We start from the raw sequence: 56,869 nt of genomic DNA, 5'->3' as shown, positions 1-56,869 counted from the left end.
AGGTAATTATCCGTACACCTTACCCAGGCCAAGCCCCACAGATCGTCGAAAACCAGGTGACCTATCCACTGGCAACCACCATGCTCTCGGTACCTGGGGCCAAGACTGTGCGCGGTTACTCCTTCTTTGGCGACAGCTTCGTTTATGTGCTGTTCGAAGACGGAACTGACTTGTACTGGGCCCGCTCGCGGGTGTTGGAATACCTGAGCCAGATACAAAGCCGCCTACCAGCCAGTGCTAAGCCAGCCTTAGGACCTGATGCCACTGGCGTTGGCTGGATTTTCCAGTACGCGTTGGTTGATCGCAGCGGTGGGCACGATCTGGCGCAACTGCGAGCCCTACAGGACTGGTTTCTCAAATTCGAGCTCAAGACGCTGCCGAACGTTGCGGAAGTTGCCACCGTAGGTGGCATGGTCAAACAGTATCAGGTCCAGCTCGATCCGCTAAAGTTGGCGAACTTGGGTATCACGCAGTCTGAGGTGACCGAGGCGATCGGCAAAGCCAATCAGGAAACCGGTGGAGCCGTGCTGGAAATGGCGGAGACAGAGTTCATCGTACGAGCTTCCGGCTACCTAAAGACGCTCAATGACTTTCGCGCCATCCCGCTCAAACTGGGCGCGGGCAGTGTGCCGGTCACGTTGGGCGATGTTGCCACGATTCAGTTAGGGCCTGAGATGCGTCGAGGCATTACCGAACTCGACGGTGAAGGTGAGACCGTCGGCGGCGTGGTGATTCTGCGCAGCGGGAAGAATGCTCGTGAAACCATTGCGGCGGTCAAAACCAAACTCGACGAGCTGAAAAGCAGTCTGCCGGCGGGGGTTGAAATCGTCACCACCTACGACCGCAGCAAGTTGATTGATCGTGCCGTGGAAAACCTCAGCCACAAGCTGATCGAAGAGTTCATCGTCGTCGCGTTGGTCTGCGGAATCTTTCTCTGGCACCTGCGTTCATCTCTGGTGGCAATCATTTCCCTGCCGGTTGGGGTGCTGATCGCCTTCATCGTGATGCGCTATCAGGGTATCAACGCCAACATCATGTCCCTTGGCGGGATTGCCATCGCCATCGGCGCTATGGTCGACGCTGCCGTGGTGATGATTGAAAATGCCCACAAGAAGGTCGAGGCTTGGCACGTGGCCAATCCTGGGGAGGAACTGAAAGGTGAACGTCATTGGCACGTGATGACTGAAGCGGCTGCCGAGGTAGGACCTGCATTGTTCTTCTGTCTGCTGATCATCACCCTGTCGTTCATTCCGGTGTTCACGCTGGAGGCTCAGGAAGGACGTCTATTCGGTCCATTGGCGTTCACCAAAACCTACGCTATGGCCGCAGCGGCTGGACTGTCGGTAACTCTCGTACCGGTGTTGATGGGGTATTGGATTCGTGGACGAATTCCCAATGAGCAGCAGAATCCGCTAAATCGCTGGTTGATCCGGATCTACGAACCCGCTCTGGACGCCGTATTACATCGACCTAAAATAACGCTGCTGGTTGCGTTGCTAGTCTTTGTCAGCGCGTTGTGGCCGATCTCTCGTCTGGGTGGTGAGTTTCTTCCCCCGCTGGACGAAGGGGACCTGCTCTATATGCCATCAGCTCTGCCTGGATTATCGGCGCAGAAGGCCGCGCAACTGCTTCAACAGACTGACCGTCTGATAAAGACAGTTCCAGAGGTCGAACACGTTTTCGGCAAAGCCGGCCGCGCTGAAACCGCGACTGACCCAGCACCTTTGGAAATGTTCGAAACCACCATCCAATTCAAACCACACGAACAGTGGCGCCCAGGCATGACCCAGGAAAAGCTCGTTGAGGAGCTAGACCAAGCGGTGCGTGTCCCAGGATTGACCAACATCTGGATACCGCCGATTCGTAACCGCATCGACATGCTGGCCACTGGCATAAAAAGCCCTATTGGTGTGAAGGTTGCCGGTACCAACCTGACGGAGATCGATGCCGTCACCCAAGCCATCGAACGTGTTGCCAAGGATGTCTCAGGTGTGAGTTCAGCGTTGGCCGAACGACTGACCGGTGGCCGCTATATTGATGTGGATATCGATCGTAAAGCTGCGGCCCGCTATGGGTTAAATATTGCCGATGTGCAATCGATCGTGGCCGGCGCAATCGGCGGTGAAAACGTCGGGGAGACGATTGAAGGGTTGGCTCGTTTCCCAATTAACGTACGTTACCCTCGTGAGTGGCGGGATTCACTCGGCGCTCTGGAGCAGTTACCTATCTATACCCCTCTAGGCAGCCAGATCACTCTTGGCACCGTTGCGAAGATCAAGGTCAGCGATGGTCCGCCGATGCTTAAGAGTGAGAACGCCCGACCTTCAGGCTGGGTGTATATCGACGTGCGGGGACGGGATATTGCTTCGGTAGTCGCCGATCTACGACGGGTCGTCAGCGAGCAGGTTAAGTTGCAGCCTGGTATGAGCCTGAGCTACGCAGGACAGTTCGAATTTCTCGAAAGGGCCAACGCACGACTCAAGCTGGTGGTGCCTGCCACGCTGTTGATCATCTTCGTGCTGCTTTATTTAACCTTTGCTCGCTTCGATGAGGCCTTGCTGATCATGGCCACTCTGCCATTCGCACTGACTGGTGGGGTATGGTTTCTCTATCTATTGGGATTCAACCTGTCGGTCGCCACTGGTGTCGGCTTTATCGCTTTGGCCGGTGTTTCTGCCGAATTTGGCGTAATTATGCTGCTTTATCTGAAGAACGCCTGGGCTGAGCGTGAAGACCTCGGCGATAGGACCGAGCACGGGCTGATGGCCGCGATTCGTGAAGGCGCTGTCCAGCGCGTTCGGCCCAAAGCCATGACTGTGGCTGTCATCATTGCTGGCTTGTTACCCATTTTGCTGGGCAGCGGGACCGGCAGCGAGGTGATGAGCCGAATTGCGGCACCCATGGTTGGAGGCATGATTACCGCGCCCTTGCTGTCGCTGTTTGTCATTCCGGCAGCCTATCGACTGATGCGTCGCCGGCACCTCTCAGTTGAGCCCATCAATCCTCAAGAAAAAGTCGTATGAAACTGACCCTGATTGCAGTTGCAAACACCGTATTTGCGCTGTCTCTTTCGGCCCACGCGTAGGACATGCCGGGCATGAAAATGTATGAATGGAATGCAAGCTCATTTAATGACAATGGCTAAGTGATTTAACGTTCGACTTTTGCAGAGCGTCGCAGCTCTTTTTTTGAGCCAGCCAATCACGAGCTGATAATAACAATACCCCGTCAGCTGGTCCCTCAAGCTTTACGGAGCTGCCAGTCGTGTTGTCTTTAATTATCACAGTAGGAGTTGCCGTAATGCCCGCTTTGAGGGCCTCCTCGACCTGTTGGCCAACATGCCGGGCGATCACTTTGTCGGTAGCTGCACAGGACAATAAGTCCTGGTAAGTAACATCAACGACGTTCAGATGCCCATTGAAACCCTCACCGTTGCTACGGGTCCGGTCAAAAATCTGGTCAATGGCTTGCCAGAAGGCAGGTGCGCCACCAAGCGCCCCCGCACATTCAGCGAGCTTGGCTTCGTGTAATGCGGTCGGACCGTGCACATCCAGTGGCAGATGATGCCACTGCAGGTTTACATCCTTCTGCTGCTGTATCCAGGTTTTCAACGCAGGTGTGTACGTCTTGCAGTAGGGGCACTCCAGATCCGCGAACTCAGTCACAGTCCAGCGTGCTTTGGAAGGACCAAACAACCACGGGCCTGTGTTGTGCGGGGATGGTATCTCACTTCGAGTGAGGGCTAAGCAGGCCATCGATGTGCCTGCCAAAACGCACCCCAGCATCAACCAATATTTGCGAAGGCCTATCATGCCCGAGCCTCTGCTGGCTTCGATGAAAGCAGCGCTTGTTTACGAAGGGCCTCAAGAAGAGCGTTCTCAGCATTCTCGGGTTGTGGGTGCTGTAGCAGCCAATTGGCTAACACCGCGTGAAGTTGGGACTCGATGTCACGACGATCCACCGCACGAACCAAAACCTGTTGCAGTTGCTCTATCAAAACGGGGGCACACACCTCAAGGGTTTGAAGGGCGTCTTCACCCGGTTGTTCAAGCAGCTGGGTCAGACTTTCTATAAGGTTCTGGGTCAGGGAATTCAATGCTCTCATGCTTGGCGCTCCAAGGCCGTGACTTGCTCGGGGAAAGTAATGATGTGAGGTTCGATACCGCGATAGCGGTCAAGCGTTGCAGCAACTTCAATGGCCGCATCCAGCTCGCTGCAGCCTTTGGCTTGCATGATGTCGAAGCGTTGCTTTTTCTCTTCCGGCTCGGTCATGGCCAGGGCCAGATACAAACTCGGTGGTACCGCCCGGAATAACATTTCCATGCTTTTGGACAACACGACGCCCTCGGTGAATTTGCCGCTTTCTTTACGCGCTGACAGCATCATCGACTTCTGTGCAGGAGTCAGTTCACGAAACCGCGCGATCTTCTCCACCTCATCAGGCGGCATGTTTAAGCACATCCACCACTCGATCATGTTGAGCAGGGCTGAGGCCTCTGGCGGCACGTCGTCAACGTTCTGGGTGGCCATCCAGAACCAGGCGCCGAGCTTTCGCCACATTTTGGTAATCTTGACGGAGTAGGGGGATAGGAGTGGGACCTTCAACTGGATGTGGCCTTCGTCGGTGAAGCAGATCAGCGGACGGCCTTTAAACTGGTCACGCTCGGCAATGTTGTTGACCGTGTTGAGCAGGGAAATATAAGCGATGGCCATCTGTGCGCTATAGCCTTCTCGCGCATAGGTGGCAAGGTCGACAATGGTAATGTCCGCTTCTGGCCATGGGGTGCCAGGACGGTTGAACATGTCGCCTTCGGTGCCCATACAGAACATGGACAAGGCTTCCGCCATCTCCAAGAATCGTGAGCTTCGGGCGTCTGGAATACCGGGCTCGAGTCCCATTTCTCGCAGCGCTTCACGGATATCTTCCGGCAGAACGATACGTTGCTCCGTCACGCATTTTTTCGCTGCATTCAGTATGCATTGGCGGATGGCGCTACGGTCGGCACGAGTAAGACGGGCATCCTCTTTTTCTTCACCACCGGTGATCATCAGCCTGGCCGCAATTTCCATCTCGCCCAGGATGTCGCGTTGTTCATCCTCGGTCTGGCTAGTCAGATGTTCGTCCGACGCCTCAAGATCATCAGCTTGGATAATCTTCACGTTTTGGCTGGGTTCGATGAGCTTCACGGCATCAGCGAATGGCGCGAGGCTGACACCCGATCCAGGTGCAAGTCGAACCCGGTTTACCGTCAAACCCAACTTTTTGGCGAAATCACCGAGTAAGCCGAAGCTGTTGCCAGCCTCCACAATGAATAGACGTGGCCGATAGATGGCGATGATTTGGCTAAGGATGTTTGTCGCGCTGGCCGATTTACCTGAACCCGTAGGCCCGAAAATGAACAAATGCGCGTTCATCTGCCGGTCCAGCTTGTTCAGCGGGTCGAAGGTTATCGGCGCTCCCCCACGGTTAAACAGGGTAATACCCGGGTGCCCGGTTCCGGTCGACCTACCCCAGACGGGGGCCAGGTTCGCAATGTGTTGGGCGAACATCAGTTGTGCGTACCACTCCAGTGCTTTGCGCGCATTGGGGTCGAAGTTGCCGGGTAGCCATCTAAGGTAGGAGTTCAGCGGTGCCACTTCATCCCGAGGTTCCACCGGCTCCATGCCCGCACCCAGCAATGCGCTGCTGAGTTGCAAACTGCGTTCGTGCAGCTGGGCATCATCTTTACCCCGCAGGTAAAACGCTACGCTACCTCTGTACAGCTTGTGCTTGCGCCCGAGCAACTGACGGGCGGTGGCGACGTCTTCGCGTGTCAGGATCGAGGCCTGAGTGTCTCCAACTGCCTTGCGTGAAAGCTGTTCCAGATGCCCTTCGAGAATGTCCTGCGGGGTGATCACGAGAGTGATACAGAGAATGGTGTCCTCTGGCATTTTGTCGAACAGTGCGTTGAGCGCATCACCGCCCTTTCGGGTTTCACCGGTTAAGTGCCCGGTCTTGGGAGCATCCCTCAAGCGGTCAAGCATCACCACCTGATGGGGAAGGCCGTCGAAATACCACAGACCTTTCTCTATATCTGACAGTGGTTCGCGATAAAACAGGTTTTGCGAGAAGTCAGTGCCGCTGGCGAGCGGCAGCTCGCCCTCTGCAGCACCAGGTGCTTGCTTGCACACCAATTCGTAGAAGCGGCGAATATCTGCATCGGCAGGGCCAAGATGATCGGGACGTGGATTGAACCAATGAATCAGCCAATGGCGAATGGCGTGGCCATCCATGCGATGGGTTTTAATGCCGGCGTTCGCCAAGCCGCCCACCAAGCGATCGCAGATGATTTTCAGGTAAGGACCTGGTGCCTGGCCTCGCACATCCGCTTGCGCGCCTTGGGTACGGCGGTAGACAACAACACGGACGCGGCGCTGTTGGCCCCTCCAGGGCAGTTGGCTGACCTTGGTGTCTTCAAACAGCCCGCCTGGTTTGGAGATGGATTCCAGGTGTTGCTTCATCAGCTTCAAATAAAGCTCGGTGAATGCACTGCCTTGTGCGCGTGGTTGAACGTAGTCATGCAGTTGCTGAAGGTAATCGTCCCAGCTGGTTTCGTCCTGGGCATAGAGCTGAACCACCCAGGGTGAGGTTTCAAGCTCGTCGAAGGAGTCCTGGAGGGCGTTTTCCAGGGCGTCGCGGGCCTTGCGTAACCATTCGGGATCCCGACCTTCAGTACCAATCGGTGTCAGCTCAAAAAAGGCAGCACGAGACACGCCGTCTTCCAATAGCATGGCTTTTTCTGCAGGCAGGTAATCTACCCACGGCAGTAGGTCTACGAAGGAGGGGTTGACGTGGTATAGACGGTCAGCATCAGCGGTTGTGGCTGGCTTTTTCTTTGGGTTACGCCAATCGCTCGGCGAGGGAATACCCATGGCAGCAAGGCGTTCGTAGTAACGCTCTGTAGCAGCCTCAAACGTCTCGGTTGCTGGTCCCTGCACATCGTCAGATAACGGCGAACCTGGTGTTACGCCAGGTTCCACACGCTCTGTCGCCCGTCGCGTTTTGAATCGTTCAAAAAAACCCATCAATATGCCTCCGTGCGTTCGCCAGGCATGGCGTATTGCACCCGCTGATACAGCGGAAACACCGTGGTGTAGCCTGGGATCGGTGCCGGGTCTGAACCCGCTAAATGAGGAAAGACGTACATCACCAGGTCGGGATTGGGTAGGCGTTTAAATTGGCTGTAGATCTCGTTTTGTGCGGTACGTGTGAACATGGTGTTGTCTGTTTCCCTCGTCTCCAGAGGCCGACGAAGATCTTGGCGTGCATCGAGCAATTGGCGGCTGCTCGAGCTGCTTGAGCCGCTGGAGCCTTGATCCCAAACGTCCATCATTGTGCGGTCCCCATGGGGGAGCAATTCGTCTTTGTTGGTGGAACAGGCCGAGGCGAGTAGGGCGATGGCCAGGTATGCACCTAGTTTTAAGCCATGATTAGTCAAGCGCAGTCGAAACATGACGGGCTCCTGAGCGATAGTTGACCTTGCGGCCATTGAGTTCGTAATCGATGGTCAGTTGCTGGTCCAGGTGCACAGCTATCTTTGCCCCGGGTTGTACATACACCGCTGCGAAGGCTTGCCCGTAGAGTTTGTTGACCCAGCTGGAGACGTCATTGACGCCCTGGCCAATAATTTTGCCCATGGCTTCACTGCCCGAGCCGCCGACAGAACCGATGGTCCCGGACTGAGGGTTTATAAAAGAGCCGCTGTTTCCATCTGACTTGATGAGGGAGGCAGCACCTGCGCCGGCGGCGGTAATCAGTACCTGCGAGCCAATGTATTGCGAGGCGTTGCTTTTGCGGTCGCCACTGATACAAGGAATGCCATAGGCATCGCTTATCCAGCCCAGGCCACCCTGAATGGTGGTTTGGTTGCCATTGTTCTGATTGTTACTATTTTGACTGCTATTCGTTTCTTCCTGAGGTTGTGGCAGCGTGCGCACAGTGCCGTCATTGAAGACGAACGTCAGGCTTTTGATCTGACCGCGTACGCAAGACAGGGTCCAATCGCCGGAAGCCGTTCCGCTGGCCACCGCGCCGGCGACGTCGGGCAAGTCGATGCCGTTGGCCGTGAGATTGTCCGGCCCGATCAATACCTTGAACGGGTAGGGGTCGTTGACAGTGCCGTCAATGGGCACCCGGCCGATCAGCGCGGACATGGCCACCGAACCCATCAATGTCGAGTTCTGCGGCAAGGTGTAGACCTTGCGCACCTGTTTGCGGGCCTCCTGTGGCGAGATTTCATTCGCAACACTTTGAGCGCCCGTGCGCAGTGCATTTTGTCCTCGGTCCACGGACTCGCCAAAAGAGGTCGGGAAGTTGAAGCCGCTTGCCGTTTGATTTGTCCCTGCAGCGATGGGCTTGCCGTTGACATCGACCGGCGTTGCGTCCTGCGGCTCTATCCAAACAACGTCCGCGCCAGGTCCGCCTTTGAAGCCTTGACCGTCACCTGGCTGAACGCCGAAGCCGATCGGCAAATCAGATCCAGACTCATTGCCACTGCCCGATTTGCTGCTCAGGGTATTGTACTGCTGCTGCAGTGTGTCCAAGAGGGTTTGGCTCTGTTGTTGCGCCTCCTGCTTCATCGTTTGCTGAACGTTCTGCAGTTTGTTATCGACGTTGAGGTCGATGTTCTGCAGGCGTTTTTGCAGCTCGATGTTCTGTTGCTTTAGTTCGTCATTGTTCTTCAAAGCATTGGAGACTTGGTCCTTGAGTTGTCTGCTTTCCACGACAATGGTGCGCAATGTGTCGCTGGGTGTATCTCCGTCAACCCCAAGCTTTTTAGCCTCCTTCGTACTAAGTACAACCGTTTCCGGCGCATGAACCTGTTGGTCGGCACTTTCGCGATTGAATAATTTGACCACTACGTATATCGCCAGGATCGCGAACGGTATGACCAGGTATTTAACAAGTGGATTACTCTTCACGACGGCCTCCCTTCGGATCGATCTGGCTGATGGCGGCCGGCAATAACGATTCGGCTAGACCATGACCACGGGTCACCAAGTAGACCGTCGAGGTGTCGCTGGAATCACCTTTGGCGCCAAGGTAGGGATGCTGAAAAGTCGCGGTGACAAAGTCACCCATCAGGTCACGCGGATCCAATGTGAGGTTTTGGGCGCTTGTGTTACGTAGCTTCACCGCCGTGACCCAATACTCGTCTAACCGCCACGACCCCAACGCAGAGGCTTCGACCGGCAATATCGGCATTAGGGTGGTGAGGTCCAAACCGCGCTTCAGATTGATCTGAGCAATCCCCTCCACGGGCTCAACGGTGCGTAGGGGCGCGTAAAGCATCTGTGCGGCATAGCGCGTCATGACCACCGGAAGAGGGGTCTCACGACGCGGTTTCGGCGCGTCCTCATCCTCCTCGGCTTGAGCGCTGGCTTGGGCCGTGGAAGAAGTTGAATGGTTGCTTGTAGGTTTGGCGTTGACTTGGCCGTAACGCGGGGCGGGACTGTCCCCGGCTACAATTTTAGCCGGCTCGGATGCGACCTGATTTGGTTTCCCTACCGTTGCGATGATATCCACGAGCATGATCTCACCGGAGTTCATGTTCTGCAGCTGTAAGCGAGTCGGTTCAATCGGCTCTTTCGCCAACAGGTAGAGGGCACCACCGGTGCTCTGCACGCGCAGTTTGTCGACGAGGTTACGAGGCAGACCCACCCGTACGTTTTGGTCCACAAAGACAATACGCTCCTGACCCACGATCAAGGGCAGTGCTATAGGGATACGATCCCAGCGCAGGATTTCGACGGCGTTGGCCAACCCGCAGAAGTGAAGGGCTACGAGCCCGATGATCAGTAGGCGGCGTGTCATCATTTGCCTCCTGCTCTGGTCGTTTCTGCGGAGACTTCGATGCGTTGTGGATTACTGCTATAACAGTCCCAGGCCAAGCCGAATGGGTTTTTTTCGGGATCGACGTCGAATCGGATAATTCTTAACGGATAGCGAGCAAATGCCCGCTTTACGCGCTCCCCGCCGTAGTGCTCGTCAGCGGTGATGTCCAGGTTGACGGTCCAGTCATTGATGCTGTGCTGTTCAATATGTTGCTCAGACTTATCGTCGATGCCTCTGCCTGGAATTTCAAATACACCCCGCTCACGTTTGCGCAGTTCCCCGCTATTGCGGCGTAGCTCGAAATCTTTCTGCAAGTAGGCTTTGCAGCTGGGAGTCAGGTAGCTTTCCAAGCGGGTAATGTTGTCCTCGTAGTCGGTTTCACCGTCAACGGGCCAACGGTTCATCTGCTGAAAAATGTACAGACCGAAGGCGTATACCGACTCCGGTGGAATATCCCACCACTTACGGGTGCTACCTGAACGTAGATCTGGAGGTACATGAACAGTTAGGTCACGCGGTGCGCTCTGCCAGCCATAAGCCATGTACAGACCCAGGGCAATGAGAAAACCAATGACCATGCGCAGGCTGTTAATGTGGGCCAGTTGGGCGTCTACTTTTTTACGGTAAGTCATTGAACCTCCGTTCGATGACAGGTCCACGCACCTGTACGAGTAATCAGCAGGGCTTTATTCCAGGTAGGAAAGAACCGCGCGATGTTCAATTGCATCTGGCGGTATAGCCATGTATCAGGTCGGCCGCGTTTCCACCGACGCAAGAAACGACTGGCAAGAAACAGCCCTAGGACAGCACAGAGCATGGCGGCGCCGATGATAAGTGCCCAAATCTGGGTCAATATCGCGGCCGGAATACCGATAACCAGCCCTGCGCCGGTGCTCAACGCCAAGGTGGCCCACATTTCGTCAGCGGTAAGGCCGCCCATGATGACTGGCTGATTGTTCAATCGCACAGGGAGGAAAATCAGGGTCCCATCGTCTGAGAGTTCTGTCATGGCCACGGCTCTTTTAAAGAATATTTGAAGCCTTGGTGACCAGAAAAATGGCGACACCGAGGATGGCGACGCCAACGGCGGCTGTCGCCCCCAGATCTCCCCATTTTTTCTTGCCAAGTTGAATTTCGTGGTAGGTGCCGAAGGCATGCCAAGCAACGCCACTGAAAATGACTGCGCAGATGATGAGGCCAAGCAAAGTAAAACCGTCAAAGGCGTAGTTCTGCATGGTTTGCATCAGGTTAGAGCCTTCCCCCCGGGTAGGAGGCTGAGACTGCGGAAGAGCCGCCATGGCCAGTTGGGGGAGAGCAAGCAACCCGATCAGCATGCGGCCCGGTTTTAAGAATGAAGTCATGGTGTATCTCCCATAGGGTCAACTAAGAACAAATGTGGTGAGGATCATGCAAAGCAGTAGGATGCGGACGAGCGAGGTCGAGGCAATCGTTCGATCAAGGTTGCCAGTGGCCCATCCTCGGTAGCAGCTCCAGATAGCCCAGGCGCCCCACATAAAGATGATGGCTACAGCGACGCCGACGAAAAACAGGTAGCTCGTCGAGGCAGGAAATCCTCCTGCCGCTTGAAACGCAGCAGCCTGAGCGCCGCTCATGCTCATGGCTTGCGTCCTTCGGTCGTGTATTGGCCTGACAGCTCAACAGGATCACGAGGCTGGGCTCGGGTTGGGGTTAGATAGCCCTCCAACCCATGACGAATTCGAGCGATATCACCTGCTAGACGCTGGTAATCGAAGAAGTAACGCTTGCCAGGTTCGTCGGCCACTTGAGCGCTACGACGTGCGGTGTCCTCTAAGGCATTCAACTGGCGGATCATCACGTCCAGGTTGGCCTGTTCGGAGGCTGAAGCAGCGGTCGCATGAGAGACAGGCAGGCCGCATCCAAAAAGTGCGATGAGGCCTGGCAAGGCAAGTCGGCAAGTGAGTGCAGTGAGACGCGGGTACTGGATCACGGCTGGGCTCTAGTCATTCCTGATGCCGTCAGCTTGCCGTGATCAAGCTATGGTCGCCGCAAGAAAACCATATTCAGGACTGTAAGGATTTCTTCTGACGGTACTGACACCATCAATCACAGTGGATAGGGCGTTTGAAGAACAGCAGATACCCGATGGGCAAGGCGAATCCGTAAGCCCAGCCTTGGGCGTTTTGATTGCCAACCTTGACTTCTCCTTTGACCACGGGCTGCACGCTGACCAGCTCCCAGCCTTCGCTGCCTAATTGAGCAAGGCGGTTTTGACGTTCAGAATCTTCCAGAAAACCCTGGGTGTCGGGTTCAGTGGTGGGCTCTTCGGACTTGAACATGAAGAGCTTTTTGGTTCTGACAACGTACTGAAAGGGAGAGAACTCAGTGTGGTATTCAAATTTCTGACGGCCCATGGCGACGTCCTCAATGTGCAGAGCTACCAGGGTTTCAATAATAAGCGCGTGCCAGCAATCTGAAATAGTTTGTTGCTAAGCGCGTGATTTCTGAGGTTGGAGTGCAGAGGTCCGAGCATCGACATAGCGCTGCATGATAGAAAGCACCATTGAGTTCAACGCTAGGATCTTCATCCCTCGCGTCACCGCCACGTACAGCAAATTCAACTCGTCATCTTTACGACCTTGATCGATATCGGGTGAAAGCGGATCAGCGCTAAAGTCGTCATACAGGCTGACAAAGTCCCACTCCAGCCCCTTGGCCTTGTGCCCAGTCGTGAGTGTCACGGTGGCGTCGAGCTCGTTATCTACAGAGCGGGAACGTAGGGTTTGGATCCGCTGGGGCAGGTCCGGATAGGCTGTAATGATCTTGATCGATCGCAACATCTCCGTATCCTGGCTTACCTCGGCTATTTCCACGTACTGTGAAAAGTCCCGGTAATCTCTCAACAGCCTGCGGTTCTGCACCTCATGGTTACGGTTGCGGCTGAATAGGTATAAATCTTCCAGATCGCGTAGCGAGTAGCTGTCGATACCGCCGACCCAGAAAATCTTGGGGTTGCTTGCGACCAGCTGCAGGGCGTTCTCGATGACGCCGGTCACGGTACGATGGATAAACGTGCGATGCGGTAGCTCTTCAGGCAGAGCCCGTTTAACCAGGGTATTGCAACCTAACCCCTGCAGCTTTCGTGTCTCACCCTTGTAAAAAAGAATGATGTTGGCCACATGCGCGACGGCAGGGCCGAAGCGAAAGCTTTGGGTCAGGTAGTGACGTTCGGCGTCGGCCATCCAGTCGCTGTTGAGCGCATCTTCTGCGCCGCGGAAGCGATAGATCTGCTGGTGGGGATCGCCGACTGCCACCTTGCGGACCCGTTGTATTTTTACTATGTCGGCAATAACTGGGTTCACGTCTTGACCTTCGTCGAGCAGAATGGCGTTAAATCGTTCGCTCAGGTCGGGCTTGCTTAGCTGATACAGCTTCAAGTAAGCGTCATGGGTGATCGACATTGCTGTGTCCTGCAGATCGATCATCCGGTTCCAGATGGTTTTAGCCACGTTTAAAGCATTGTTCAGGAAACGTTCCTGGGCACTTGTGAGCATTCGTTGCCCCTGGAATCTGGGAAAATGCACACGGCCCAACTCGTCATCGGCGCTGGCCATGAAGTTGTTAAGCGTGCTGAGGACATCCCGCACGAGCTCCCAGTCCTGGGTGTTGATGGCCCTTGCGATGTCCGTCAGGCGTAAGTTATTGGTCTGCTTGGTGGCGTACTGACTGCCATAGACTGCATATGCGAGGCCATGCGCCGTCTTACACACCACGTTTCTGCGTGGAAAGCGGCCCCTGGCAGCGAGCTCGACGGATTTGTTGTAGCAGAGGTAGAGCATTTTCACCGAGGCGTGTTGTGTGGCGTAGCCCACCAGTGTGGTGGTTTTGCCGGTACCGGCAAAAGCCTGAACCAGTAGCTTGTCAGCCGTGGAATGGATGATGGGCTGCTGTTCTTGTGTCCACTGCATGGGCAGCTCCTAAAGGTATTTTTTGAAGCTTGAAACGGTGATGTAAACGGACACACCCAACAGCACGGCGCAGGGCAACAGAATCAAAAGGGGGCTGATGCTGATGGGGATGGCCAGGTAGACCGTCCAGGGCACGATGGTCAGCGGAATGATCGTCCCCCGGGCTTTGTGATACAGGTAACTTGACTCGCGGCCGGAGCCGAATTTTCGTAGATCACGCCGCACCAGGCCATCGACCAAGCCAGTGAACGCCGCCAGTGCGAACAGCGGAATCGTCAACGTCAGAATGACCATTCGCACACAGAAGGTCAGGACTGTGTATAACGCGGCTAAGCCATAGTCCTGGAATTTGATCATCGCCCGACCGAGTTCGTAGCGAAGGTTCAAGGTTCCCGTTTGTTGTGGTGATGTTGAGCGAGCGTACTGTGTCAGTGCATTTATATTGTCCTGCATGCCGGTTTTCACCATCAGCCAGTCATAGACCGTTTGTGCCAGCCAGGTTGCCGTACGCCCCGGTTCTTTGATGACAACGCTGTGCAGCAGATCCTGGGACAGCCAGCCCAGTTCATGTTGGAACATCTGCTGAGCATGTTTCCAGCCGGCATCCGGCCAGAACGTGTACATGCAAAGCCATTCAACGACGATGGCGCCGAGCAAGGAGCCGAACATCACCCCCAAGAAATGAAAAGGGGTAGAGAACAGCATGCCCAGGAAGTTTTTTTGACCTTCCTGCTGTTGCTGGGCTTTTTCCGCGATATCGGCCATGGCTCTGTTCCTTCAAGCCTATGCGGCTTTTCCGTTATTGGCCATCTGGCGGAAGTCGTCTACCAAGTCATCAGGAAGCGACTCACTTAGTGCGTCATATCCCGGTGCTTGCCACCAGTCGCTGCTGGTTCCGGATCCTTTACGCATGCCCTCAACCAAGGCCTGAAGATCCTTGGGCATCACTTCATCGGGATCGCTTGCCGGCAACGGCATACGAATCTTCCACAAATTCCCGCCCTCTATCAGGGCAAAGCATTGCCCCTTGGGTAGGGCAACCACATGCGCCGGTTCGATCATCGGTACGCTGACACTTTGGATCTGATCGTGAGTGTTAGAGGTGAAAGCGGTGTTGCCGTTAATAGCGTCGTTTGCACTGCTTGCTGGTGTACTGGTAAACACCTGGACCTTTGGCAACTGGTTGGTCAGCAGCTCGGCGGTTGCAGTCTCACGTACACGTAACATGAACAGGTTGTTGAAGTTACCGATGACTTGGCCAGCTTTAGCCCGGTTACCGATTTTTGCCTCAATATCGCTCATGGTTTGGGTATAGGCCGTGACCTGCATGCCGGCACCACCGCCTTTGTTGATCATCGGTATGAATTCATCGCCCATCAGTTCGTTGAATTCGTCCGCATGTACGTTAATTGCTACCTTGCCGCCGGTGGCCCCGGGCAAGCCATCATCGATGCCAAACTTATAGATGTGACCCGCAACTGACACCAGGTCGCTGAACATCGAGTTGCCCACCGCTGCAGCTACCTCTGTATCAGATAAAGCGTCCAGGCCGACATAGACCACTGCCCGTTTGCGGATGATCTGCATCCAGTCAAAGATTGGTCGTGGGTCCTCAAGATCCATGTAGTCGGGAGATAGCAGCTCTGCAATCCGGCCTGTGGTCAGTTTTTCCAGCAATGGCAGAAGGCTGGCCACGATCTTGTCGAAATAGGTTTTGTCATAGCGTACGGCTGATCGCAGACCCTCCATCACTGGGTCGGAGATGCGTTGCTGAGTGAGGTACATGTCCAGGGCCACCACGCGTAGCGGTCGATCCTTCATGGCGAAACTGAGGTTCTTACGATCGATCTTTCCTTCCAGCTCAACGATGGTTTGCCAGGCTTTGGGATCATTTTCAGCAAAGTGCTTCTGCGCATACTCAATAAACAGCGCGTCAATGTTTGTCACATGCTTGAGGATCTGTTCATAGTCCGGCCGACGTCCCAGTGCCACGAGGGCGCGCGCGATGATGTTGACGAAACGCCAGGCGAATTCCCGGAATGCCGCGGAATTGCCTTCCCCCGAAAGTTGGCCGGCAATGCGGGTGGCAACCTCCGAGATCCGACCAAACCGGCCGACGGCGTTGTAGCGAGCGGAGTGATCGGGCCAGCCTAGGTGGAACACGTAGAATTCCTCCAGTCGGTTTGCGCGCTTGCATTCGATGTACATGCGCTTCAGGAGGTCTGCGTCGCCTTTAGGATCGAAGACAATCACCACTTCGCGGTCCAGGTCCATTTCTACATTGCGCTGGCTTCGATGAACGGGTTGCACGCGGCGCCCCATATGAACGCGGCGCCGGGGGCTACGGCGGGTACGCCTGATGTCTTGGGTGATAAACAACTCTGCCAAGCGGGTTTTTCCAACACGAGTAGTCCCCAATACAAGGGAGTGTCCAACCCGCTCACCCAGTGGCAGGCTGACATCCGCTTCGTTCGGCTCTATACCGTGTAAGCGCGGTAGCCCCCCGACTGGAGGAAGTGGACGCGCCGGGTTAAATGGCACATCCCACGAGGTAGCCTTTGACAGCAATTTGAGTGGAAAGGGTGCGAACTCCAGACGCTCCTCAATTCTGCGAGCAAAGGTATAGATAGACGTGGGCTCGACATACTCGGCGTACTTTGGGAGGTAAGTCTCCATCAACCGCTGAGTATGTTTTTGGGTCCAGCGAAAGCCTTTACCGATGAATAGCCGCTCATTGCTGACCGGCATGTCTTTGCTGGTCATGGTGTAGTGGGGTAGGCGCCGAATATTGCGCCGGTAACGCAGCACTACCAACGCTTGTTTGAGGCGGACGAACCCTAGACCCAGAAAGCCTGTACCGGCAACCATGCCGAATAAAGGCGTCAGAGCAACCGCCCAGGGCGCGAAAATACAGAGCAACGCCGCAGCGGCACATACGCAAACTGTGTACAGCTCAACAGCAGGGCGTAGTAACGACTCAATGGTGTAGGAGGTGGTCATGGATCACTTCCTATGAGTGAAAGGGGACAATGGCCCCACTGTTTCGAAATGGAAAACGACTGGCTTGCCTGTCTCAGCGATCAGCCCATAGGACTTGGCCAGGCGGTATATGGGGTGGTAGCTGTTAAGGGAGTTGACGTGTCCAGCAATGCGCTCTCGCCAGACTTCTAGTGGCATCGCTGCCTTGCTCAAATTACACGGCACGCACGCGGGCATCATGTTGCTGATGGCGTGGTTCTCTGGCCGCCCCAAAATGATGGCACCGGAGTACTTGCCGTCCACCCTCTCTGGTTCTCGCCATACTGCTTCCATGTGGTCCGCATGCCACCGGTCACCCAACAGCACACCGCAGTATGCGCAATGGCCCGCGAATTTAGCGTGAAGCTCGCAGCGTTGCTTCTTGGTCAGCTTCATGGGGCCGGGATCCTCCTTTCATGCGTGATGATGAATTGGCCAACTCTTGCCTCGCTTGCTCAACTGCCTCGGGCAGTCGTTCTTTTAGCCGCTGACATAGCTCCACCTCGTCACCAGGTACGCGGGCGATGACGGTGCCGCCATAGAGCTTGGCGACATAGGTGACCTGTTCAAAAAGCAGTTGGCCTGCTCGTGGGTCATCTGGTTGCTTGATGACCAAGGTGATGTGCGTAAGAGAGGCCATACCCTGGTTACTGCTGGATCGTTGTGGCAGTGATCAACAGCGGGTAATGCTGGACTCCCAAGCGCTGTGCCAGATCATTTGATGGAGCCGGGACCAACTGTAGATTTCCTGCCCATCGTTGGATTTCGGCAAACCGCTCGGCGCTGGCCACGTTAACCACAAGGCCCACTGCCTGCAGTTGCTGTAACTGATCGCGGCGCTGTGATAACCACTTTCTGGAGCTTTCATCGTCGCCTACAAGAAACAATGGTTGCAGGCCAGGTGCATTGATTACCCGGCCCTGTACCTGCCCGGGTGTCAGTTGGTCAGAGCGCACTGGAAACGAGCCTTGCCCACGCACACCAATATTCTCTGACTGTGCTGACTGCTCAGTAGGTTCTGGAGCCAAGTACTGGTAGTAGGGCAGAGCGGAAACACCCCCTCGGTCTTCAACAACAATCAGCGAGGTGGCATGCACTGCCATGGGGGAGGCCAAAGACAGCAAAACAGGCAGATGCAGCAATCTATTCATGGATTATTCGCCATCAGGTTGATACCGGTGACCCGGCTGAGGTGTTTGGCAAAAGCTCGTCGGTATCGGGCAGCGGGTTCGCCTCCGGCAGGGCGGTGGTACCGACCAGCAGCGGTGATCCAGTCGCCTCCTTTGGCTTTTTGCTCAGCCAGGATCTGGGCCGTAACCGAGAGGTTTTTGTACGGATCCAGCCCTTCGCAGGGATAGCTATAACGGTGGCCGTTGGCACCGATGTTGGTTTGTCCAAGCCCGACGTCGACTCTATTTGGGCCTGCGGTCTGAAGGGCGATCATCAACGCTCTGCAAGCATCGCTGCGTGTCGCAAAGCGATATCCGGCGCCGGCGACATTCAACGTCCAGGGCCAGGGGACGATCTGGCCGCGAAGTCGGGTGCCACTCTCTTGCAGTGCAACGGAGTACAGCACCTCGGACGGAACGCCGGCAGGCAGGGCAATCAACTGATAGGCCGGTGGCGGAACCTCGGCACCGTTAGCAAATGCCGCGGTGAGCAGTAGCCCCCCCGTTAAAGCCGCGCGAATTACAGACGCTGCCATTGTCCATTCACCTCGCGTACCACGGCCGGCAGCTCACCGCCGAGTCCAAGGCCAAGCCATCGACCGGCATCGTGATTCAATGTGATCTGTCGGCTTCTCACGCTGGCCGGTTCGACTCCAGCCAAGATGGCCCAGCGGCGAATTATTTCGTCATCACCTTGACTACCAACGAAGTACAGATCAAAGGACTGTTTCTGGTTTTGTAAGTCTTTGACGCGGTCAATACATGCGTTGCAACTGTCTTGAACAAAAACGGCTAGTCGTCCAGTGCCTTTCACAGCAGTTAACGCTCCCGAGCCAGGAGCAGATGCAGGGTTGGACGATAGTTGGATGACTTTTTCATTGGGGTAAAGACGTGCGAAGGCTTGGTCATAGGCCCTTTGGTACGCCAGTTCCTTATCGATACGCTGTCGCTCGGCTCGCACCTGCAGCTCTGCATAGCGTCGCCGCTCCTCCTCCGACTTCGCTTCGATGCCAAGTGCTGTCAGAGGATCCAGGCCTGGCGAATAGATTCCGCGAGGACCCTCCATCACAGTTTGAAAACGGGACCATTCTTGGGGGGTCAATCCCCACTCGCGGGCGAGTTCTGTCTGACTTGCTCCTTGAGAAGAGTTGTGAACTTCACTGTTCTGAGTGTTCGAGATCGACGTTGATTGCCCCGAAGCCGCATGACAGCCGTATGCAAACGCGAAGGTGGCCAAGCCTGCAATGAAACCCAAAATGTTCCTGGGCTTCATTGTTTTCGAGGAAGTGGTAGGGGAGTGCATAAAGGAGGTCCTATTGCGCGACGGTTACGGTTTGAGGTGTTCCGGCCACGTCAAAGCGTGCGGATCTTCCGTCCAGCGCGTTGAGTCGCCAGGCGGTGCCCGCCACAGCGTCACCAGGTCGGATAAGGTAAATTTGATTCAACTGCGTGCTGCCAGGCGGTGCTACGGACAAAAAGCGTTCACCGCCGCGATACTCGATACCGACAACGGTAAAAGGGGGTGTTTGCGGTGTGACAGTGGCGGTAGCGGGCGGTTTTGGCCGCTTTGGTTGGCGGGCAACGGGCTTAGGCTTGGGCTTGAGGGGCACAGCAGTGGTTTGTTTGATGCGTGACTGACTGAGTTCTTGAAGACGGCTATCGAGTGTTTCGACGCTGGCTTTGAGGACTAGCAATTCACCAGCAGACGCAGCATTTTGAGAGATTTCTTGCGCTGACTCCGTCGCTTGCTTTGCATACGCTTGTGCGGCATCAATTCGATTCGATAAAGCCTGCTGCCCGGCTCGGAAGTCCTCGTTGGTCACCAGGTGGTTGCCGGCTACCGTGCCCAGTCGCTCATCGACTTTGCCAAGCCGCGTCAACAACGCATCGAGCGACTCTTTGTCTGCAGTCGCAGCCAAGCTGGTGCGGAGTTGGGAGAGTTGATGATGCTCATAACACAGAATGCCTGCCAATAATGCAAGGCACAGACTGAGTATCGCTGTGGTTCGAGTAGGGCGTGGTAGGTTCATGGGCGTCCTCGCGCAAAAGCGAATACACCCTCTCAAACCAGTCTCTTAGGTGCATCAGGAAATAGGTTTTCCAGGACGCATGGTTTTTGAAGTGTCGAGTTGGCCGCTGGTAAATTGGGATCGTTATAAAAAAATGGCCACCCGAAGGTGGCCGTCAAACTATGAAGCAATGAGCTGCCTTGCAAGTGTCATTTCAACTGAATCACCATCTTGGTTCAGCGAGTCGAGACCAGAATCTGGCACATCTCCCGACGTGCTTTGAATCACGGCGATTTTCTTGGCCATCAACTGCAGGCAAGTAATCTGAGAGCTGCCGGCATAGCCAAAAAAACACCCTCACTGGCTGCTTTTGCCCAATCCGCCATCACCGTCGAAATGCCTGTTGCAAGGTGTTGGGTAAAGCCATATACCGTAGCCCCACTGCGCGGAGTAAAGTCTTAAAAACCCGTGATAATGATCTGCGGAGTCAGAATAAAGTGGGTAACCGTCCGGCCAGGTCATCTACCCAGCTCTGCAAAGCGAAGACATGGTGTGCATTTAAATTAAGTGGACACCAATTCTAGCCTTTCAAGCGGGTATTTCATGCAGCCAACACGCCGTTCCTATTCCAAATCCTTCAAAGCCCAGATCATTCAAGAGTGCGCCCAACCAGGCGCTTCGATTGCCAGCGTCGCGCTCGGCCATAGCCTCAACGCAAACCTCGTCCACAAATGGATTCGGCTGCAAACGCAGAAAATTCCGGCACACCCACCTGCATTTATTCCGTTAGCCATGCCGCTGGCGGGGGCGAACTCCCATCCAGCATCATCGAATATCTGCGTTGAAATACAGCACCCGCGCGCCATCATCAAAGTGGACTGGCCCACTGAAAGTGCTGCCGCCTGCGCGACTTTTCTTCGAGATATTCTGCGATGATTCACATCGACTCCATCTGGCTCGCCACCGAACCGATGGCCATGCGCGCAGGCACCGAAACGGCGCTAGCCAAGGTGATCGCGGTGTTCGGTGCGGCGCAGCCGCACTGCGCTTATCTGTTCGCCAACCGCCGCGCCAATCGCATGAAAGTGCTGGTGCATGACGGCTTCGGAATATGGCTGGCGGCGCGCCGGTTAAACCAAGGCAAGTTCCACTGGCCTGGCATCCGCCATGGTCCTGAGATGGAACTGGATGCCGAGCAACTTCAAACGTTGTTGCTGGGGCTGCCATGGCAACGCGCAGGTTCTGGAGGCTCGATCACACTGCTTTAACGGCAGCCATTAGCCTATCGGTCTATCGTCGCGAAACGCCCGCTCTGGCAAAGTCCGGCGTATGACTTCTTCGCCCAATCTCGACCAACTGTCTCCCAATCAACTGCGCGTCCTCGCAGCGCAGTTGCTCTCGCAAGTCGACACTATGGGCAAGAAAATCAACCGTGATCAAACAGTCATTGAGAAACAGACCCACGAGATCGCCCAGCTCAAGCGTTTGAAGTTTGCCAAGCGCAGCGAGCAGATGAATCCTGAACAGGCCAGCCTGCTAGATGACCTGATCGATACTGATATCGCGGCGATTGAGGCCGAGCTTCAGGCGTTGCAAATAGCACCAGAGGCGACCGAGGAAAAGCTAAGGCCCAAGCGCACGGCATTGCCGGCAGAATTTCCGCGAACGTTGATCCATCACGAACCGGACAACACTCACCGCCCATGCGGCTGCGCCCTGAAGCGCATCGGTGAGGACGTTAGCGAGAAGCTGGACTACACGCCCGGCGTGTTCACCGTCGAACGCCATGTCCGTGGCAAGTGGGTCTGCGATAACTGCGAAACGCTGATCCAGGCACCGGTTCCGCCGCAGGTCATTGATAAGGGCATCCCGACTTCGGGCCTGCTCGCACACGTCATGATCGCCAAGTTTGCTGACCATCTGCCGCTTTACCGTCAGGAATCGATCTTAGGTCGAGCGGGCTTGGCGATTCCACGTTCAACCTTGGCTCAATGGGTTGGCGTGACCGGAGTTCAGTTGCAGCCGCTGGTCGATGCGCTGCGCGAAGTAGTGCTTGGGCAACAAATCATCCACGCAGATGAAACACCGGTGCAGATGCTCATGCCGGGAACAAAGAAAACCCACCGCTCCTATGTGTGGTCCTACGCTACCAGCCAGTTCTCGGATGTGGCAGCGGTGGTTTATGACTTCAGCCCCAGTCGCGCCGGAGAGCATGCTCGCGACTTCCTTCAGGACTGGAATGGCAAGTTGGTCTGCGACGATTTTGGCGGCTACAAGGCCAGCTTTGAACTCGGCGTGACCGAGATCGGCTGCATGGCCCATGCACGGCGCAAGTTCTTTGAACTGCACGCTACGAATAAAAGCACGCTCGCCGAGCAAGCCCTGCGCTATATCCAGTTGTTGTACGAAATCGAAAGAGAAGTCAGAGACCTGGAGCCGGATTTACGGCGCCGAATACGGCAAGAAAAAGCCGTACCGGTGAAGGATAGGCTGCATGCCTGGATGAACGCGCAGCGTGATCTTGTGCCCGAAGGTTCGGCCATCAGCAGAGCGCTCGATTACAGCCTTAAACGCTGGGCAGCGCTGTCGCGCTACCTCGATGACGGGGCGGTTCCCATTGATAATAATTGGGCGGAGGTGCGACACGAAGTCGCTTAATGAAGTTGTTCCCCCTTGGTGGGAACCACCCGTGTCACCGGGTGAATCTAGAAGGCTGAATCAAGAGCGCCTTCGACAATGTTACGAGGCGCCGCAAGGTGCGGGGTACCAATCGTGAGAGGCGTACCCTTCTGGCAGCCATGGCCGGACAAGTGCTAGATAGTTGGTATGGTGAACACACGTGAATCTGCGCAACGATCGTTAAATTAAGCGAGCGGAAATGGCTTACACGCTCGAACCAAAATGGTAATGGAGGTGGGAACTGCGTCTTTCTACTACGCATTCGTGACCCACATGCCTCCCGGTCGATAGCAGGCACCTAACCCGACGCACTTCAGTAAGCGGAACGTGGAAATCCCGTATCGCTCCCGTCAGGGAAAGCCGTTTGTAAAAATTGCCCATGGCGGTGCGGGCGAAGGAACGAGGAAAAAGCGAACGCCGTCCTGTAATGGGTTGGATAGAGGTTGAAACATCACTTCACGCGAAAGCGGGCAGACGTCCTCATGGTCTCTCTTCACACGAGAGTAGGTAGAACCCTTTCAACGGAAGGAGAGCAAATGAACGCAGCAGCATTGGCGTGTGCACCTTCCGGCACGTCGTGGGACAGCATCGATTGGATCGCCGTACAACGTCGTGTCAGAGGGCTGCAAGCGCGTATTGTGAAGGCTGTACAAGATGGCAGACATAACAAGGTGAAAGCCCTGCAATGGCTGCTGACTCACTCGTTCAGTGGCAAGGCATTTGCTGTGAAACGGGTGTCTGAAAACAAAGGCAAAAATACCCCCGGCGTGGACAAGGTTACTTGGAATACGCCTAGGGCCAAGCTCGGCGCGATAGAGTCGTTGACGCGGCGAGGTTACTCGCCGCTCCCGCTTCGGAGAGTGCTTATTCCGAAGAAAAACGGCAAAACGAGACCTCTTGGAATTCCCGCGATGAAATGCCGGGCCATGCAGGCGCTTCATCTGCTGGCTCTGGAACCGATAGCGGAAACTACCGGCGACCCGAACTCTTATGGGTTCAGGCCGGAACGCTCAACTGCGGATGCCGTCGCACAGTGCTTTGGTGTGCTGTCACGAAAAGCAAACGCGGAATGGGTGTTAGAGGGCGACATTCAAGGCTGTTTCGACAATATCAGCCATGACTGGTTGATCGCCAACATTCCCATGGACAAGGCGATTTTGCAGAAATGGCTCCGGGCTGGTTATGTCTACCAAAAGCAGCTATTCCCCAGCCACGCCGGAACCCCGCAGGGAGGCATCATATCCCCGGGGTTGGCGAACATGACGCTGGATGGGTTGGAAGCGATGCTGGCGAAGAGATTTCCCAACGCGAAGTGGACAGCCCGAAAAATGCGCGTGGTGCGTTATGCAGATGATTTCATCATCACTGGTTGTTCGAAAGAATGGCTGGAGAATGAAGTCAGGCCCGCCGTGGTTGAATTTCTGGCAGAGCGTGGACTTGTCCTCTCTCCGGAAAAAACCAAGATAACGCACATAGGGGACGGGTTCGACTTCCTCGGATGGAACCTGCGCAAGTACAACGGCAAGCTCCTGATCAAGCCGTCCAAGGCGAACATCGGGGCTCTACTTGCCAAGCTGCGAGAGTTGATCAAGACCAACAAAACGATACGACAGGCTAACTTGATAGGTTTGCTCAACCCGGTTCTACGGGGCTGGGCGAACTATCACAGTCATGTCGTCGCCAAGAAGGTCTTCAACCAGGTGGACAGCGCAGTGTGGGAAATGCTCTGGCGATGGGCGGTACGTCGCCACCCTCGCAAGACACGCCGATGGGTGAAGGATCGGTATTTCAAAGTACAAGGGGCGCGCCGTTGGGTGTTCTCGTGTACTGAAAAATCCGCCGATGGTCGGAAGCGTCAGTACACGCTAGTAGACGCCTCAGACACACCGATTGTGCGACATATCAAGATTAAGGCTGCTGCCAACCCTCACGACCCTGCATGGGATGAGTACTTCGAGTCCCGCTGGGGCAAGAAGATGCTCACTTCCGTTAAAGGTCGAGCCAAGCTGTATCGGGTATGGGTGCAACAGGGCGGCAGGTGCTGCGCCTGCTTCAAGCCGGTGACCAAAGACACACCGTGGCACAGTCGCCATATTGTGAAGCTAGGTCATGGCGGGACGGACGCTGCGGCTAATCTTGAGATTTACCACCTGCGTTGCCCACGAGATGTGCAATTTGCCAATGTCGACGATGTATAACCGGGTGCCCAATGGCGCCTTAGCAGAGGCTTGAGCCGTGTGCTGGGAAACTCGCATGCACGGTTCTTAGGGGGTTGGACGCGGGCAACCGCGTCTGACTACCCGACAACCAGATCCGGCCATGGGCTCTTGGGCGCAAGAACTGGCTCTTCGCCGGGTCGCTACGCAGCGGAAAACGGGCTGCGGCGATCATGAGCTTGATCCAGTCAGCGCGGCTGAATGGCCATGATCCGTACGCCTATCTAAAGGATGTTCTCACGCGCCTGCCGACGCGGCGCGCGAGTGAGATTAACAAGCTGCTGCCGCACAGGTGGGCACCTGTTTAATCGCGCAGGGTGTTTTGTGCTTATGTCTTCCCTGGCATCTACATTTTGCGCCACACCAAAGCAGGAATTGCTCGGATGTAAATTAGTTCGCTGACCAACTCAATCAGCGTTTGAGTAATCACTGCTGCCGCAGCGAGCCCTCTGATTTCCTCGGGCAAGGCCAATGCCAATGGTAGAACTACCAATGAGTTTCGTGTCGAACTGCTGAAAGCGACAGATCTTGCCGTGCTAGCCGGTAACTTAAACGCCCGAGCCACCAGCGCACCCACCACGGGTGCCAAGAGCATGAAACCAATGTAGACGGGAATAACAGGCAGCAGCTTGTCCATGTCTCTGACCACCGTTGAAATCTGAGAGCCGATCACTACGACCAATACAGCCGCCATAGCTGGCACAGGCATCCAAGCCCATACATTGTTCCAGCCCTCAACGATGCGTGACCCCTTTGCCCCGGCAGCTGTTGCTACTGCCAAGACCAAGGGTAAAGCGATCAGCACTACGAAGGCCTCAACAAATGGGCCGACCGATATAACCACCGCCGAGTCATCACTCACCATGAAGGCTAGATAGAGGGGTAGTAGCACAAGCTGAAGCACGAGTAGTAATGGTGTTGCCGCCAGAGTCAGTTTGGAGTCGCCCTTACCGATATGGGTAAACACAACAACATAATCGATACAAGGCGTCAGCAAGACCAATAGTGCGCCCACCAAAATCGCCGGGTGGTCGGCTAGGCCCATCGTCAACGCCCAAACCAACAGGGGGATGGCGACGAAATTGGCGGTCAGCAGCGCGGTCATGAAACGCTTGTTTGCAAGCCCTTTGCGAAGATCCAAGAATGGGATCTGCAGAAACATGGCGTACATCAGCACAGCGATGGCTGGTGTCACCAACGCACCTAACGCTTGAGAGGCATCAGGTGCGAGCAGGCCCCCGATAGCCGCGACAATGACCGCGACGAAGTAAACGGGAATCTGGTTCTTCTCTAGCTGTTCTCTGTCCACGGAATGCCCTTAAAACGCGTGAAATCATTTTTCGATTGAGCAGGTTAATATCTGTAGCTACTACAGGTTCAAGAAAATGCTTGGGGAGTTTGGATGTCAGGAATCGGAGCGCTGTCGAAATCAACGGGTTGCCACATTGAAACGATTCGCTACTACGAGAAAATAGGCCTTCTCCCTCCGGCCCTACGGTCGACAGGGCGGCATCGAATCTATACCGAAAAGCATCGGTCACGACTCATCTTCATCAGGCAGAATCGTGAACTGGGCTTTCCACTCGACGATATCCGCGAACTCATTGCGCTCGCGGCAGATGCTGATCGTCCGTGTGCTGATGCGTTGTCGGTGGTCAAGAAGCACTTGGCAGAAGTGGAATCTAAGGTAGCTAAGCTCCTGCAGATCCGGATAGAGCTGCTCTCAATGGCAGGCACGTGTGAGTCAAGATGCCTAGGCTCGAACACTCCAGACTGTACGATTATTGAGTCACTGTTCGAACCCGCTGCTGGGGCTCGCTCTGGTTGCTGCTCCTAGACGAGTCAAGAGCATAGGGGAGCAAGCTGCCATTGAAACCGAATAGCGCGATAGTCTCGACAGGGTCTTTCGAGCGTCCGTCTACACCAAACGGGCTGGTGCAAGATGTGTTCGGCAGACGCTTACTAAAGTGGTGCGCCACTGCTGGCATAAAAATATCAAGCTATAGTGTTTGGGGCCCTCAATCTCGTGACCGTACTGAGCGAACGCTTACACGGCAGACGTTTGCCAGGGCATATACCTATCAACTGAAGGAGCAAGTTCTATGGCCATCAAACCTGGGCCCAAGCCAATTGCCGAATCAACCGGCAAGACAGACCAGCGTCGCCGTGTAACCCCCGAGAACAAGCCTAAGCATCCCGACCTGGACGTGCATAAGCACAAGAAGGGTGATTGATGAGACCCCGCCAGACATGGCGGGGTTTTATTCTCGGTTAGCAGGTGTCACCGGATTTCCAGTGGGCATCTCCTAATTAATGCCGAAAAGCTTGTAGTAGGGTTGTTGAGGAGGACATGCTGGTGCGACTGTGTCGAGGAGCTTTCTGGATATTTCTACCCTTAACCCTGTCGGCTACCGATGGTAATGAGCGCTTAGAGAGGTCTACAGCCGACACATGCCAATGGCGTCGAAAACCATCATGGCGGATTTCTCCAAACGTTTACTCGTAGGCTTCACAACGCGATTGACGACTTGCTCGATATGCATGACTCCCAGGGTGAAAGCTGAGTGGGCATTTGAGGTGCTGACCAACCTGGCTGATGCATCGCAGCATGCAGCTATCAGGCGCTCGCACTGAGGGACGTAGACTCGAGCGGCGCCCTCGGCCCAGTCGAAATTTCAAACTCATTGCTTGACACTGTAGCTACTACAGGCTGTTCAATGACGCCATATCCTTATTGGTAGATGCGTCATGAGCCAGGAAAACCCGTCGAAAGCCAAATTGCACCTCGTGCCGAAGTCGGACGATTGCTGTTCTGCTGACCCCCGCGAGACCTTCGCCAAACAGGTTCATTCTCGTGCACATCATGTTGAGCATGGGCCTGATCACGCCGAGAGCTTGGGCAGAACGGGATCGCATGCGTGCGGTTCGAAGGATTCTCAGCCTTGTGGAGCCAAGTCCACCGACCATAATCAAGACCATAGCGCACACGATCATGGCACTTCAGCTCAAGCCCATTCCGATGCCGACCATTGCTGTTTGAGCAAAGTGGATTCCGCAGGGGCGGTGACTTCACATTCGGCCATGGCTGAGCCAGAAGGCACGACCCTGGTTCGGTATCGCATTGATAAGATGGATTGCCCTACCGAAGAGCGGCTAATTCGTAATCGCTTAGAGCCGATGCCTGGCATCGCACGACTTGATTTCAATCTGTTGGATCGTGAGCTGACAGTGCATCATCGCTTGGATGATCCGAAGGCGATAGTCATCGCTTTGACCGCGCTGGATATGGGGCCCAATCTCATCGAGGCCGGCGCAACCCCGAATGCCATTTCACCTGCTCTGACGACGCGCTTGAAAGGGCTGCTGGCGGTCAGCGGTCTAGCTGCCATCGCCGCTGAAGTGATCGCTTGGACGACCGGACAGGAGGGTTCTTTGCCTGTAATGTCCTTGGCTGCGCTGTCCATTCTTACTGCTGGTCTACCAACTCTGAAGAAGGGGTGGATCGCTGTAAAGAACTTCACATTGAACATCTACTTCTTGATGTCTTTGGCTGTCTTGGGTGCCATGGTGATTGGCAAGTGGCCGGAAGCCGCGATGGTGGTTTTCCTTTTCGCTATTGCCGAAGCCATCGAAGCACTCTCACTTGAGCGAGCGCGTAACGCGATTAAATCGCTGACTGCATTAGCTCCTGAGACTGCGGAAGTCATGACCGAAGCTGGCTGGAAAGAACACCCGGTTGAGAATGTCGTTCTCGGCAGCCGTATTCGTGTTCGCACAGGGTCGCGGGTACCGCTGGATGCGAGGGTGGAATCTGGTCGTGCTGCTCTCGACCAAGCCCCTATCACTGGTGAAAGCTTGCCAGTAGATAAGGCAGAGGGGGATCCGCTATATGCTGGCAGTATCGTGACAGACGGCGTCGTGGAGGCGACTGTCACGGCAGTCGCTGGCGAAAGTACGCTCGCTCGTATTGCTGCCGCGATTCAGGATGCGCAGTCTCAGCGGGCGCCGACGCAGAGGTTCGTTGACCAGTTCGCACGGTATTACACCCCAGCCGTAGTGGCGGTGGCATTTCTTGTTGCCGTTTTAGGCCCAGTGCTGCTTGGTGGTACGTGGGGTGAATGGTTGTATGAGGCCCTGGTGTTGTTGGTCATCGCGTGTCCTTGTGCCTTGGTCGTCTCAACGCCTGTCACTGTTGTGAGTGGTCTTGCCGCAGCCGCACGGCATGGAATCTTGATCAAGGGTGGTGCCTACCTGGAAAGCGGGCGCCTGCTGAAGGTGGTTGCTCTGGATAAAACAGGCACGTTGACTCAGGGCAAGCCAGTTCTGACTGACTCAGATATATTCAGTGACTTGTCTATCGAGAAGGCAACTTTGATTGCTGCGAGTCTTGATGAGCAAAGTACCCACCCAGTAGCGAAAGCATTGGTCAATGGGTGGAAATCGCAGCAGCCTGGCGCTGTGGCTCTGCCTGTCAGTGACTTCAGTGTGCTAAATGGCCGAGGCGTGAAAGGCACGATCGACGGTCATCTTTGGCATCTAGGCAACCATCGTTTGGTTGAGGAGTTGGGCGTGTGTTCTTCGGAGCTGGAGGCCAGACTTTCACGGCTTGAGGAAACTGGCAAAACGGTGATCGTGCTATGCGGCAATAGCGGCCCCGCCGCGATATTCGCGGTCGCAGACACAGTCCGACCGGAGAGTGTTGAAGCTGTGGCTGCTTTGAAGGCTTTGAACGTGGTTCCAGTAATGCTGACTGGGGATAATCCTGCGACGGCGAGGTCGATCGCTGAGCAATTGGGCATCGAGGATGCCCGTGGAAATCTGATGCCAGAGGACAAGCAGACTGCAGTCGCTGAACTCAAACGCAGATATGGCGCCGTTGGGATGGTTGGTGACGGCGTTAATGACGCCCCCGCCTTAGCGCAATCCGATATAGGTTTCGCAATGGGAGCCGCAGGGACAGCGACAGCTCTCGAAACAGCTGACGTTGCGATCATGGACGACGACCCTCGAAAAATCGCGTACTTTATCAGCCTGAGTCGCCGATCCGCCTCGGTTCTAAAGCAAAACATCATTTTGGCTCTGGGCATAAAAGTTGTCTTCTTGGCGTTGGCTCTCTCTGGTTTCGCGACATTGTGGATGGCCGTTTTCGCCGACATGGGGGCGAGCTTGCTCGTCGTATTCAATGGCTTGCGGCTGCTGCGTCGGTGAAATGGCTGCTGCGTTTTATATAGCTCATTCGCTGGAGGAGAGAACCATGCACTGCCCAGTTTGCAAAGAAGTACTGTTGGTAATGTCGGAACGTCAAAACGTTGAAATCGACTATTGCCCGCAATGTCGAGGTGTTTGGCTTGACCGGGGAGAACTCGACAAGATCATCGAGCGTAGCCAGCAGGAAGAACAAGAAGCTCGTTTTCTTCCACAGAGCGTATCTCAGTCGCTGCAAGGTACACCTCCGTCTGAACCTGTGTATGCCCAGCCGTCTTCTGGCCACCATGACAACAAACGCGGCACTAAGCACGGCCACTCCGCGCCGCAGCCTGGTCACGGTGGTGGTTGGCGGGACGGATATCAGAACGGCCATCAGAATCAGTCGAGGCATCAGGAAGAGCAGGTTTATCATAAGAAATCGTTTTTACGGGAAATTTTCGACTAATATTTGCTTGGATACAGCGATCCGCTAATCAGACTCCAGCCGGAAGATTTGATCAGCCGGCTGTAGCTTTTTCGAAACCCGGTATCCGGTATTCAACCAGTTTAGTAGAGCGGTTCCTCAGCCACTAGCGGGCCCGAAAATCCTGTAAAACCGTCTCTCCCCTTGACTTGCTCATCCCAATTACCGGGTAGGCGCTGCGTCGGTCACCTGACTCCATTCCGAGCGATCCCACGGGCATACCGAAGGCAGCTATTCCGTCCAGATTGGCTCGTCGACTTAGTTCAGCAATTTGTGTGACCGGAACATGGCCTTCGACGAATTTCCCACTTACAACTCCCGTGTGGCACGACGCCAGATTTACGGGTACGCCGAGCTTCTCGTTCATATCGCTAATGTTGTTTTCCATATAGTCGACCACTCCTTCAGATAAGCGATCCACCTGGTCCAGCAGCCACAGTTAGGGGCTTTGTAGACGGCAATTGATTACGCTGCCTGTAACAATGAGGCTGCATTTAGCGTTGCAACGAGTGCAATGACTTGAACGGTCTTTTTGAATGAATTCATGGCTGATGCTACTTAACGAAGAGAAAGAGAGGAGGAGTTAGCGTGCATAGCCTCACCGACGGTGGCCAGATGGCCGTGACTGGGGTTCAGTTCCAGCCGCTGGTTGATGCGCTGCGCGACGTGGTTCTCGGGCAGCAGATTATTCAAGCCGATGAGACACCTGTGCAAATGCTCATGCCGGGAACTAAGAAAACCCACAGTTCTTATATTTGGTCCTATGCCACCAGCCAGTTCTCGGACGCGGCAGCGGTGGTTCACGACTTCAGCCCTAGCCGCGCCGGAGAACACGCTCGCAACTTCCTGAATGACTGGAAGGACAAGCTGGTCTGCGATGATTGTGTCGGTTACAAAGCCAGCTTCGAACTAGACGTGACCGAGATCGGGTGAATGGCTCATGCGCAACGTAATTTCTTTGAGCTGCACGCTAAGAATAAAAGCACGCTTGCGGAGCAAGCTCTGCGTTATATCCAGTTGTTGTACGAAATTGAAAGCGAAGTCGCGATCTGGGGCCGGATTTACGACTCCGAATACGGCAAGAAAAAGCTGTACGGGTGATGAATATGCTGCACGCCAGGTTGATTGCCTAGCGTGACCTCGTGCCTGAAGTCTCAGCCATCAGCAGAGCACTCGATTACAGTCTCGAACGCTGGGCAGCGCTGTCGCGCTACCTCGATGACGGGGCTGTACCCATAGACAATAACTGGGCAGAGAACCAGATCCGATCATAGGGCCTTGGGCGCAAGAACTGGCTCTTTGCAGGGGCCTTACGCAGCGGAAAACGTGCGGCAGCGATCATGAGTCTGATCCAGTCTGCGCGCCTGAATGGTCATGATCCGTATGCATATCTGAAGGATGCTCTCACGCGGCTGCCGACGCAGCGGGCGAGTGAAATCGATCAGTTGCTGCCGCAATCTTTTTAATCACGCAAGGCGTGATGCCCGGACGCTTATGGCGATACTCAAGCTAATGCAAAAGTTCTGACGATTGAGCAAGTGTGACGGCTTAACCCGACGGCAAGGGGAGGTGTCGAATATCGTCAACCATCAACGCAAAACGCCGTAATCGTTTCAATATGTAGCTTTCACTGTAGAGTTTAAAAGCGTTATGCAATGAGCTTGCAAGGTATCTAGAGAGCCGGAGTGATTCACTTGCTCGCCTTCAGAGATCATAGAGTATGCGACCTTTAAGTCACGACCGTATTGTCCACTCCATGGCATGCTTAGGCTTCATGCCCCGGTAGATTTATCATATCCACACGCAACTACATGGATATGTGCGCCGTGGCACCGTCACGTAGTTCGTCTCACCAGATTATGAGAGTATCAACTGATAAAAATCCACGTTCCTTGAACTACACTTTATCATCGGCAACTACGTTACTCACAAATACCTAAAGTGAAAGCGGGTCTGAACGCTTCCACATACATTGGACACTGAAATCCAGCTTGTGGATAAGCATTATCGAGCGCTGTTTCGGGGGGGTATGGTGTTTTTTCGCACCACGGTTTTGGACCGGTAGGCGAGTTGAAAGCTTCGATTAGCAAGTTTTTTGCGCGCCGAAATGTATATCCGACGCGGTAGGCCAGAAGCGCCAAGTGAAAGACAAACTTGGATGAAACCTGAAGTGCCCGTGAGTCGGCGAAATCACAGGAGCGTATGTGATTGCTTCAAGAACAGCACGCTAGCGTTTTTCTAGAACATATCCTACGCCTCTGAGTGTATGTATCAGTTTGTTTTCAAAAGGATCATCCATCTTGGCTCTTAATCTTCTAATTGAAACTTCTACAACATTTGTATCGCAGTCGAAATTCATGTCCCATACCTGAGATATGATCTGTGTACGACTCAGGACAATTCCCGTATTTCTCATTAAATAGTGCAGAAGTGCGAATTCCTTCGTTGTTAAGTCGATACGCTGACCGTCTCTAAACGCCCTATGACGGCTTTGATCCAGCTCCAGATCGGCTACGCGAATGATCTCAACAGATGCTGGATTATCAGACCTGCGCATCAGTGCGCGAACTCGAGCAAGCAGTTCCGGGAATTCAAAAGGCTTAATTAGGTAATCATCTGCACCATTCTCTAGTCCTCTGATTTTATCAACCAAGCGACTTCGAGCAGTAAGCATCATAATTCTACAAAGACAATTGTTTCTTCGCAACAATTCAAGTACCTGCCACCCATCCATCTCCGGCAGGTTGATATCTAGGATGATTAACTCGTACATATGTTGTTTGGCCAGAAAAAGCCCGTCGTATCCGGTATGTACGCAATCCACGATATAACCGCTCTCCGTAAGGCCTTGGCGCACATATTCGGCAGTTTTTACTTCGTCCTCAATTACCAGAATTCGCATTGGATTTTGTCTCGATATGACTGAGCTGTTTTAACTACGCGAATGCGCTGTCATCATTGGCAGGAATGATAATTCAAAACCACTTGGGTGGGGGCTAAATAACGTACTTGTAATCAGTGAGCAATACACTTGATAACATCGCGATATATTATATCGTGGCTCGGACCAACCAGTTGCGGGTTATTTCTCTACTGCTGAATTGACCTTATGAAATGTTGGGTTGTTTTTTTTATTATGGCCATTTTATTCCGTGCAGATGAGGGCGATTTTTCTCATGCTGAAGAAGGCGGTCACTGGTGCAGTCATGAACTCCATCGGGACGCGGTGCGCGTACTCGAAGATTTACTCGAATTTTAGGTAAAAAAAAGCGCCCCAGGGGGGCGCAAAATATTCACCTTTTACCAAAGGAGCATTTAAGCAACTCAAGGTGAATTCTTTAAGCTCGCTATTTTTGTTTTAGGCGAGTCACATGAATAAATCGATCTTGTTTAGGGCTCACAGTATCGAAAGTGGATATTCAACGATCAGGCGTACTTCATCCAAGTCCGATTCGAATGCAGTGGCACGAGTATTTGCTTGACGTAATCGCAAGGAAAGATCTTTCGCCGCACCTGTTTGTACGACGTATTTGACTTCAATATCACGCTCCCAACGTTTTTGATTCGTGAGCGGATCGCCGTTACCATCAGTGCGCATATAGAATTGATTGGCGTTCGAATAGTCTGCACCAGAACCTCTGGCATAACGAGTCATGAACGATAGCCCCGGAATACCGTAGCTGGTCATGTTCAAGTCGTAGCGCAGCATCCAAGAGCGTTCCTTCGGTGAGTTGAAGTCGCTGTACTGTATTGAGTTGTCAACGAAGATTGAGTCTGATTGACGAAGGTAGTCGAAGTCGTCATCGCCATTGTTTCGCTGATGAGACAGTGCAAGAGTATGCGCACCGTACCGGACGCCGAGCTTGGCGCTCCATATATTGTTGTCGAATTCGCCCAGGCGCTTCTTGCCTTCATCTACAGCTTTGTAGTAGTTGAATCCGCCGATAAGCGTCAAATCATCGCTGAGTGGGTAAGTGAGGCTGCTACCGGCATAGTATTGATTCCAAACATCCTTCAATTGGCTGGCGTAAAGGCTCACCGTGATGTTGTCGTTGACTTGGTAATCACCGCCGCCGTACCCAATCCAAGGCGAGTTGACCGGGCCGGCATAAAATGTGGCAAAGTTATCGTTCAAGTTGCTGGAACCAGGCTGGCTCATCGCATGCAGTCGACCACCCTGCAAGGTTAGGCCTTGAATGCTACTATTTTCGACCGTCACGCCGCGGAAACTTTCAGGGAGTAAGCGAGAATCTCCCGATGCCACGACGGGTGTTGCGGGGAAAACATCTCCAACCTTTACGACAGTATCAAACAGCCGAAACTTCGCTGCTCCACCCACCTTAGTGTATTCATCACGTGCTTCGCCGTCACCGTTAACAGGCAGCACGTCAAAGCTGCTACGGCCACCGTTGCGCCCGCCACCAGTATCAAGCTTGATGCCAATCATTGCAAACGCATCTATACCAAAGCCCACAGTGCCCTGCGTAAAACCAGAGTTGAATTTAGTGATTATCGCATGTGCCCAAGCTTCGGAATAACCGTTGGTATTGCCTTTGCCGCTGTTGAAAGTCGGCGCAGATGCATCACGATTATCACGATTGAAATAGAAGTTGCGGTTTAGAACAGTAAGGCTGCTACCTTCAATAAAACCTTCTGGTTTACCTTCCGCTTGTGCCGTGAGGGCATAGCTTCCAGAAAAAGCTGAAACCGCAGCCAAATACAAAGTTACTTTGTGTCTCATGCGATGCTCCTTTGATTACGGCAGTTTTTATTATGATTTACCTACGCGGGTATAGTCTGTTGTTTTGGCCCGGTGGAGCACTTAGAATAGCGCCTGGGTCATATTTGCAGATCAAAGATAACGAGTCGGTGACGGGGTGATTACAATTCTGTTATCAGGTATTTCCACCGTTGCAGGGCTTCCAGAATCTTTTTCACTAAATCCCTGCGTTTCGCCTGAAAGCTTTCTATTTCGACTATCCCCCCAGGGTTTCTAACGAAATTGTAATTTTATAGCCACCCCTCTGATAGTGATCGCTGATTAGAGTGCCATCACCTGATCCAGAGGAGCTTGGCAGCTGTTTAGGCGTTCTCGCCAAGCTTTATCAAAGTTTGTGCATGAGGACTATCAAAGTGCCCTGGTATAATCACATTGCTTTATCTAAAACCCCCATCTTTCCTTTGAAAGTCTTTGTGTTCTGTATGGTCTTGTCTGGATTGTGGGTGCCTGCCGCATTTGCCCAGAGTCTCAGTCTGGCTGAAGCGCTTTCGACGGCAATAGACGCTAACCCCGATCTTGCAGCAGCACGTCAAGAGATCGGAATCTCTGAAGGAGTGCGCAAGCAGGCTGGACTCATCCCCAATCCTGAAATTTCTTATCAAGTAGAAGACACCCGTCGTAATACCAGCACGACGACTGTCGCGCTTAGTCAGCCGTTAGAGTTGGGTGGCAAGCGACGTGCTCGTGTCGAGGTTGCAACCTACGGTCAAAGCGTCGCGCAGTTAGAGCTGGACCGTCGAGTCAATAGCCTTCGTGCAGATGTTGTTCAATCTTACTACGCTGCTTTGAGAGCTCAGACCGGCTTGAATCTGGCAAAACAATCATTGGAGCTCACCGAACGCGGTCTGCGCATCGTCGATGGACGGGTGCGTGCCGGTAAGTCCTCGCCGGTGGAAGCCACGCGCGCTCAGGTGCAACTGGCTGAAGCCAAGTTACAGGTAAGGCGCGCTGAAACCTTGAAGTCAACGGCTTACCAGCAATTGGCCCAGTTAATAGGCAGTTCGGTCACTGCATTTGATCGTCTTGACTCGCCAGACCTATCTCCCGGCAAGCCGCCGCAAGCTACAGAATTACTGGCGAAGCTCGATCAAACCGCAGATATGCGTCAAGCGCTTGCTCAAATAGATAAGAGCGATGCCTCACTAGGCGCGGAAAAGGCGCAGCGCATCCCGAATCTCACCGTGAGTGTTGGTAGCCAATACGACCGCTCTATTCGCGAGAGGGTCAATGTCGTGGGGCTGTCGATGCCTTTACCGCTGTTTGATCGCAATCAGGGCAACATTCTTTCCGCTTCTCGCCGCGCAGATCAGGCCCGAGACCAGCGAAACGCTGTTGAGCTCAGGCTACGTTCCGAAACTCAAACCGCAGTGAATCAGTGGGCTACCGCCATGCAGGAGGTCGAGTCCTATGACAAGACGATCCTGCCTTCAGCTCAACAGGCCGTGGATACCGCAACTCGTGGATTTGAGATGGGCAAATTCGGTTTCATCGAAGTGCTGGATGCTCAGCGCACCTTGATAGTTGCTCGTGGCCAGTACCTCGACTCTTTGGCGGCTGCGACCAATGCGCGTGCTCAAGTGGAAAGGGTGTATGGCGACGTCGGCTTGACTGCCAATACGCGCTGAACAGGCCAGGCATTTTCCTTGTATGCGTCTTTGAATAAGCCGGTACCTAAGATCAGCAGGAGTAGCAATGGATAACAAACGCAAGATCGCGCTCGCGGTAATCGCTGTGGCAGTCCTCGGATTTGGCAGTTTCGCCTGGAACTCCAGTTCCGAGCAGCCTCCAGTCAGTAAGGCCGAACATGGCACTGAAGATGGCCATGAGAGAACTGCTGTAGCACCTGCTAAAGACGGGGGGGATGAAGGTCACGGTGAGGAAGGCCACAGCGAAAATGCCAATGAGGAAGAGGGCAAGATGACGCTTAGCGCCGAGCAGATTGAGGCTGCGGGCGTCGTTCTGGAAGCAGCTGCTCCCCGTGAGATTAGCACTATTGTGACTTTTCCTGGCGAAATACGGTTTGATGAGGACCACACCGCACATGTGGTACCTCGCGTTCCTGGAGTTGTTGAAAGCGTTCAGGCGAACCTGGGCGAGTCGGTCAAGAAGGGCCAAGTCCTTGCGGTGATTGCCAGTCAACAGATCTCGGATATGCGCAGTGAGCAACAAGCTGCACAGCGACGTGTTGAGTTGGCACGCTTGACTTTTGACCGCGAGAAGCAGTTGTGGCAGGACAAAATCTCCGCCGAGCAAGATTACCTTCAGGCGCGACAAGCTTTGCAAGAAGCTGAAATATCACTGGCCAACGCTAAGCAAAAGGTCGGAGCAATCGGCGCTTCGGTCAATTCTGCAGGCGGTAACCGCTATGAACTGCGTGCGCCTTTCGACGCAGTTGTAGTGGAAAAGCACCTGACCGTCGGTGAGGTGGTCAGCGAGGCAACCAATGCTTTCATCCTGTCCGATCTTAATCAGGTGTGGGCAACTTTCGCGGTTCCTCCTGGCGATCTCGGAAAGGTCGTGACTGGCCGCTCGGTAAAGGTTTCTTCTCCTGACATGAAGGCTGAGGTCGAGGGCAAGGTGGGTTACGTAGGCAGCCTTTTGGGCGAGCAGAATCGTGCAGCGCCCGTCCGTGTCACTCTGACCAATCCCAATGGGGCCTGGCGACCGGGGCTGTTCGTGAGCATCGCAGTCACGTCACAAACTGATCAAGTTGCTGTAGCTGTTCCAGAGTCAGCGGTGCAGACCGTCGAGGAAAAAACTGCAGTTTTCGTGAGGACCACTGAGGGCTTCGACACTCGCAGGGTAACTCTAGGTCGCCGTGCCGGTGGCTATGTGGAAATAACCGAAGGCCTCCAATCGGGTGCCCAAGTGGCAACCAGTGGCAGCTTCACGCTCAAGTCTGAGCTTGGCAAAGCGTCTGCCGAGCATGGCCACTGATGCGAATTTACAGGATGATTTCTTATGTTTGAACGTATCATCAGATTCGCCATTGAGCAGCGCATCGTAGTAATGATCGCAGTTCTAATCATGGCCGGTATAGGTATCTACAGCTACCAAAAACTGCCCATTGATGCGGTGCCTGATATCACAAACGTCCAGGTGCAGATTAACACTGGCGCCCCTGGTTACTCGCCGTTGGAAACCGAACAGCGGATCACGTTTCCAGTTGAAACGGCCATGGCCGGTCTTCCGGGCCTTCAGCAAACCCGATCCCTATCTCGCTCCGGCTTGTCACAGGTCACCGTGATCTTCAAAGACGGTACTGACATCTTTTTTGCCCGCCAACTCATTAACGAGCGTTTGCAGGTTGCAAAGGAACAGTTGCCAGATGGGGTCGAGGCCGTCATGGGGCCTGTATCCACCGGGCTTGGTGAAATCTTCCTGTGGACCGTTGAAGCGGAAGATGGCGCACTCAAAGAAGATGGTACTCCTTACACTCCCACCGACCTGCGAGTGATCCAGGATTGGATTATCAAGCCGCAGCTGCGCAACGTCCCTGGTGTTGCCGAGATCAACACCATCGGTGGCTTCGCCAAGCAGTTTCTGATTGCGCCGGACCCGAAGCGGTTGGCTACCTACAAGCTGACACTTAATGACCTGGTAGTTGCATTGGAAAGCAACAACGCCAACGTGGGCGCCGGTTACATCGAGCGTAATGGTGAGCAGTTGCTCATTCGTGCGCCGGGTCAGGTAAGCAATATCGAAGATATTGCCAACATCGTAATTACCAGTGTAGATGGCACGCCGATTCGCATCAGCAACGTTGCTGAAGTCAGCATCGGTAAAGAACTGCGAACGGGGGCTGCTACTGAGAATGGTCGCGAAGTAGTACTCGGTACCGTATTTATGCTGATTGGTGAAAATAGTCGTACAGTGTCCCAAGCTGTGGCCACCAAATTGACCGACATCAACCGCACCCTGCCGAAGGGCGTGGTTGCTGTGACCGTTTATGACCGTACCAACTTGGTTGAAAAAGCCATTGCGACGGTGAAGAAGAACTTGGTGGAAGGCGCGATTCTGGTAATTGCTATTCTCTTCCTGTTCCTCGGCAACATCCGCGCAGCACTGATCACCGCAATGGTGATCCCGCTGTCCATGCTATTTACCTTCACAGGTATGTTCAACAACAAGGTTAGTGCAAACCTAATGAGTTTGGGAGCACTCGACTTTGGCATTATTGTAGATGGTGCCGTGGTTATAGTAGAAAACGCGATCCGCCGACTGGCTCATGCGCAACACAAGCATGGTCGCATACTCACCAAAGCAGAACGCTTCCATGAAGTCTTTGCCGCTGCAGGTGAAGCTCGCCGGCCACTGATATTTGGCCAGTTGATCATCATGGTAGTGTATCTGCCGATCTTCGCCCTAACCGGCGTCGAAGGAAAAATGTTCCACCCCATGGCATTCACTGTCGTAATGGCGCTGCTGGGGGCAATGATTCTTTCCGTAACCTTTGTTCCTGCTGCTATCGCCATGTTCATCACTGGCAAGGTCAAGGAAGAGGAGGGCGTGGTAATGCGCACCGCCCGACAGCGCTATGAGCCGATACTGCAATGGGTTCTTGGGCACCGGAACATTGCGTTCTCGGCTGCAGTAGCTCTGGTCGTACTTAGCGGTATACTTGCAAGTCGTATGGGTAGCGAGTTCATTCCCAGCCTTAGTGAGGGCGACTTTGCGATGCAGGCTATGCGAGTGCCCGGAACGAGCCTTACTCAGTCCGTCGAGATGCAACAGCGCCTGGAGAAAGCGGTAATAGCGCAGGTCCCAGAAGTAGAGCGGATGTTCGCACGCTCGGGTACTGCAGAAATCGCATCTGATCCAATGCCGCCTAACGCCTCTGACGCCTACATAATGCTTAAGCCTCAGGATCAGTGGCCAAATCCCAATAAGCCTCGTGATGAGCTGATCGCTGAGGTGCAGAAAGCCGCAGCAGGTGTCCCGGGAAGCAACTATGAGTTGTCCCAGCCGATCCAGTTGCGTTTCAACGAGCTGATTTCGGGCGTGCGTAGTGACGTTGCGGTGAAAGTTTTTGGCGATGACATGGACGCGCTCAACAGCACCGCCAACAAAATCGCGGCATCGCTTAAAGCGGTACCGGGCTCATCGGAGGTCAAGGTTGAGCAGACTTCCGGCCTTCCTGTGTTAACCATCAACATCGACCGCGAAAAAGCAGCACGCTACGGTTTGAACATCGCGGATGTGCAAAACTCAATTGCTATTGCTGTGGGTGGCCGCCAGGCAGGTACATTGTATGAGGGCGATCGTCGGTTCGATATGGTGGTGCGACTGCCTGAGACCGTGCGCACTGACGTAGCGGGTATGTCCAGCTTGCTGATTCCTGTGCCTGCTAATGTTGCTCAGGATGCTAATCAGATAGGGTTCATTCCTCTGTCCCAAGTCGCTAATCTTGACTTGCAGTTGGGCCCGAACCAGATCAGCCGCGAAAATGGGAAACGGCTGGTAGTAGTTAGTGCAAACGTTCGAGGCCGTGACCTAGGCTCGTTCGTTGAAGAAGCGACTAAGTCGCTGGCTACTGTGCAGATCCCAGCAGGCTACTGGACTACCTGGGGTGGCCAGTTTGAGCAGTTGCAATCAGCAGCCAAGCGTCTGCAGATCGTTGTTCCAGTCGCATTGCTTCTGGTCATGACACTGCTGTTCCTGATGTTCAACAACTTGAAGGATGGCATGCTGGTCTTCACCGGAATTCCATTCGCACTCACCGGCGGTGTAGTTGCACTGTGGTTGCGGGATATCCCGCTGTCTATCTCGGCGGGAGTTGGCTTCATTGCGCTGTCCGGTGTGGCAGTTCTAAACGGCCTGGTTATGATTTCTTTTATCCGCGGGCTGCGGGAGGAAGGACGTACCCTCCGGCAAGCGGTAGATGAAGGCGCGTTGACACGGTTAAGGCCCGTTCTGATGACAGCCCTAGTCGCATCCCTCGGATTTATCCCGATGGCTCTCGCAACAGGTACCGGTGCTGAAGTTCAGCGGCCACTGGCGACAGTGGTGATTGGCGGGATTCTTTCGTCTACCGTGCTTACTCTGTTGGTGCTTCCTGCTCTGTATCAATGGGCACACCGCAAAGATGATGATGGTGATGAAGCGGGTAGCTGATAGCCCATAACAGAAGCCCACAGCAACGTTGTGGGCTTTTCATTCTGGATATTGTTGTCACCTTTCAAAATTGTAAGTTTACCGTCATGCCGGTGATGCCTGTGAGTTGATAAGGTTACTCCCAATAAGATTGATATTGAGAGGACCTTATGAAAAAGCTTATCATTGCGGCAGCCCTAGCTGTTTTGCCTATAGTTTCACAAGCTACTACGTTTTCCGAAAAGAAGCAGTTGCAATATATTCAGGAACATCAGAACGCCGTGGCTAGCTATGCGGCGAAAAATAATAAGCCAATACCAGAGATTCAGGACTACAAGTATGGAATGAAGATTGATGTTGCAAAATTTGTGCGTCAGTCCCAGGATCCCCGTACTTGCGAGGTGTATCAACGGTTGATGACCTACGAAGACTCGCGGGGTGAGCTTAATACGATTCGTTATTCTTTGTTTTCCCAATGTGTCAACAACAAAAATTGAATGCATCGATAGGATTTTTAGAGGCCATAGAAAAACGCCAGGCGATGCCTGGCGTTTTCTATGGTCCTTGACATGTTTTAACCAAAGATTGTCAGTCCTTGCCCCCCTCCCCAAAAGTAAGTCAAGTCCAGCTAAAAAATTTAGGCCGGCGAATTTGCACTCAGAAGCAGCGAATTTTGAAAAAAACTGATTTCTGTGACATCCAGGCAAAGCATGAGCACTGACTCAGTCGAAGTGCGGCTTGATAAGGGTGTTTATTGGAAAGTTTATAATTGGCTCGGGGCTTAGGCTTACTTAAAGACTTAACTCCGGATAATTGCTTTAGGTGAGTCCTCAGGCTTTGAACGAAAAACGAAAGTCGATGGTGTGGCAGCAAGTTCTGGGTCGTACTAGCTTGCTACCCAACCAAAAATAAACACTGAATATATGGGCTTAGCTCGACGACACGTACGTTTAGCAGGTTGCTTCTTGTTTAAACTGATGGGCGCTCGTGAGAAAATGGATCACTGGTTGGTAAGTTGATACTTAATTGGTGTAATTATTGGTGTCGTTACTGGTTTTCATGTTTTGAGAAAGTGCTTAATTGTCCAAGATCTAAAGTGCCATCATGTATATGCTCTTATCAGAATTGTAATCTCTGGATCATGCTAGAGTTATTTGTTCAGTTTATTATTAGGGTTTTTTGGTGTTTGTTGGGTGGCACAGCTATTGTCGAGGTGCTGCATTATTTAGTTCTGAAATTACATGCAGTTCACTTTTTTTTCACTTCGGGTTGTTTAGTCTTTGTAGATGGAAAATACAAGCATGTCGATCATAGCTTTGCTTATTCGTTATCTAGGCATTGGATTCGTAGCAACCGGGGGGCACTATTTTGTATTTCTCCTGCTTATTGTAAATGGAGTTACTGATCCAGTGTTAGCCAGCGTTGGCGGAGGCGTGATAGGCGCTATTATTAGCTATATTGGTAATAGAAGGCTCAGTTTCGTGGCGACGGGAATTTATAAGCTTCAACCTATCAGGTTTGTACTTGTCTCGTTGGCAACTAATATCGGTAATGGTGTAGGTATGTGGGTTCTGATTAAATTCAATCTCTCACCGCTTGTCTCTCAGATTTTAGTGACTTTAACCCTAACTGCGCTCGGATTCACTGCGCATCGTTTCTGGACATTCAATCATGCGGACATCACATCGGCTTTCCGAACGCGCTGACCCCTTGTTAACAATAGTGGTTCCTTGCTTTCAAGAAGAGCAAACCATTCCGGAATTTCACAAGCGCATCACCAGAGTTGTAAAGCGCCTGCCTGTTTCGTGCGAGATTCTCTATGTCGACGATGGTAGTAGCGATCAAACTGCAGACCTACTTCGACACTATCAAGATGGATCAAATGTACGATGCCTGTTCCTAAGTCGGAACTTCGGAAAAGAGGCTGCGTTAAGTGCAGGGATCGACCATGCACGCGGTAGCGCATTGATCTTCATTGATGTCGACCTTCAGGATCCACCTGAACTCATCTCGAGTATGGTATATCATTGGCAGATGGGTTACGACGTTGTGAACATGCAACGCGACTTGCGAACTGGCGACTCCTGGCTAAAACGCACGAGTGCACGTAGCTATTACTGGATCATGCAGCGCCTGGTGGAGAAAGTTGATCTTCCGGTGGATGTCAGTGACTTCCGTCTGATTGGTCCTGCTCCATTGGCCGCCTTAAGAGCGCTGGACGAACGCTCCAGAATTCTTAAGGGTTTGATCGGCTGGGTAGGCTTTCGCACCATTGAGTTACCCTACAATCGCACTTCCCGTCATGCCGGCAATACCAAGTGGAACGCCGCTAGCCTGCTGGACCTAGCCATCGAAAGTATTCTCAGCTTCTCCCGCAAGCCGCTTCGTATATTCAGTCTCATTAGCTTCAGTTTCTTTGTCTCCAGCATCTGCTACCTGCTCGCAGTACTGGTAGCAGGCTCCTTTGACATCCATCACCTGCTTGTCGGAATTGCTTCATTCATGTGCGTGGGTGTTGCACTGGTGGGCGAGTACGTAGGCGTAACGCTCGCGGAGGTCAAACGCCGCCCCCTTTATTTTCTAAATAGTAATAATGAAGCGCGACCCATGACTATTCATCCTCCGGCTTCCTCACTCGAGGGTAAGAAATGCTGAATTTGAAAAGCGAGCGAACATTGTGGTTCATCCTGAGTTCGATTCTGCTTTTGCGTCTCCTGGGGCTGGGCGTATATCCCCTGATGGATACCTCTGAAGCACGCTACGCTGAAATGGCACGCAAGATGGTTGAACTGAGTGACTGGGTGACTCCGATGTTCGATTACGGAGTTCCATTTTGGGGCAAGCCACCGCTGTCTTTCTGGACCCAAGCGGCGAGCATGACGGTATTCGGCACCAATGAGTTTGCTGCTCGATTCCCAGCCTGGTTTCTCCACTTGGCAAGCTGCTTCATCATCATCAGGCTCGCGACACAGGAGGTATCGCGCAAGGCGGGCATTTGGGCAGCCATCATCTTTTCCGGCACGGCGCTGGGCTTGGTGTCCAGTGGTGTTGTGCTGACTGACCCCGTTTTATCGTTCTCGATCCTGTTGGCCAGCTATGGTTTCTGGCGTTGGATGAAGTGCGCAGGCAAAGGGGATGCCTACCTTATGTTCTTAGCTCTCGGCTTGGGCCTGCTTGCTAAAGGGCCACTGACCTTGGTACTGATGGGCGCGCCAGCATTTTTTTGGATCGTCATCTACAAGCAATGGAATCGGGTATTGAGGCTTCCTTGGGTAACGGGGATTGCTCTCATGTTAGGTATATCAGTGCCTTGGTACATTGCAGCCGAAATGAAGACGCCGGGTTTCCTTGAGTATTTTTTTGTCGGCGAGCACTGGAGCCGATATGTTGTAAGTGATTGGGCCGGGGATCTCTACGGGAGTGCTCACGCCAAGCCCTACGGCACCATATGGATTCAGCTTGGCTTAGCGTTGCTTCCTTGGACTTTCTTTCTACCCCTCGTTATTAGCAGGCGTGGGACGATGCAGCGCTTCGATGTATACCTTTGGCTTTGGGCATTGGCGACACCTGTTTTCTTTACTTTCTCTGGTAACATTCTCTGGACCTATCTTCTTCCTGCTCTGCCTGCATGGACGCTACTCCTTGCCGAATGTATCAGCGAAGTGGGCAGAAAGACTGCTTGGGCTGCTGCAGCGAGCGCTCTGATGCTGCCAGTCGCGGGCGCCGGTATTATCTATAACGGTGTGCTTGAGGATCGTCCTCAGAACCAGCGAGATTTAGTGCAGGCCTGGCTGGATGTGCAGTCGTCTCAATCGGGCCCCCTGATTTATCCTGGCCGCCGCTCGTATTCGTCGGAGTTTTATAGCCGGGGAATGTCCAAAAGCATCAAAGATCCTGACAAGTGGCCTCGCGACAGATCGTTCTACCTTTCCAGGCGTTTGCGCGACAGCGATTCTGATCTACCTGTAGACGTTGGTTGCAAAATAATCACTGAAACGAACGCGAGCCAACTGCTTCTATGCCGCTGGAAGGACACTGCACAGGATGGTGAAAATATTCTAGGAGATAGTGCTACTGGCTCCCGTTGAAAGTAAGAGCCCGGCGAAGAGAGTATTTAAATTTCTAGCTGCTTTTCAGTTTAAAGTGAATAATCCATCTCAGGATTTATCTTTGATGCTGAAAAATTATTTAATAAGTACAATTAGGGAGAGGTTGCTAAAAAGCCAGATATTAATCTGGCTTTTTGTCGATGGCTTTGATCGTGTTAATTGTTTTTTACTGTCTCTTAGTTGTCGACTTGCTGCTAATGCCCTTAGGTTCTTTCTGTTTTTCTTGAGCAATTTTCTGCTTACTTTTCTCCGATACATCAGGACCCCATAGACGAGCTTGCTCGGCTCGGAAGTTATCTTTGAAATTTTTGGTTCGCTCGAAACCGTCTTCAGCAAAAGCGGAACTCATAAATCCAGTCAGTACGATACCAATAGAGAGGAGTTTTATGAATTTCATTGTGCCCTCGATGTTTACTAGGTCTGCTTAACTAGCAGCCTTTGTGGTTTGATAGTTTAGGATTTTGAAGCTAACAGCAGGGTGAGGGAATCATTACAATTTCGTAATTTATGCGTTTGGTGAAACGGTATAAATTTTGTGTTTGTGAAAGCTCCGAAGCAGGCTATTTTTCTTTCATAACCTTTAATGTGATATCTAAGCCATTGATGTTTTTGGATTTTTTGCCACTAGTGGAAGCTAGCCATAAACGATCTAAAGACTGTGTAGCAGCGATTGGATATTTTTGTTTACGCATCGAAGCTAACGGCTAGATTAGCTGGCATCTCAAATGCGGCGCCGTTGGCGGTTAGTCAAACTGGCTGTCGAATTTTTTTGACTCCGTCTGTGGTTCACTCAGAGGGGCGTGAAAGAGTTTAAGGCGGGGGGGGGGGGGGCGTGCCGATAAGGTCGCGTTATATGTGGCTGCTCGCCATATTTTCGGGTAGGGCTGCCTTCCCCTCTAGACGTCGAGCTAAAGACCAAAACAATACGGCAGCCCTCAGGCATTAAAGCTTTCAAGTAAAAAAGAGAGCTCTTCTAAAATCGGCCCCCTCCATATACGGGACCTAGGCTGCGCCCATTTGCGTTTGCTTCATTTGGGTGTCGGGAAAGTTGAGGTGAAACCAGGTAAAATTCTGATCAGTCACTTCTACGCTCGCAGAACCCTGATGCAATCCCATAATTGACTGTACTATAGCTAGGCCCAGACCCGTACCACCTTCATTTCGTGCTCGGCTTTTGTCTACACGGTAGAACCGCTCGAACAAATGCACCTGGTGTTCCTTGGCGATTCCGCGCCCCGGGTTACCAACACTCAAGGTAGTTCCGTTAGCACCGCGTTGAACTTTCACGTAAACCGTCCGGCCTCTTGGGCAGTAGCGAATCGCGTTCGAGACAAGGTTCGAGATGGCTCGTTGAATCATTATCTGATTGCCACGCACCACGCCATTTCCTGTGAGCTGGAGTTGTATTTCGCCTTCTTCGGCCGTAATGCTGAAGAGGTCGCAGACCCGCTGAATTTCGTCGAGCAAACAGACATTTTCGAATTCTACCATTGACGCGGGGTGGCTGACCTGGGCTAGAAATAGCATGTCGGAAACCATTCGACTCATGCGGTCCAACTCTTCCGTGCACGACTCCAAGACTTCTCGGTACTCAGGAAGAGACCTTTCCCGGGTCAGCGCAACCTGAGCCTTACCCATGAGATTGGACAAAGGTGCACGCAGTTCGTGAGCAAGATCGTCCGAGAACTGCGATAGCTGCTGAACCCCATCATCTAGACGCATCAGCATGATATTGATTCCATCGCCGAGCTTCTTCAGTTCTGCCGGCATCCCCTTCGTTGGTAGGCGATGATCAAGGCTCTCGGTGGAAATTTTCGAGGCAATCCTCAAGAACTTGGTCAGAGGCAGTAGTCCTCTGCGCACAGTCCACCATCCAATGGCCAAGATCAGCAAGAGAATAAGAGGCGAGACCATCAGCGCCCAGGTTAGCAATGCATCGAGCAGGGCTTGGTTGGCTGACTGGTCCATGGTCATGAACACACTAACTTCGGTTCCATCGCCTAGATTCATTACTCGCGAAGCGCTAAGTAGCGGGCGACCCGTGGAGTCACGCCACTCGTGCTGTTTAACCTGCTCGGTTGGCTTGAACTTGTGCACTTCCAGGTTGACTGCCTTCGAACCTATTGAGAGCAGTGGAGTTTGCGTTTGTCCTGACTCAAAGATGCTGACGTACAGATTATTGTGCCCCATGACCAAGTCAACTAGCTGGTGCGCGTCTGGATTGACATCAGCGATACTAGTGATAGCGGATAGGTTGTGAGTCATACCCGCCATTTTCACTTCGAGGTCCATTCGGGAGTTTCTCTCGAGAGCTTGGCTCACCATCACATACCCAAAGGTGGCGAAAAGGAGGAGCAGCGCTGCGCTCATCAAACCGACTTTGAATCCCAGCTTCACAGCCAGACTGAACGGCCTCATGCGCGCTCCTCCAGAACGTACCCTATGCCTCGAAGTTTATGTATGAGCTTGGTCTCAAATGGATCATCGATCTTCGAGCGTAATCGCCGGATAGAGACGTCAATAACGTTATTATCGCAGTCAAAGTTCATGTCCCATATCAGCCAGATGCTCTGAGAGCGTGTAAGTGCTTTGCCAGCTCGACTAATGAGAAGGTGCAGGAGAGCAAATTTCTTGGTGTTGAGGTCTATGCGTGTAGATCCACGGAACACCCGATGGCGCACAGAGTCGAGCTCTACATCCGAAATTCTCAGCGCGTTTTTCTCAAAAAGCTCGTCGCCACGTCTTTGCAGCGAGCGCATGCGAGCAAGCAGCTCGGGAAACTCGAAGGGCTTGACGAGGTAGTCATCTGCGCCACCGTCCAAACCCTTGAGCTTGTCGTTGGTTCGTCCCCAGGCAGTCAGCATAATGACGCGGACCCGGCTGGTTTCTCTAATGACTTCCAAAAGGTCCAAGCCATTGATGTCAGGGAGGTTCACATCGAGAAGCAGAAACGAATAAATATTAGTATTGAATAAGTGAGCGGCATCAACACCATTGTTTGCTATATTTACGATGTACCCGCTTTCAGAAAGGCCCTGCTGAAGGTATTCTACGTTTTTGGTTTCGTCTTCCACAACTAGAACGCGCATAACTTATCTCAGGATGTGAGTAAAATAATAGTCCAATCGGCCGCCAGTGTGGTTATACGCTGATTGGTAGTACTGCTGTGTGCTTGGTGTTTAATTTCATTATTTATTTTCATGCGCATTACATTAACTCAATAATAACTGATCCTAGCGCGAATTGGCTAAATGCGCGTAAGCTTTGCAAATTTGTAATTTTTGCGCAATATTATTGATAGTTATGATAAATTGATTGTTTGGAATAATCGAGAATCTGTCAATGGTAAGGTTTTTAAGGCCAAAGCTGGCGGATGCCTTCAGTGCGCGTAGCAGGCGAATCTGCCTGAAGGCTCCTTTAATATTGGCCGCCGGTCAACTCGATTAGTCGTTAAATTTAGAGGTGGCAGTAATGCATATTTAAAAGCGCGTATAGTCTTGGGGAACGCATCTTAAGTCGATTTTTCTTAGGGCTTCTGCCTGCAAATACAACAATTAGCGTCATCAAAAAAACGACTAGTGTGAAGGCTTCGGAGCATTATCATGAAAGGCTGCTTGCTCCATTTGAATCGTGCAGTGATGAATTTCGAACGATTTACTCACCGCGTCAATGACTGATGCGAGAATAACATCTCGATTTAATGAATCTCGCACGACTACGTGCGACGTCAGGATATTGCGGCCACTACTTAGAGCCCAAACATGCAGATCATGGACCTCCATGACCCCATCTACTCCAAGTATCAGGGACTCTATTTCCGCAATATTGAGATTGTCGGGTACCCCTTCCATAAGTACCCCCCAAGCTTTCGCGCAACAACTGCCAAGTACGTGGAAACACCCATATACCGATTGCTACGGCGACAATCGTATCGACCCAGCTCCAACCTGTAAATCGGATGACAAGTGCCGCTATGATCACGCCCAATGAACCAAGCATGTCGCTCCAGACTTCAAGATAGGCTCCCTTGAGATTCAGACTTTCACTGCTGGCAGAGGAGAGCAGACGCATCGATATCAGGTTCACAAAAAGACCCCCAATTGCGATCCACATCATCGCACCGGTAGCAATCTCCGACGGTACTAGCAAGCGCTGATACGCCTCGTACAAAATGTAGGCAGCGACCATAAAGAGTAATAAGGCATTGAACGTTGAGGCTAGGATCTCTATGCGAGCATATCCAAAAGTCCGTTTCTGGTCCGCTGGCCGCTTGGCTATTTGGAGAGCAATCAGTGAAATTGCCAGAGCAGCAGTATCTGTGAGCATATGTGATGCATCAGACAGCAGGGCTAGGCTGCCGGTAACGCATGCTCCGATAACCTCCGCAATCATAAAAATACCAGTCAGGGCAAGCGCCATGAGTAGTTTTTTCTGGTGTCCTTCACGTAGAGCGGCACCGCCATGAGCGTGATTGGATCCCACATGCTTCTCCTTGCCTAATGTAGTGGTTGGCTTCAATCTAGATTCTCATCGCTACAAACAAAAACACAAATATGGATCCTACCTTTCAGAACGGCTAATAAAACTCATTTAAACTAATTGTAGTTTAGGATGAAAGTATGTTGTTGGTATGCGATTTTTTGCAGACCTGCGTCTCCTCTAGCCGGCGATACGGTGCTAGTCAACAGCCTACTTTGACACGGCTCAAAAAAAGAAGGTTCCGCTGGGATTGTGTCAGAATTGTAATTCTGCTGTAGCTATCTCGTTATCCGTCGTCAAAAATAATACGGCTAGCTAAAAATTTACGCTACGTAGCGGTGTCGCTAAGCACAGACACGAAATTACCTCAAACTCCTCGCAACGCTGCTGAGTAACATAATTACCTAGTTTTTTAACGCCGGCCGCGGTCAATATTTTCATCGCAAATTCTGATTCCTTAATCACTGAACTATCTCGTAAGGAAGAAACCGCGGGTTTTGAAATGATGCTCGGCGATACGGAGCTCGAGAGTGCCGTTCGATGTGAGGGGTTAGGTCGATGACACCGTTGAGATGCGGAACGGACTGAGGCTTAACCATTAACACCGATTGTCGAAAGTGGTCGTCGCTACCGACCCAAAAGGGGCGAATGGCGGTAATTTGGATGCCGCTAGACGCTGGCATCGTGTGCCGATTACCGACAGCGTAACCTTTCATTCTTGAAGAGTCGTATTTACCTGAGTCAAGCGACATGCGTGCTCACCCCAGATCGCAGCGGCTTTGCGACACGCTTGATTCATTCGCACACCTAGCCAGGTAGCAACTTGAATATTGGTTGTGGGTGAGGAGGTTATTGAAGTGAAAATCGGAGTTAGCGGCGCCGGCAATATTGGGGCTACCCTTGCCCGCAAGCTCGTCGCGTGCGGCCATGAAGTTAAGCTGGCAAATTCGAAAGGCCCCGAAAGCCTTCAAAACCTGGTCAGTGAAATCGGCGCACACGCTGTGACCAAGGAAGAGGCAGTGTCCGAGGTAGGCGTTGTGATCCTCTCGATACCCTTCCCAAAATATCCAGATCTCAAACAGACGTTAAAGAATGTCCCCGAGAAAGTCGTTGTCATTGACACGTCCAATTACTATCCGGGACGCGACGGGGCAATCATAGAAGTTGACGACGGCAAGCCCGTGAACGTTTGGGTAAGCGAGCAGTTTAGCCGCCCGGTCATTAAGGCTTGGAACGCCGTCCTTGCAGCGACTCTTGCCGACAATCGGCAACCAACTGGATCTTCGACACGCATTGGCTTACATGTAGCAGGGGATGACACTCATGCAGAGGCCGTCGCGCAGGATCTCGTTGAGGATACGGGCTTTATCGCGCTTGCCGCTGGTAGCCTTGAAGATTCGTGGCGTCAGCAACCAGGAACACCAGCCTACTGCACCGAGCTAACATTGCCGGAGCTGAAGATGGCGCTGGAGGCGGCAGACAAGGTACGGGCACCTCAAAACCGAGACGCACTTATCGCAAAATTTATGGTTCCCGGCAGTCAGTTTACAGATGAGCAAATTGTTGCCACAAATCGCGCTAGGACGGCCTGACTACCGGATTAGGCGGGATTCTTTGCTAGAATTTCGCCTAATTGATCTAGTCGCTAAACTCATCTCTTTACGTAAACAGGGCACTGCAGACGCGTGCCTAACTCAGCGTCTGGATGAGGCCGCGAATTTCCTAACCTGTCCTGTATCGCGGCCTAGGCCACGTCACGTTGTTCAAGCATCCGCTCAATCTCAGCGCCAGCTAAAGCGTCGCAAGCGTGCGGCGTGGTCTACTACCGATCTCAACTATTAAGGCGTTGGCGTCAGGAAGGCGTGTTTACCGGACGCTTACCTTCAAGGAATTCCGGGCAACACAGAAACAAGAACGCCGATTTGATTGATGATGTTCGTGCGAGCAAACACATCTAACAAACCGGCGTTCTTATGTGCGATATTATACTTTTCTTCCTTTTTGGGAGGGCTTTTCTGTCGTTAACACAAAGCCTGATGGTGATGCCCTCCAGATCGATCTGACTCCCCGCGCCAAACTAGACCGTCTCGTTTTGAAATAGTGGGCTGTGCCCAGTGAGAAAGATTTGCCCCAGGTATTTGGGGCGAAGGGCAACGGCGCCATCGGCTTGTTCTGCCGTCATTTCGAGCTCCTCTACGAAGAAGTCCCAAAGCTCCTCATTCGTCGATACCTCGTTATTGGCGAGCTGATCTTCGATGTTTTCAAGGATTTGTTGGGTCAGGTTATTGAAGATTAGATTCATGTGCTGCTCCTGTTGAGTCGAGGAGCGCCCAGGAGGGAGCCTCTCATGAATGTGCCGATTGGCTTGGCGTATCGCCGGCATCGTTAGGTATTGGAGATATTCCATACCTGCAGTTTGAAGTTGTGTAAATAGCCGAGCTCCGAGAGCCGACTGCACTGTTGGCGTAGTTGCTGACGATCAACAGTTGTGTCCAGCCTGACTGTATAGCTTAGAGGCCAGATTGTGCCGAACAACTCGGCATCTGCCTCGAGGTCGTTGGTTGCGCCGGTCGGGGTCATCCCGAACGGGGCATCCTCTTTTGATACCTGTTTATTGGTGGCCGGTAGGGCGGGCGGATTATTACGCTGCACAGGCTTGGAGAGGTTGGAAGAAGACTCTTCATCCATAGGGTCAGGCTCGTTTGGCGAGAGCCTGGCGGCGTCTTCTGGTGTCAGATTGTCGACGTCGTCGAGGCTCATGCTTTCCAGCCTTGCACGGATCTCAACGATCAGGCGGCCTGCTGTGGAGTAATACGAAGGACGGATCTCCGTTATCAGAAAGTCGCCTCGGTATTTGCCTTCATCGTACTGATCGAGGAGTGCGTCTTTGATCACGAACTCACCGATAGAGGTCGAAAGCCGTCCGACGTTGAATTCGCCATTACGGCCGCTGATGGTACGGATGGCCAGTTGGCCGGGGATGTTGATCATGGGCAGCTCCACACTGCTACGAATGAAAAAAGCCCGACAGGTGTCGGGCTTTGGGCAGTGCTGTGATTGTCGAAGGATTACGGGCAAGAAGTATGAGTTTCTTCCTTGAGTGAGATGTACAGATAGAAAACGCCTGGCGGTGATTCTATACGGTCAAGTTTTAGGTCCAGCCAGACTCGATCAGTGCTATTGCCGGCAGGCAATAAACGATAGAGGCCGAAATGGATCTGTGTGCTGTCAGGTTGCAAGTGCAGTTCTCGGTAGGCCTCCAGGACAACTTCGCCCAGTCGCTCACTGACAACACTTGCATCCTGAGGGTTTTCAATATGCACCGCTTCCTGCCAGGCCCGGGGTGTTAAAACGACCGGGAGCTTGAGCAGGTCAGACGACACGAGGTTAGTGGTGCTTTGCATGTTTATCTCCAGGTGTGAGAAACCACCCGGCCCGTCCGGGAAGTGGTTTCCCGGTTAGGTATGTTTTGGTTATGTCAGGACCAGCACACGTGGCGTTGTGTCCAGAGGTTGAGGTCAAAAGCTTGTTTCGCGGCATATTCGCTGCGGTAGTATTCTTCGGACTCCCTTGATACCGGTTCAAACTCATCAGCGGTACCAATGTAATAGCCCGCAGCGCTCTTCAGTATTTGGAGGGGGTACTCGATACCGCACTCGGCGAATGCAAGTTTCCCGTATGCAAAATCCGACACAATGTATGGTTCCGGTGTTATTAGCTGCTGCTGGTCTTCTTCAGTAAAGCGTGACCAACCGCCACCATTAATGGCCGCGTTCACTCCTTCGCCCCAAGCTCGACTGAGCGCAGGAACGGTTTTGAACAGCTCGGGTACGATCGGCTGGCCGGCGCGGTACGCGTCGGCACCCAGAATATGAGCCTCGATCTCAGCCTCATATTGGGTAATCTCGTCGCCATAGATTTCCGCTTTTGCATAAGCAACGCGTATATCGAGAGATTGCGTAAATAACGTGTTCATAAAGGTGAGTCTCCAACGGACGAGAATCACCGTGCCCGGAAGGGAGGTGTTCCCTGCGGACTTTGATAATAATGAAGGCACCCGAAGGGTGCCTTTCAACAAAGTGAATCAAGATGCCGTACGCTGCTGTTTAGCGGGCGTTGGCTTGGATTGTTCCTCTGCTACTGGCTCGGATGCTTCTTCGCTTGCGAGCTGTGCTTCAGGTTCCGCTTCGCCGTCTTCAACAACTGGTTCTACTTCACGAGGCTTTGCTTCATAGACGGTTTGGCCATCCACCTTGATCCAGCCGATAAACAACAGGCGTCCCTTGAGGCTTGCTCCAGGTTGACCTTTTTTATCGCCTTTCTCGTAGGTAAATGCGTCGGTCCAGATATCACCGATGCGGAAGCTCACAAGGACCTTCTTTCCGGCTTCAACGGCTGCTTGGCTGCGACGAATCAGCTTTTCAGCTTCAGCGCCGACCACGTTGCAGTCGATATAGGAATACTCGGCATCATCCATCGAGCCGCGCAGAGCCGCAACGGTAACTGCCATGAATGGCTTACCTTTGCCGCGAGGTTTCACTTCACGGATACGGTTGAGATAACCGATACCAGTGGTGTGAAGGTCGAAGAATTTTGCTTCGTTGGATTGATTAGTGCTCATGGTGATTCTCCAGTTTCGAAATAACAGAAAGCGGAGAAACACTTCGCCCTAGGGGGAAAGTATTCCCCGCGAGGGTGGGTGGAGCTTAAGGTTGTTTAATGCATCAGCTTCATTGCAGCAATCATTACACCGACAGCTGCAGACAACATGACGCCCATGCGAATGGTGAGCTTGACTTCAAGCTGTGAAATCTCAGATTTGAACTCTGCAGCAAGAGCAGTTAAATCTGCCTTGGTAGCCAAACGTGAAAGCATGTCGGTCTCCAAAGCTTCAATAACAGCATTTGCCTTCTGTTCCGGGACGTTAATCGAAATCAACGCCTGGTAGAGAGCCAGTTCAGTTTTCATCAGACCTCCAAAAGTGAGAGGCCTGCCCTGACGGGGTAGGCCCGTCATGGGTGGGAAAGGTGCTTCCATCGACTAAGTCGACTGATCGCGCTACCGGAAGCTATGGCGATCTTGGGAGTGGATCAATGCAGAAAACCGCATCGTAGTCTTGCGGATCCAGACTACTTGGGCATGTTGCTGACGACGTCAGCGATACATGTGCAGATCATGGAAATACGATTGTCGCTTGTCAAGCCCCTACCGTGAAAACTCTGAGGAAACCTTCCCTTTGGGAAGGCTCCCTACAGAGGCGAAGGACGCAGACTTAGCAAGTTGCTGGCACCAACGAGCGTGCAGCTGGCTTCTTACGCGGTTTCCGAGCTGGCTTTTCGACCACTCGAGTGTTAGCCGCGTACCAAAGGTTCAGGTCGACACCTTTACGAGTTATTGCCGGTACATGATCCATCTCACGTACGAGACGCTCAGGTACGCAGGGCGGTGGAAGCAACGGAGCTGCTTTGGTATGGATAGCTGTGGGCGCAGCGCTGGTTTTCTTTACCGCACGCAGAAACTGTCGCGTGATGGTGCCAAGCGCGAAACCGAAGCCATAAGCAAGTTTGGACATGGTGATTCTCCTGCAGGTTGAATGCGGAGAACCCACTGACCCCGTTGGGGAAGTGATTCCCCGCGAGGTGAGTTGCATAAGGTGCTTCCATCGACGATTGTCGACCGACCGCGCTACCAGAAGCTCAGCGGTCTTGGGCGGATCTGACACGAACATCGTGTCGCAGTCTTCAAGATCCTGACTGCCTGGGCATGATGCTGACGACGTCAGCAAAGCACGTCCATATCATCGAAGGGGGGATGGTGATGTGTCAAGCGGAGAGGGATATTTCGCGGAGGGCAAAGAAGGTTCAGGTCGACAGGAGAAGCTACCGAGAGTAGCTGGGTCAACAGTCACTCTCGGATGTAGTAAGTAGCGTCTTTCAGAAAAAAATACCACCTGTGCGGGATGAAGGCGTTGTTGATCCCTGGGCTGTGATCTGAACGTCTTACTTCCAACACCTGGCCGATTATCGTGGCTGAGGCCAGCTAGCATAAGGCACGCATCCGCGCACAAAGGGAGCCCTGCGTTTCGCCGGCGGGCCACCGGCAAGGAAAAGCAGCTACCAATAGGTAGCCTGATCATCCTTTGCAAGATGATCAGGCTACCTATTGTGTGAGCTTTAAAAAGTGTGGGCCACAACACCAGTGTGGCCCTTAGACTACGGTGCTTCGAACCTCAACAGAGCCCTATGTGCCTTTGAACTCGCAATTCACGAGTTAGACGGCTGCGTGTCTGGCTTGAACAGGGAGACACAGGGAGAGCTCTGAACCAGGTCCGCACGCCCTTCCCGGAGCTATGCGTGCTTTGGGGTTGGTGATGAGGCAAGCCGCATCACCGGGCGCTACTGATGACCGCCAGTAGCCAACGGGGTGGAAACGTTGTTGTGATCATTATGTTGATAGGCCGGAGCTTATGCAACCCGGCGCCTTTCAAAGTCGGTCGACTCAGACTAATTGACTGCGACGACCGCACCTTCGGGAACAGGGGACGGAATTGCTATACCGGTCGCCCCAGTTATCTGTGAAATCAGCATTCCTGAACGCTTTAAACCAACGGTAGTTGTCTTTGTCAGGTCTACCAGCACAGAAGGCAAGCCTGACGGTGCAACCCCATCAAAATAAGTATAGGCCGTTCCTGATGAGATGTAAGAACCTACGCCCACAGGTTTCACAAACCACCCAGGTAGGTTGAGCGCAGAATCGCTCGGTACTCCGCTGAAGCCCGGGTTGGCCTGGGCATATTCGGTAGCGGCAGATCGGTACACCAGAAAG

At 53.1% G+C, this 56,869-nt stretch carries 51 protein-coding genes and 5 pseudogenes (2 of these 56 cut by a window edge); 19 read left to right on the top strand and 37 right to left on the bottom strand.

The window, feature by feature from the left end; genetic code table 11:
- Positions 1-3,023, top strand: partial view of an efflux RND transporter permease subunit gene (locus tag ACLH0J_RS30280; RefSeq protein WP_008437418.1) — the 3' portion only. The gene continues 136 nt to the left of window position 1, outside the view; 3,023 of the gene's 3,159 nt are visible here — the last part of the coding sequence; its start codon lies beyond the left edge, outside the window; the stop codon is at positions 3,021-3,023.
- 105 nt (positions 3,024-3,128) lie between these two features.
- Here ACLH0J_RS30280 and ACLH0J_RS30275 read toward each other — a convergent pair whose 3' ends face one another.
- The 22 genes and pseudogenes from ACLH0J_RS30275 to ACLH0J_RS30170 all read right to left on the bottom strand — a co-directional run.
- Positions 3,129-3,812, bottom strand: coding sequence for a DsbA family protein (locus ACLH0J_RS30275; protein WP_008437415.1), 684 nt, complete (start codon positions 3,810-3,812; stop codon positions 3,129-3,131).
- Complete coding sequence (locus ACLH0J_RS30270; protein ID WP_008437414.1) at positions 3,809-4,105, bottom strand: hypothetical protein; 297 nt, start codon at positions 4,103-4,105, stop codon at positions 3,809-3,811. Before ACLH0J_RS30270 ends, ACLH0J_RS30275 begins: the two co-directional genes overlap by 4 nt.
- Positions 4,102-7,065: a conjugative transfer ATPase gene (locus ACLH0J_RS30265; protein WP_024073351.1), complete on the bottom strand. Its 2,964-nt coding sequence runs from the start codon at positions 7,063-7,065 to the stop codon at positions 4,102-4,104. The genes ACLH0J_RS30270 and ACLH0J_RS30265 overlap by 4 nt, the downstream gene beginning before the upstream one ends.
- Positions 7,065-7,493: a TIGR03751 family conjugal transfer lipoprotein gene (locus ACLH0J_RS30260; RefSeq protein ID WP_008437412.1), complete on the bottom strand. Its 429-nt coding sequence runs from the start codon at positions 7,491-7,493 to the stop codon at positions 7,065-7,067. Before ACLH0J_RS30260 ends, ACLH0J_RS30265 begins: the two co-directional genes overlap by 1 nt.
- Positions 7,471-8,961: a TIGR03752 family integrating conjugative element protein gene (locus tag ACLH0J_RS30255; RefSeq protein ID WP_024073352.1), complete on the bottom strand. Its 1,491-nt coding sequence runs from the start codon at positions 8,959-8,961 to the stop codon at positions 7,471-7,473. The genes ACLH0J_RS30260 and ACLH0J_RS30255 overlap by 23 nt, the downstream gene beginning before the upstream one ends.
- On the bottom strand, positions 8,951-9,853 hold the full coding sequence (locus ACLH0J_RS30250; RefSeq protein ID WP_008437410.1) for a TIGR03749 family integrating conjugative element protein: 903 nt from the start codon (positions 9,851-9,853) through the stop codon (positions 8,951-8,953). The genes ACLH0J_RS30255 and ACLH0J_RS30250 overlap by 11 nt, the downstream gene beginning before the upstream one ends.
- Positions 9,853-10,506: a PFL_4703 family integrating conjugative element protein gene (locus tag ACLH0J_RS30245; RefSeq protein ID WP_020302977.1), complete on the bottom strand. Its 654-nt coding sequence runs from the start codon at positions 10,504-10,506 to the stop codon at positions 9,853-9,855. Before ACLH0J_RS30245 ends, ACLH0J_RS30250 begins: the two co-directional genes overlap by 1 nt.
- Complete coding sequence (locus ACLH0J_RS30240) at positions 10,503-10,883, bottom strand: TIGR03750 family conjugal transfer protein (protein ID WP_008437403.1); 381 nt, start codon at positions 10,881-10,883, stop codon at positions 10,503-10,505. The genes ACLH0J_RS30245 and ACLH0J_RS30240 overlap by 4 nt, the downstream gene beginning before the upstream one ends.
- Before the next feature lie 13 nt (positions 10,884-10,896).
- Positions 10,897-11,235 carry a TIGR03745 family integrating conjugative element membrane protein gene (locus ACLH0J_RS30235; protein WP_008437401.1) on the bottom strand — a complete coding sequence of 113 codons (339 nt, stop codon included), beginning with the start codon at positions 11,233-11,235 and terminating at the stop codon, positions 10,897-10,899.
- An 18-nt stretch (positions 11,236-11,253) separates the two neighbouring features.
- Positions 11,254-11,493 (bottom strand): TIGR03758 family integrating conjugative element protein, encoded by a 240-nt coding sequence (locus tag ACLH0J_RS30230; RefSeq protein WP_008437400.1) that lies wholly within the window; start codon positions 11,491-11,493, stop codon positions 11,254-11,256.
- Positions 11,490-11,798 carry an RAQPRD family integrative conjugative element protein gene (locus tag ACLH0J_RS30225; RefSeq protein WP_178110642.1) on the bottom strand — a complete coding sequence of 103 codons (309 nt, stop codon included), beginning with the start codon at positions 11,796-11,798 and terminating at the stop codon, positions 11,490-11,492. Before ACLH0J_RS30225 ends, ACLH0J_RS30230 begins: the two co-directional genes overlap by 4 nt.
- A gap of 157 nt (positions 11,799-11,955) precedes the next feature.
- On the bottom strand, positions 11,956-12,267 hold the full coding sequence (locus ACLH0J_RS30220) for a hypothetical protein (protein ID WP_008437393.1): 312 nt from the start codon (positions 12,265-12,267) through the stop codon (positions 11,956-11,958).
- Positions 12,268-12,342: 75 nt separating this feature from the next.
- Positions 12,343-13,821 (bottom strand): UvrD-helicase domain-containing protein, encoded by a 1,479-nt coding sequence (locus ACLH0J_RS30215; RefSeq protein WP_008437391.1) that lies wholly within the window; start codon positions 13,819-13,821, stop codon positions 12,343-12,345.
- A gap of 9 nt (positions 13,822-13,830) precedes the next feature.
- A complete protein-coding gene (locus tag ACLH0J_RS30210) occupies positions 13,831-14,586 on the bottom strand; it encodes a TIGR03747 family integrating conjugative element membrane protein (RefSeq protein WP_008437388.1) in 756 nt (251 codons plus the stop codon).
- An 18-nt stretch (positions 14,587-14,604) separates the two neighbouring features.
- Positions 14,605-16,821, bottom strand: coding sequence for a type IV conjugative transfer system coupling protein TraD (traD, locus tag ACLH0J_RS30205; RefSeq protein WP_024073353.1), 2,217 nt, complete (start codon positions 16,819-16,821; stop codon positions 14,605-14,607).
- Between the two features lie 3 nt (positions 16,822-16,824).
- A complete protein-coding gene (locus ACLH0J_RS30200) occupies positions 16,825-17,235 on the bottom strand; it encodes a hypothetical protein (RefSeq protein ID WP_008437384.1) in 411 nt (136 codons plus the stop codon).
- Positions 17,195-17,479, bottom strand: a complete 285-nt coding sequence (locus tag ACLH0J_RS30195; protein WP_024073354.1) for a hypothetical protein — start codon at positions 17,477-17,479, stop codon at positions 17,195-17,197. Before ACLH0J_RS30195 ends, ACLH0J_RS30200 begins: the two co-directional genes overlap by 41 nt.
- 7 nt (positions 17,480-17,486) lie before the next feature.
- Positions 17,487-17,990, bottom strand: coding sequence for an integrating conjugative element protein (locus tag ACLH0J_RS30190; protein WP_008437383.1), 504 nt, complete (start codon positions 17,988-17,990; stop codon positions 17,487-17,489).
- Positions 17,987-18,544 (bottom strand): lytic transglycosylase, encoded by a 558-nt coding sequence (locus tag ACLH0J_RS30185; RefSeq protein ID WP_008437382.1) that lies wholly within the window; start codon positions 18,542-18,544, stop codon positions 17,987-17,989. The genes ACLH0J_RS30190 and ACLH0J_RS30185 overlap by 4 nt, the downstream gene beginning before the upstream one ends.
- Positions 18,529-19,281 (bottom strand): TIGR03759 family integrating conjugative element protein, encoded by a 753-nt coding sequence (locus ACLH0J_RS30180; RefSeq protein WP_024073355.1) that lies wholly within the window; start codon positions 19,279-19,281, stop codon positions 18,529-18,531. The genes ACLH0J_RS30185 and ACLH0J_RS30180 overlap by 16 nt, the downstream gene beginning before the upstream one ends.
- Before the next feature lie 40 nt (positions 19,282-19,321).
- On the bottom strand, positions 19,322-20,038 hold the full coding sequence (locus tag ACLH0J_RS30175; RefSeq protein ID WP_024073356.1) for a hypothetical protein: 717 nt from the start codon (positions 20,036-20,038) through the stop codon (positions 19,322-19,324).
- Between the two features lie 159 nt (positions 20,039-20,197).
- Positions 20,198-20,429, bottom strand: a pseudogene (locus ACLH0J_RS30170) (DEAD/DEAH box helicase); the annotation flags it as partial.
- A gap of 191 nt (positions 20,430-20,620) precedes the next feature.
- Between ACLH0J_RS30170 and tnpA the strand changes: the two are divergent.
- From tnpA to ACLH0J_RS30145, 5 genes and pseudogenes are all read left to right on the top strand, one after another.
- Positions 20,621-20,953: an IS66-like element accessory protein TnpA gene (tnpA, locus tag ACLH0J_RS30165; protein ID WP_073844970.1), complete on the top strand. Its 333-nt coding sequence runs from the start codon at positions 20,621-20,623 to the stop codon at positions 20,951-20,953.
- Positions 20,950-21,285 carry an IS66 family insertion sequence element accessory protein TnpB gene (tnpB, locus tag ACLH0J_RS30160; RefSeq protein ID WP_024073357.1) on the top strand — a complete coding sequence of 112 codons (336 nt, stop codon included), beginning with the start codon at positions 20,950-20,952 and terminating at the stop codon, positions 21,283-21,285. The genes tnpA and tnpB overlap by 4 nt, the downstream gene beginning before the upstream one ends.
- Before the next feature lie 61 nt (positions 21,286-21,346).
- A pseudogene (tnpC, locus tag ACLH0J_RS30155) lies at positions 21,347-22,654 on the top strand (IS66 family transposase); the annotation flags it as partial.
- A gap of 578 nt (positions 22,655-23,232) precedes the next feature.
- A complete protein-coding gene (gene ltrA / locus ACLH0J_RS30150; protein WP_024073359.1) occupies positions 23,233-24,894 on the top strand; it encodes a group II intron reverse transcriptase/maturase in 1,662 nt (553 codons plus the stop codon).
- A 104-nt stretch (positions 24,895-24,998) separates the two neighbouring features.
- Positions 24,999-25,220, top strand: a pseudogene (locus ACLH0J_RS30145) (transposase domain-containing protein); the annotation flags it as partial.
- Positions 25,221-25,258: 38 nt separating this feature from the next.
- Here ACLH0J_RS30145 and ACLH0J_RS30140 read toward each other — a convergent pair.
- A complete protein-coding gene (locus tag ACLH0J_RS30140; RefSeq protein ID WP_024073360.1) occupies positions 25,259-26,221 on the bottom strand; it encodes an arsenic resistance protein in 963 nt (320 codons plus the stop codon).
- 93 nt (positions 26,222-26,314) lie between these two features.
- Between ACLH0J_RS30140 and ACLH0J_RS30135 the strand changes: the two genes are divergently transcribed.
- The 4 genes from ACLH0J_RS30135 (at position 26,315) to ACLH0J_RS30120 (ending at position 30,565) form a co-directional block, all read left to right on the top strand.
- Positions 26,315-26,749, top strand: a complete 435-nt coding sequence (locus ACLH0J_RS30135; protein WP_024073361.1) for a MerR family transcriptional regulator — start codon at positions 26,315-26,317, stop codon at positions 26,747-26,749.
- Positions 26,750-27,014: 265 nt separating this feature from the next.
- Positions 27,015-27,146: a hypothetical protein gene (locus ACLH0J_RS30130; RefSeq protein WP_024073362.1), complete on the top strand. Its 132-nt coding sequence runs from the start codon at positions 27,015-27,017 to the stop codon at positions 27,144-27,146.
- 514 nt (positions 27,147-27,660) lie between these two features.
- The gene (locus ACLH0J_RS30125; RefSeq protein WP_024073364.1) at positions 27,661-30,120 is read left to right on the top strand and encodes a heavy metal translocating P-type ATPase; all 2,460 of its coding nucleotides are present in this window, start codon (positions 27,661-27,663) and stop codon (positions 30,118-30,120) included.
- 46 nt (positions 30,121-30,166) lie between these two features.
- Positions 30,167-30,565, top strand: a complete 399-nt coding sequence (locus tag ACLH0J_RS30120) for a zf-TFIIB domain-containing protein (protein ID WP_073844972.1) — start codon at positions 30,167-30,169, stop codon at positions 30,563-30,565.
- 124 nt (positions 30,566-30,689) lie between these two features.
- Here the strand turns inward: ACLH0J_RS30120 and ACLH0J_RS30115 are convergent, their stop codons facing one another.
- Positions 30,690-30,971: a DUF411 domain-containing protein gene (locus ACLH0J_RS30115; protein WP_181125140.1), complete on the bottom strand. Its 282-nt coding sequence runs from the start codon at positions 30,969-30,971 to the stop codon at positions 30,690-30,692.
- A 233-nt stretch (positions 30,972-31,204) separates the two neighbouring features.
- Between ACLH0J_RS30115 and tnpC (ACLH0J_RS30110) the strand changes: the two are divergent.
- Positions 31,205-32,049: pseudogene (tnpC, locus tag ACLH0J_RS30110) on the top strand (IS66 family transposase); the annotation flags it as partial.
- Between the two features lie 761 nt (positions 32,050-32,810).
- Here tnpC (ACLH0J_RS30110) and ACLH0J_RS30105 read toward each other — a convergent pair.
- Positions 32,811-33,485 (bottom strand): heavy metal response regulator transcription factor, encoded by a 675-nt coding sequence (locus ACLH0J_RS30105; RefSeq protein WP_019818115.1) that lies wholly within the window; start codon positions 33,483-33,485, stop codon positions 32,811-32,813.
- Positions 33,486-33,980: 495 nt separating this feature from the next.
- Positions 33,981-35,324, bottom strand: a complete 1,344-nt coding sequence (locus tag ACLH0J_RS30100; protein ID WP_024073368.1) for an OprD family porin — start codon at positions 35,322-35,324, stop codon at positions 33,981-33,983.
- A 392-nt stretch (positions 35,325-35,716) separates the two neighbouring features.
- On the opposite strand from ACLH0J_RS30100, the gene ACLH0J_RS30095 reads away from it, so the two are divergent.
- From ACLH0J_RS30095 to ACLH0J_RS30065, 7 genes are all read left to right on the top strand, one after another.
- A complete protein-coding gene (locus ACLH0J_RS30095; RefSeq protein ID WP_131672237.1) occupies positions 35,717-36,988 on the top strand; it encodes a TolC family protein in 1,272 nt (423 codons plus the stop codon).
- 67 nt (positions 36,989-37,055) lie between these two features.
- Positions 37,056-38,300 carry an efflux RND transporter periplasmic adaptor subunit gene (locus ACLH0J_RS30090; protein WP_024073370.1) on the top strand — a complete coding sequence of 415 codons (1,245 nt, stop codon included), beginning with the start codon at positions 37,056-37,058 and terminating at the stop codon, positions 38,298-38,300.
- A 24-nt stretch (positions 38,301-38,324) separates the two neighbouring features.
- Positions 38,325-41,477 carry a CusA/CzcA family heavy metal efflux RND transporter gene (locus ACLH0J_RS30085; protein WP_024073371.1) on the top strand — a complete coding sequence of 1,051 codons (3,153 nt, stop codon included), beginning with the start codon at positions 38,325-38,327 and terminating at the stop codon, positions 41,475-41,477.
- Between the two features lie 149 nt (positions 41,478-41,626).
- Positions 41,627-41,953, top strand: a complete 327-nt coding sequence (locus tag ACLH0J_RS30080) for a DUF2790 domain-containing protein (RefSeq protein WP_019818112.1) — start codon at positions 41,627-41,629, stop codon at positions 41,951-41,953.
- 789 nt (positions 41,954-42,742) lie between these two features.
- The gene (locus ACLH0J_RS30075; protein ID WP_024073372.1) at positions 42,743-43,162 is read left to right on the top strand and encodes a GtrA family protein; all 420 of its coding nucleotides are present in this window, start codon (positions 42,743-42,745) and stop codon (positions 43,160-43,162) included.
- Complete coding sequence (locus ACLH0J_RS30070; RefSeq protein ID WP_024073373.1) at positions 43,128-44,111, top strand: glycosyltransferase family 2 protein; 984 nt, start codon at positions 43,128-43,130, stop codon at positions 44,109-44,111. The genes ACLH0J_RS30075 and ACLH0J_RS30070 overlap by 35 nt, the downstream gene beginning before the upstream one ends.
- On the top strand, positions 44,105-45,544 hold the full coding sequence (locus tag ACLH0J_RS30065) for an ArnT family glycosyltransferase (RefSeq protein WP_019818109.1): 1,440 nt from the start codon (positions 44,105-44,107) through the stop codon (positions 45,542-45,544). The genes ACLH0J_RS30070 and ACLH0J_RS30065 overlap by 7 nt, the downstream gene beginning before the upstream one ends.
- Positions 45,545-45,731: 187 nt before the next feature.
- Here the strand turns inward: ACLH0J_RS30065 and ACLH0J_RS30060 are convergent, their stop codons facing one another.
- From ACLH0J_RS30060 to ACLH0J_RS30045, 4 genes and pseudogenes are all read right to left on the bottom strand, one after another.
- Complete coding sequence (locus tag ACLH0J_RS30060) at positions 45,732-45,962, bottom strand: hypothetical protein (protein WP_019818108.1); 231 nt, start codon at positions 45,960-45,962, stop codon at positions 45,732-45,734.
- Between the two features lie 605 nt (positions 45,963-46,567).
- Positions 46,568-47,983: a heavy metal sensor histidine kinase gene (locus ACLH0J_RS30055; protein ID WP_019818107.1), complete on the bottom strand. Its 1,416-nt coding sequence runs from the start codon at positions 47,981-47,983 to the stop codon at positions 46,568-46,570.
- Positions 47,980-48,654, bottom strand: coding sequence for a heavy metal response regulator transcription factor (locus tag ACLH0J_RS30050; protein ID WP_019818106.1), 675 nt, complete (start codon positions 48,652-48,654; stop codon positions 47,980-47,982). Before ACLH0J_RS30050 ends, ACLH0J_RS30055 begins: the two co-directional genes overlap by 4 nt.
- 486 nt (positions 48,655-49,140) lie before the next feature.
- Positions 49,141-50,047: pseudogene (locus ACLH0J_RS30045) on the bottom strand (cation diffusion facilitator family transporter).
- Positions 50,048-50,895: 848 nt separating this feature from the next.
- Between ACLH0J_RS30045 and ACLH0J_RS30040 the strand changes: the two are divergent.
- A complete protein-coding gene (locus ACLH0J_RS30040) occupies positions 50,896-51,636 on the top strand; it encodes an NADPH-dependent F420 reductase (RefSeq protein ID WP_073845723.1) in 741 nt (246 codons plus the stop codon).
- A 485-nt stretch (positions 51,637-52,121) separates the two neighbouring features.
- Here the strand turns inward: ACLH0J_RS30040 and ACLH0J_RS30035 are convergent, their stop codons facing one another.
- From ACLH0J_RS30035 to pilM, 7 genes are all read right to left on the bottom strand, one after another.
- Positions 52,122-52,346 (bottom strand): hypothetical protein, encoded by a 225-nt coding sequence (locus tag ACLH0J_RS30035; protein WP_019818103.1) that lies wholly within the window; start codon positions 52,344-52,346, stop codon positions 52,122-52,124.
- Between the two features lie 83 nt (positions 52,347-52,429).
- Positions 52,430-53,035, bottom strand: a complete 606-nt coding sequence (locus ACLH0J_RS30030) for a DUF3275 family protein (RefSeq protein ID WP_019818102.1) — start codon at positions 53,033-53,035, stop codon at positions 52,430-52,432.
- Between the two features lie 77 nt (positions 53,036-53,112).
- Positions 53,113-53,448, bottom strand: a complete 336-nt coding sequence (locus ACLH0J_RS30025; protein WP_019818101.1) for a hypothetical protein — start codon at positions 53,446-53,448, stop codon at positions 53,113-53,115.
- A 74-nt stretch (positions 53,449-53,522) separates the two neighbouring features.
- Entirely contained in the window at positions 53,523-54,020 is a 498-nt protein-coding gene (locus tag ACLH0J_RS30020; protein WP_019818100.1) for a hypothetical protein, read from the bottom strand.
- A gap of 108 nt (positions 54,021-54,128) precedes the next feature.
- Positions 54,129-54,665 carry an STY4534 family ICE replication protein gene (locus ACLH0J_RS30015; protein ID WP_019818099.1) on the bottom strand — a complete coding sequence of 179 codons (537 nt, stop codon included), beginning with the start codon at positions 54,663-54,665 and terminating at the stop codon, positions 54,129-54,131.
- Between the two features lie 95 nt (positions 54,666-54,760).
- A complete protein-coding gene (locus tag ACLH0J_RS30010) occupies positions 54,761-55,012 on the bottom strand; it encodes a hypothetical protein (RefSeq protein ID WP_008437363.1) in 252 nt (83 codons plus the stop codon).
- A 1,535-nt stretch (positions 55,013-56,547) separates the two neighbouring features.
- A protein-coding gene (gene pilM / locus ACLH0J_RS30005; RefSeq protein WP_019818097.1) for a type IV pilus biogenesis protein PilM crosses the window boundary here: on the bottom strand, positions 56,548-56,869 show its 3' portion. It continues 119 nt past the right edge of the window; only the last 322 of its 441 coding nucleotides appear in the window; the start codon falls outside the window, past its right edge — the gene reads right to left on this strand; the stop codon is at positions 56,548-56,550.

The organism is Pseudomonas sp. MPB23 (assembly GCF_046605395.1).
In the GTDB taxonomy this organism is placed as follows: Bacteria; Pseudomonadota; Gammaproteobacteria; order Pseudomonadales; family Pseudomonadaceae; genus Aquipseudomonas.
This window is presented reverse-complemented; position numbering and strand designations above follow the sequence as displayed.

What these genes read in the sequence shown, in the direction of transcription:
- ACLH0J_RS30275 (WP_008437415.1), bottom strand. Translation starts at nt 3,812, where the DNA reads ATGATAGGCCTTCGCAAATATTGGTTGATGCTGGGGTGCGTTTTGGCA.
- ACLH0J_RS30270 (WP_008437414.1), bottom strand. Translation starts at nt 4,105, where the DNA reads ATGAGAGCATTGAATTCCCTGACCCAGAACCTTATAGAAAGTCTGACC.
- ACLH0J_RS30265 (WP_024073351.1), bottom strand. Translation starts at nt 7,065, where the DNA reads ATGGGTTTTTTTGAACGATTCAAAACGCGACGGGCGACAGAGCGTGTG.
- ACLH0J_RS30260 (WP_008437412.1), bottom strand. Translation starts at nt 7,493, where the DNA reads ATGTTTCGACTGCGCTTGACTAATCATGGCTTAAAACTAGGTGCATAC.
- ACLH0J_RS30250 (WP_008437410.1), bottom strand. Translation starts at nt 9,853, where the DNA reads ATGACACGCCGCCTACTGATCATCGGGCTCGTAGCCCTTCACTTCTGC.
- ACLH0J_RS30245 (WP_020302977.1), bottom strand. Translation starts at nt 10,506, where the DNA reads ATGACTTACCGTAAAAAAGTAGACGCCCAACTGGCCCACATTAACAGC.
- ACLH0J_RS30240 (WP_008437403.1), bottom strand. Translation starts at nt 10,883, where the DNA reads ATGACAGAACTCTCAGACGATGGGACCCTGATTTTCCTCCCTGTGCGA.
- ACLH0J_RS30235 (WP_008437401.1), bottom strand. Translation starts at nt 11,235, where the DNA reads ATGACTTCATTCTTAAAACCGGGCCGCATGCTGATCGGGTTGCTTGCT.
- ACLH0J_RS30230 (WP_008437400.1), bottom strand. Translation starts at nt 11,493, where the DNA reads ATGAGCATGAGCGGCGCTCAGGCTGCTGCGTTTCAAGCGGCAGGAGGA.
- ACLH0J_RS30220 (WP_008437393.1), bottom strand. Translation starts at nt 12,267, where the DNA reads ATGGGCCGTCAGAAATTTGAATACCACACTGAGTTCTCTCCCTTTCAG.
- ACLH0J_RS30215 (WP_008437391.1), bottom strand. Translation starts at nt 13,821, where the DNA reads ATGCAGTGGACACAAGAACAGCAGCCCATCATCCATTCCACGGCTGAC.
- ACLH0J_RS30210 (WP_008437388.1), bottom strand. Translation starts at nt 14,586, where the DNA reads ATGGCCGATATCGCGGAAAAAGCCCAGCAACAGCAGGAAGGTCAAAAA.
- traD (WP_024073353.1), bottom strand. Translation starts at nt 16,821, where the DNA reads ATGACCACCTCCTACACCATTGAGTCGTTACTACGCCCTGCTGTTGAG.
- ACLH0J_RS30200 (WP_008437384.1), bottom strand. Translation starts at nt 17,235, where the DNA reads ATGAAGCTGACCAAGAAGCAACGCTGCGAGCTTCACGCTAAATTCGCG.
- ACLH0J_RS30195 (WP_024073354.1), bottom strand. Translation starts at nt 17,479, where the DNA reads ATGGCCTCTCTTACGCACATCACCTTGGTCATCAAGCAACCAGATGAC.
- ACLH0J_RS30190 (WP_008437383.1), bottom strand. Translation starts at nt 17,990, where the DNA reads ATGAATAGATTGCTGCATCTGCCTGTTTTGCTGTCTTTGGCCTCCCCC.
- ACLH0J_RS30185 (WP_008437382.1), bottom strand. Translation starts at nt 18,544, where the DNA reads ATGGCAGCGTCTGTAATTCGCGCGGCTTTAACGGGGGGGCTACTGCTC.
- ACLH0J_RS30180 (WP_024073355.1), bottom strand. Translation starts at nt 19,281, where the DNA reads ATGAAGCCCAGGAACATTTTGGGTTTCATTGCAGGCTTGGCCACCTTC.
- ACLH0J_RS30175 (WP_024073356.1), bottom strand. Translation starts at nt 20,038, where the DNA reads ATGAACCTACCACGCCCTACTCGAACCACAGCGATACTCAGTCTGTGC.
- tnpA (WP_073844970.1), top strand. Translation starts at nt 20,621, where the DNA reads ATGCAGCCAACACGCCGTTCCTATTCCAAATCCTTCAAAGCCCAGATC.
- tnpB (WP_024073357.1), top strand. Translation starts at nt 20,950, where the DNA reads ATGATTCACATCGACTCCATCTGGCTCGCCACCGAACCGATGGCCATG.
- ltrA (WP_024073359.1), top strand. Translation starts at nt 23,233, where the DNA reads ATGAACGCAGCAGCATTGGCGTGTGCACCTTCCGGCACGTCGTGGGAC.
- ACLH0J_RS30135 (WP_024073361.1), top strand. Translation starts at nt 26,315, where the DNA reads ATGTCAGGAATCGGAGCGCTGTCGAAATCAACGGGTTGCCACATTGAA.
- ACLH0J_RS30130 (WP_024073362.1), top strand. Translation starts at nt 27,015, where the DNA reads ATGGCCATCAAACCTGGGCCCAAGCCAATTGCCGAATCAACCGGCAAG.
- ACLH0J_RS30125 (WP_024073364.1), top strand. Translation starts at nt 27,661, where the DNA reads ATGAGCCAGGAAAACCCGTCGAAAGCCAAATTGCACCTCGTGCCGAAG.
- ACLH0J_RS30120 (WP_073844972.1), top strand. Translation starts at nt 30,167, where the DNA reads ATGCACTGCCCAGTTTGCAAAGAAGTACTGTTGGTAATGTCGGAACGT.
- ACLH0J_RS30115 (WP_181125140.1), bottom strand. Translation starts at nt 30,971, where the DNA reads ATGGAAAACAACATTAGCGATATGAACGAGAAGCTCGGCGTACCCGTA.
- ACLH0J_RS30105 (WP_019818115.1), bottom strand. Translation starts at nt 33,485, where the DNA reads ATGCGAATTCTGGTAATTGAGGACGAAGTAAAAACTGCCGAATATGTG.
- ACLH0J_RS30100 (WP_024073368.1), bottom strand. Translation starts at nt 35,324, where the DNA reads ATGAGACACAAAGTAACTTTGTATTTGGCTGCGGTTTCAGCTTTTTCT.
- ACLH0J_RS30090 (WP_024073370.1), top strand. Translation starts at nt 37,056, where the DNA reads ATGGATAACAAACGCAAGATCGCGCTCGCGGTAATCGCTGTGGCAGTC.
- ACLH0J_RS30085 (WP_024073371.1), top strand. Translation starts at nt 38,325, where the DNA reads ATGTTTGAACGTATCATCAGATTCGCCATTGAGCAGCGCATCGTAGTA.
- ACLH0J_RS30080 (WP_019818112.1), top strand. Translation starts at nt 41,627, where the DNA reads ATGAAAAAGCTTATCATTGCGGCAGCCCTAGCTGTTTTGCCTATAGTT.
- ACLH0J_RS30075 (WP_024073372.1), top strand. Translation starts at nt 42,743, where the DNA reads ATGGAAAATACAAGCATGTCGATCATAGCTTTGCTTATTCGTTATCTA.
- ACLH0J_RS30070 (WP_024073373.1), top strand. Translation starts at nt 43,128, where the DNA reads ATGCGGACATCACATCGGCTTTCCGAACGCGCTGACCCCTTGTTAACA.
- ACLH0J_RS30065 (WP_019818109.1), top strand. Translation starts at nt 44,105, where the DNA reads ATGCTGAATTTGAAAAGCGAGCGAACATTGTGGTTCATCCTGAGTTCG.
- ACLH0J_RS30060 (WP_019818108.1), bottom strand. Translation starts at nt 45,962, where the DNA reads ATGAAATTCATAAAACTCCTCTCTATTGGTATCGTACTGACTGGATTT.
- ACLH0J_RS30055 (WP_019818107.1), bottom strand. Translation starts at nt 47,983, where the DNA reads ATGAGGCCGTTCAGTCTGGCTGTGAAGCTGGGATTCAAAGTCGGTTTG.
- ACLH0J_RS30050 (WP_019818106.1), bottom strand. Translation starts at nt 48,654, where the DNA reads ATGCGCGTTCTAGTTGTGGAAGACGAAACCAAAAACGTAGAATACCTT.
- ACLH0J_RS30035 (WP_019818103.1), bottom strand. Translation starts at nt 52,346, where the DNA reads ATGAATCTAATCTTCAATAACCTGACCCAACAAATCCTTGAAAACATC.
- ACLH0J_RS30030 (WP_019818102.1), bottom strand. Translation starts at nt 53,035, where the DNA reads ATGATCAACATCCCCGGCCAACTGGCCATCCGTACCATCAGCGGCCGT.
- ACLH0J_RS30025 (WP_019818101.1), bottom strand. Translation starts at nt 53,448, where the DNA reads ATGCAAAGCACCACTAACCTCGTGTCGTCTGACCTGCTCAAGCTCCCG.
- ACLH0J_RS30020 (WP_019818100.1), bottom strand. Translation starts at nt 54,020, where the DNA reads ATGAACACGTTATTTACGCAATCTCTCGATATACGCGTTGCTTATGCA.
- ACLH0J_RS30015 (WP_019818099.1), bottom strand. Translation starts at nt 54,665, where the DNA reads ATGAGCACTAATCAATCCAACGAAGCAAAATTCTTCGACCTTCACACC.
- ACLH0J_RS30010 (WP_008437363.1), bottom strand. Translation starts at nt 55,012, where the DNA reads ATGAAAACTGAACTGGCTCTCTACCAGGCGTTGATTTCGATTAACGTC.